The following is a 43,291-nucleotide window of genomic DNA, read 5'->3' as shown; positions in this document are numbered from 1 at the left end:
AGCCGCCACGGCTGGCGCTCCCTTATGAGCAATGAAGTTGGTTCTGTCCCTGAGCAGGCAATGCAACACCACCGCGAGCTTGCGGGCCAGCGCCACGCGCGCCTTTCTGGGACCGGCCCGTTTGGCGACCGCCAACGCCCAGCGCTTCAGATCGGAACCTTTGACCGGTCGCGTCAGGATGACGTTGGCCGCCTCGTAGAGCGCGGTGCGCACGCTCCCATCGCCGATCTTCGAGATGCGACCGCTATGATCGGTCTCGCCCGATTGATATTTCTTCGGCGTCAATCCGAAGTGCGGCCCCACCGCGCGTGATGAGCGGAAGCGCTCCGGCGCATCGACGGCCGCCACAAACGTCAGCGCCACCAGGACACCAACGCCTGGCGTCGTCATCAACCGCTGTGCGTTGTTATCCTGGCGGGCGATGGCGCGCAGCTGGCGCTCAAGCCCTGCAAACTCATGCACAAGCGCGTCGCGCACCTTCAGCAGCGAAGCGGCGATCGCTTCCAAGGTCGAATGGCCTGCAATCAGCTCGCGGATGCGCCCCGCGTAAGTGCGCCGCGTCGTCGGCCCGACCTTGAGGCCGAAGCCGCGCAGGATGCCCCGGATGCTCATCTCGATGTCGTGAAGCTTGCCTTGAATGAGCTTGCGGGCGGTCAGCAGCGCACGCACCTCCTGGGCCGCAAGAGATTTGCAGTGGACCGGCCTGAACCAGCCAAGCCGCATCAACTGCGCAATGCCCCGAGCGTCCTTCTTGTCGGTCTTTACCGGCATTGTCTTGAAGGCTGCACGCACGTGGCGCGTCTCGATCAGCTCGACCGAGAGACCGGCTTTCACCATCCCGGCATGGAGCCACTGCGACAAGGGCCCGGCCTCCAGACCAATTCGCTCCATCGCAACGCCGTGCGCGCCGAACCAGGCGATCAGCGCAGCGGGCTCGCTGAGGATCTTTGCTTCCCGCACAATGCGGCCATCCGCATCCACCACGCACACACTTGAGTATTCCAGGGATACGTCTATGCCGGCATACTCTTTCATGGTCGTCTCTCCGTGCTGCTATGGAGCAGGCCACTCCTGACTCCGCGACACCATCATTGTGAGGGACGACCACCGGCCCTTCAAACCTGCCGGGCCGGGTCGGCCCGTTACACCATCTTGTTGGCCAGAACGTGAACATCTTCGCAAGAAGCCGTGTACAGGGCTCGAGAGGAACGGCTCCCTTCGACCCACTGCGGAAATTGGCCGCTAGCGCCCAGAACATCCGAATTAGTTGCGCAAAGCAGACCCTTTGTATGGCTGAGTGTTCGGATGCGGGTTTATCCTGGCCTCCTCAAAATCTCGACCGGCCGCACTTTGGTCGTCGTTATAAACCACCGCACCTTATCGCCAAGAAGGCCCACAAACTACATTGATCCTGCAATCAAACTAAGGTACCAAGCTTGATGTACGTACCTCATATTCGCATAGAGGAAGCGGACAGTGAAGGTCTGAGGTGCGCGGATAATGACTAAGATACAAATGGGAGCAGCCTGGGAGGTGGATCATGGCGGCATTTCAGCTCAATCCCGATTTCGCGATCGAGGATGAACGGTCACTTCGGGGGCTGTTCGAACCGACACACTCCCTGGCTATACTGAAGTGTCAGAATTCGCTTGGTGAGCATGCGCGAGAGTTTATCAGGCGCTCGCCATTCTTGTGCATAGGTTCCCAGCATCTGGATGGAAAGGCCGATGTCAGTCCTCGTGGCGATCCTCCTGGCTTCGTGAAGATTCTTGATGAGCTTACCCTCGCGATCCCCGATCGGCCCGGCAATAATCGTCTTGATACCCTAAGCAACATAATCGCCAACCCGAACGTCGGACTGCTGTTCGTAATTCCCGGTTTCGAGGACACATTGCGCGTAAACGGGCGAGCCACTCTGACTCGTGACCCTGAACTCCTGAAGAGCATGGGGGTCGCTGGTCGCATCCCAAACCTTGCTATCATCGTAAGCGTGAGCGAAGTGTTCATGCACTGCGCCAAGGCATTCCGGCGCTCCCGTTTGTGGAGCGCAGATCATTTCCAGGACCGCACCGAGATGCCCTCGCTCATAAAGATGATTCTGGATGAGACTACAGGGGCCCCCACGGACAGGGATGAAATGCGAAAGATGGACGAAGGACTGGAGGAAGACTATCGAAGGACACTCTACTAAGGGCGTTCTGCGGTCAGCCGATAGCTTCTTGTTGGTGGCACGGGAAGCGATCAGTTGTACGGCGATGCCACCTTCACCGGCGGCGCCGACCAGTTCCTGTTCGCGTTGGGCAGCGGGCAAGACAGTAGGGCAACTCTCTCATCGTCGCCGCCATTTCTACGGCACTGGCTGTCACAGCCGGCGCGCTCGCTGCTTACGCACTGTCGCGGATCCAATTTCGACCGCGGCTATTGTTGATTGGCGTCTTTCTCCAAGTGATGTCTGCTGCCATCGTTGCGGTCGCCCATTCCGGCGCCGATTGGCGCATTGCTGCGGTATCGCTCTTCGTGCTTGCAGCGCCCGCGACCCGAAACCATCCATTCTGTTTGATCTCTACGTCCTAACCCGCGTATCAACACCACGGCATGCGCTGGCCGGTTCACGCACGGTAACTCGTTTGGGCGACGCTCCTAATCCTTGACTGCAACCTGTGCAATGAGCACCCTACGGCCTCTCGGTTGTAACACCTAAGGCGTAAACGGCAGTTAGACGATCGAGGGTGCAACGATGAGGTCGTTTCGCGGTGCTGCGTCGTTGATCGCGTTTTTCCTTGCGACTGTGCAGTCCGCACAAGCGCTCGACACGTTTCCGGGCGCTTCGGGCGCCGGCAGGGCCACGAGCGGCGGGCGCGGCGGCGCCGTCTTCATTGTTACGAACACGGCAGACAGCGGGACGGGCAGTCTTCGGGCCTGCATGCAGGCGACCGGGGCCCGCACCTGCGTGTTCAGGGTGAGCGGAACGATCCAGCTTGCGTCTCCGATCGTTGTAAGCAGTGGCGCCCTGACGGTGGCGGGTCAGACAAGCCCGGGCGGCATCCAGATCCGCCTGAAGTCCGGCATCGCTGCGACTGCCGCGAAGACCCCCATTCGCATCCTGGCCAGCAACGTGTTTCTGAGGCACCTGCGCGTGCGCCCGGGGAACGAGGCCGCATGGGCGAGCACACGGGGCAGTCGGAGCGGAATCGGCATCGAGAAGGCAGGCACAGTGGATCCGCAGAACATCTACCTCGACCACATGTCGGTCGGGTACGGTTCCGACCAAGCAATGTACTCGTTTCAGAGCGGTAAGAACATCACGATCGCATACAGCCTGTTCGCCTACCCGCTTTCCCCCTCACATCATGATTATGGTCCCCTCATCTGCTCAGATCAGCACCGGGGAGACTGCGGCAAGACCACTCTCTGGCGCAATATCATCAGCGCGCATCGGTGGCGCAATCCGGCGTTGAAATCGGTGGGATGCGGCACCGCGAACGAACGGGTGCATGACGTCATCAATAACTTGATCTCGAACCCGGGCGAGTTCGGCATCATGGTTGTCGACGATCACCCTGACGCGAACAACGTCGGCACCTGCGCGAATGTCGCAGCCAACATCATGGAGCGCGGTCCGAAATCGACGGGCCCGATCGCGCTCGTCAACCAAAGCAACGAGACGGCTGCCACGAACAGGTGGTATGCGCCGGTTGGGACGGGTACCGGCAACGACAACGTGCTCCTGGGTTCGCCGGCCATCCCCCAGTGCCGACTGACGCAGATCAGCCCGGTGGCGCCGTGCACCGAAACAAGCAGGGCTGCTCCCATCGGAGCGCTGAGTGCCCCGGCCAACAGCACGGCGACGCTCAAGAGTCACCTGACGCAACAAGTCGGGGCCTTTCCCCGCGATAGCCTGGACGCGAGGTGGATCGGCTTTGTCAGCAATGTGTCGACGGCCCCTGCCACCAACCCGATTTATACGACATCGGCCTCTTTCCCCGTGATCACCGGGGGGTCACCGCCGACCGATAGCGACAACGACGGAATGCCGAACAGCTTTGAGCAGGCAAACGGTCTCAGCACGACCAATGCAGCCGATCGAAACAATATCGTCCCATCGGGCACGTATGCCGGCTATACATGGCTTGAGCGATATCTCGACGAACGTCATCAAACGATTACGCCGCCCTGACATCTGCGCAGAGTAGGTGGTGCTGACTTGAACGGGGCAACACGAGGAGCCGCAGGCCCTTCGATTTGGCCGCCCCCTTTGGCACGCTGAGTAGGCACTCCGGACGCCGTTATTTCAGATGTCGATGCGAATGCATCGCCCGCAAGGACCGGGGCTGAAGGCATTCGCCGTCTGCTTCATCCGTCGTCGGACTTCGTCCGGAAACGCCCCCACTTCGGTCATAGAGGCCGGCACGCGCCTGCCTGAAAGCAGACATCGTCTTGCAAGCGGCATCACGTCTCCAAAGAGCGTGGCTCCATGCCACGGCAGACGGAGCCAGGAGAAAATTGACGTGCAAGATCGCCTCGGCGGAGCGCCAAGGTTTTCCACGAACTGTTTGAAAGATCAGCCGACTAACCGGGTCGTTGAAAAGACCGACACGAATTCAGCTTTTCACAAAGTCCGCCGGGCTGAGGGGAACAGGTCTGTAGCCGTCGACGTCGGCAATGTCATACTCCCGAGCCAGCTCTGCCGCGACCAGGACACGCCCGGATTTCGACATCAGCGCAGGGTCCCGCCAAAGTCCGGCGATGACATGGCCGATGAACCTCGGGGATTCGGAGTTGGACAAGTCGAAATATTCGGCGTTCTGCATGACGGCTTCGGTGCGTACCAGCCCGGGATAGAGTGCGACGGCGGCGACTTTATGTGGACGCAGTTCATGTGCGAAGTCCGCGGCCATCTTGTCGGCGGCGGCTTTGGCCATGCCGTAGATCGCGTTGCCGTCGTAGAATTGAGCTGCCCAGAACGAAATATTGACGATCAGACCGCGCTGCGTCGAGATCATCGTCGGCGCCACTGCGCGCGACATCATGAAAGCCGCCCTCAGCGCGGTGCCGATCATTGCGTCCCACCGCCAGACGGGCTGCTCCCAGAAAGGGCGCGGCCAAGTAAAATCGCCATCCTCGACCATGTTTTCATAGCCGGGCCATGCATTGTTCACCAGAATGTCCAGACTGTTGGCGGCCCTGATCTCTTCAGCCACGCGCTCGGTTTCGGCGTCGTTGCTGTGGTCGCAATGATGAACGACCAGTCGTCCGGGTAATGCCGCAGCCTCAAGCGCAAGCCCCTCCAGCGATCCCGCGCGCTTACCTCCCAGGCTTGCTTCCGCATCGGAACGGGACCTGCCGGTAACGTGGACCGTGGCTCCCTCGGCGAGCAGCGACAGCGCAATCCCGCGGCCGACACCGCGGCTTGCGCCCGTAACCAACGCGACGACATCTTTCATACTGGCTAGCCTCCCATACGATGGCTGTTGCAGGCAGGGGACATCGGAATTTTGCTGCAGGCAGAAAACGGATGCTTGCCGCATGAAACCTTGGGGAGCAGTCAAATACAATCTCGCTGCCCGATTAGGGCCGATGGGAGATCTTGGCAGCTTCGCGCCCCGAATCGGACGCAGAAATCAGCTTCGCTGCTGCCTGAATGCAGACCTTCCAGGCGATCACGCAGGAGGTCGTGGTTGCGCCGAAGCAGTCCTTACGATCTGTCTGAGCAGCCACCTGTGTGCTATATTTCCCCTCCCGGACCGCACGGCCGGAACAGGGGGAGCGAAATGACACGACGAGTCGCCGTTCTGTTGTTCGACAACGTAGAAGTGATGGACTTCGCAGGGCCTTTCGAAGTGTTTGGAGTAACGGGGCAACGGGAAGGCAAGCGCCTCTTCGACGTCTACACCGTGGCCCGGGAAAGCAAGCCTGTCCTGGCCCGGAACAACCTCAGCATCAATCCGGACTATAGCTTCCGCGACTGCCCCACCACGGACATCCTTGTGGTTCCAGGAGGTTTCGGAACGCGCCGGGAGAAGCACAATCCTTCAGTTCTGGATTTCGTTCGCCAGCATGCTGGCCAGGCTGAGCGGGTATTGTCGGTATGTTCTGGTGCGCTGCTGCTTGCCAAGGCCGGCTTGTTGGACGGATTGCATGCGACCACGCATCGTGGAGCCCTTGCGGAACTCCAGGTGGATGCTCCGACCGCGAATGTTCTTCCGGACGTGAGGGTTGTCGACAATGGAAAGGTTGTCCTCTCGGCTGGCATTTCCGCCGGGATCGACGCTGCACTCTACCTCGTCGCCGAACTGCATGGGCTTGAACAGGCAACTGAGACAGCAACGTACATGGAGTATGATTGGCGGTATCATCCGAACGCAGCCAACTCGGCCATTCGCATGGTGACGGCATCTTCGGACGACGCCGCACCGTCTCCCGGGTTGAATGTGACGACTCTATAAGTTCAGGCAGAATGTCTGCATTGCGGAAGAGGCGTGCAGTGGCGTCGTGGTGACACACGGCACCGACACAATAGAGGAAAGCGCATACCTGGCCGATCTGGTGGTCACTAACGACAAGCCTGTCGGTTGTTCGGCCCGAAGCGGTGCGAAGGCCGATCGTTCTCGAGGGGTTCGGCCGCGGAAACGCTACGCCAAGCGTCGCGGACGCCGTCGCCGATATAATCTCCGCAGGCTTGCCCATATTTATCGTGTCCCGATGCCAAGGCGGCCGCGTCGCGCCCATCTGCGGCAATGGCGGCGGCAAGGATCTAGAGAAGGCGGGATGCATCTTCGGGGGTGATCTGACCGGCCCGCAGCTTCGCGTCCTTGCTGCTGGGGCTAGGAATGACATCCGCTGAAATGGCGCTTGAAATAGCAGAGCTGGGAAGCTGACCTCGCCCCCGGTCACCCAGATCGGCGCTGACTGGAAGAATCGATCCTTTGCAGCGCTCGGTGACTAGCCATGTGAGTGGCTCGATTGAGCCCGAAGCGGACATCAAAATAAGACAGGCAAGACCGCTACTTTGCGCTCGATCTGGATGCCACGAATTCAGCTGCGCCGAACTACCGCTAAGTTGGAACCTCGCCGCGAACAGCCCAGAACGAGGTGGCAAAGGCGCGTGGACCGTCCACCATGCCACAAAGATAGGCTGTCTTGACGTGGCGCTCCAATTCGCTGCGTTGCGCGCCCTCAAGGTTCGTGACATAGCTGCCGGTCTTTCCCTGCCCCGTGAGAAAGCAGGACCAATAGTCTCCGAACGACTGGTACTCGAAGATCGCGCCGAGCGGTTCTTCCACCACATTCGCGAAACCGACCACACCGAACAGTCTTGCGAGCCCGCCAGGCCAACCCAGCGGCTTGGATACCATTTCATCGCGCATCGCTGCGCCGTCAGGATCGAGCACCGCCGCCGCGTCCCAAACTAAACTGAACGGCGTCCAGCCGCAGCGGAAGTTGTTGACGACTACTGCCACAGTGCCTCCTGGCCGCGTAACCCGACAGAATTCGCGTAGGCCTCGGGCCGCGTCGGGCAGCAAATCAAGAGCGAGCATGGACAGCGCGCGGTCAAAAACGCCATCTGAGTACGGCAGATCAAGGGCATCACCAATGTCAAAAACGACCTTCTCGTCGGCAGTCATACGTCGCGCGAAATCCACATATGACATTGACAGATCGATACCGGTTGCTCGCGCATTCGCTGCCGCGATTGCACGTGTCAAATGCCCCGTGCCACAGCCGACGTCTAGGACTCGCTCGTTGGCTGAAACACCGGCGAAGCGTACGAAGGCCGGGGCGAGACGCTGACTGCCTCGCCCAACATAAGCTTCATAGGCTTCGGGGTTTGTCGCCACGAACGTTGCCATGTCACAGTCCTCATCGGGAACGCACGATAATTTCACCGCCGCCTGCACGCCGTCAAGCAGCATCCAATGCGACAGGGCGAGCCGAAGAGCTTTGTGGTCATTGGCGTCAGTGGCAGGGGATGATCAGGTTCCACCCACTTGTGCCGCTGACGGCGACACCTGGAAGGACCGGATTGGGCTCGTTCGCGACCTCAATCCCAGCAGGTTGAACGTCTGCAATCGCCGTTGTGAACCCGGAAGCTGCCAGTCTGCAAACGGCCCCAAACACGTCATTCGGCAATCGGCTTTGCGATGACCGCTCAGTCCGCATCTCGGCCATTCGGGCTAACCACAGCAGACGACTGGTCACCACCCGAAAAATCCTTCTCGAAGTACGATCCGCCCGCTTGAAGGTTGAGCGCTGCGGTGTGGGGGGTGGCTTTTGGGAGGAAGGCTATGTCTAGCTGGAACTCGGGCCGTATCATCGGTCAGAAGCCCCCATTGAAGCCGAAGGAGGTCTGGGCCATCCCAACCCGCCTCCAGATGTTGGGTGCAGTGCGCGACCTGGCGCTGTTCAATCTCGCGATCGACAGCAAATTGCGCGCTTGTGATCTGGTCGCGATCTCAGTTGCTGATGTCGCGATTTGCGGACGGGTTCGCGACCGGGCAATCATCATTCAGAAGAAGACCGGCCGACCCGTGCAATTCGAATCACCGATCAAACGCGCGAGGCTGTCACTGCGTGGATCGAAAGTCGCAGGCGCGGGGAAAGGGATTACCTGTTTCCGAGCCGCGTGCACGCCAAGCCGCATCTGTCGACGCGGCAATACAGCAGGATCGTCGAAAGATGGGTGTCGAGCATCGGGCTTGATCCCAAGCGCTACGGCACGCATTCGATGAGGCGGACGAAGGCGGCGCACATTTACAAGAAGACCGGCAGCTCTTGCTCGGCCACAAAAAGCTGGAGAGCACCGTGCAGTACCTCGGGATCGAGGTCGACGACGCCCTGGCCATCTCTGAGCAGGTTGAGCTGTAGTACTCAATAGCGGCGCTTCGAACAGAAGCGCCGCTAGCTCGGCGCGCGGAAGGCCAAATTCGACCCGTGGCGGTCACTCGCCGACAACGATGGGAATTTCCGGTGCTGAGTGAAAGTGGACTCCGGAGCGGTGCAGGGAATTTTGCCGGAGACCGATCACTTACAGCACCTGCGAGGAAGCCGCCGAATGCCGCTTCGGATGAAGACAATAGGTGGAAGTTACCGCAGCCGCAGCGACATTGACTGCGGATTTTTCCGCAATATCTTCCCCGACCGGGAACCGGTATCCGTAGAGGCATGAATATCATCCATGCACGACGGGGTCGACATCCCTGGCAGTCCAATCCGAGGTCCTCATGACAGCAACACAAGCCGGCCATCCCGACAAAGCTCACGGCCGCTTCGCCGCGCTCCTGGTGGGCTCGATCGGGGTTGTCTATGGCGATATCGGCACCAGCCCGCTTTACGCCTTTCGCGAGGCGTTGCGGCCGTTCGCGCACGATGGCGTGCACGAAAACGAAGTCATCGGGTTGATTTCGTTGATGATCTGGACGTTGACGGTCATCGTGACGCTGAAATACGTGCTCTTCCTTCTTCGCGCTGACAATGACGGCGAAGGCGGGACTCTCTCTTTGCTCGCTCTCCTGATGAAGAAAGCACAAGGCAGCATCGCGCTGCTGTTTCTGGCGGGCCTGACGGGCGCGGCCCTCTTCATTGGCGATGCGATGATCACGCCGGCACTTTCCGTGCTTTCGGCCGTGGAGGGATTGAAGCTGGTCACGCCCGCTCTTTCGGACTACGTCCTGCCGATCTCCGTGACGATCCTGGCGGCGCTCTTTCTCGTGCAATCAAGGGGTACCGCCGCTGTATCCAAGTTCTTCGGCCCAATCACCCTCGTCTGGTTCGTCGCCATGGCGCTCGGCGGGATCGCCCACATCAGTGACGATTTCTCGATTCTCAATGCATTCAATCCAATCTACGCGCTCGATTTCATTACCCATGCGGGTTTGGTCGGTCTGGTCGTTCTCGGCGCGGTGTTTCTAACCGTCACCGGAGCGGAAGCCCTCTATGCCGACCTCGGCCACTTCGGGCGCACACCCATTCAGACGGCATGGTTTCTGGTGGTATTCCCGGCGCTTGCGCTCAACTATCTCGGACAGGGCGCACTCGTGCTCACCCAGCCGACGGCGATCGAGGACCCTTTCTTTCTGATGTTTCCGGAATGGGCGCTCCTGCCGATCGTGATCCTGGCTACACTTGCGACCATCATCGCCAGTCAGGCGGTCATAACCGGCGCCTTCTCGCTGGCCCGCCAGGCGATCCACCTCGGATTTCTGCCGCGCCTCGAGATACGCTTCACGTCTCAAACGACGACCGGCCAGATCTATGTGCCATCCGTCAACTCGCTGCTTTTCATGGGCGTACTGACGCTCGTCATCATCTTCGGAAGTTCGGAGGCGCTTGCCACCGCCTATGGAATCTCGGTCACAGGGGCGATGGTCGTGACCACGCTCTTGGCATTCCCGTTCCTGACATGGGTGTGGGGGTGGTCGATGATCTTTGCTCTAAGCGTACTCCTGCCCCTGTTCGTTCTCGAGTGCATCTTTCTCGCGGCCAACCTGCTGAAGGTCCACGACGGTGGCTACGTGCCCATCATGATCGCCGGCACGATTATGCTGATGATGTGGACATGGCAGAAGGGCACGCGCTTGGTAAAGGAGAAGATTGGCCGCAACGACATGTCGCTGGAAGCGTTCATACGACTGGTCGAGCGAAAATCTGAACACGCTCCCTCGGACGTCCCAGGGACGGCGGTCTTTTTGGCGAGCGTGCCGGACAAGGCCCCCGCGGTGCTGCTTCATAATCTCAAGCACAATCATGTGCTGCACGCGCAGAATATCGTCCTTCACGTTAGAACCCGTCGCGTTCCGTTCGTGCCTGAGACCGATCGGATCGAGCTAACGAGACTTTCGAATCGGTTCAGCAAGCTCACCATCAACTTTGGCTTCATGGACGAGCAGAACGTCTCACAGGCCTTCGCAATGTGCAGGAAAGCGGGGCTGAAATTCGAGATTATGTCGACGTCCTTCTTTGTTGGACGGCGCAAGCTCGTGTCAGACCCCGATACTGGCCTGCCCGGATGGCAGGACCGGCTGTTCATAGCGATGTCGCATGCGGCGATCGACCCTTCTGATTACTTCAGCCTGCCGCCCAACCGCGTTGTCGAGATCGGCGAGCAGGTGCTTGTCTGACCGACGGATCGATAGGCACGCTGCACGCCAGACACGCTCGGTTCGTTGGTGTTCGCCGCCGACGTCTCGGCCTAACAGTTCACGTGCGCAAGCCCTTAGCTTGCGATTTTTACCGTGACCATTCGCGGCTCAACATGCAGACCGAGCATCACGGCCATTCGGAGTATGCTGACGATCAAGTGCCAAGGCCAGAACACTCCGAACGATGTCGACGGAAGTTTCCGGTTCCGACATCGCTGCGGTTGAACGCCAGTCCAATGGCAGCGCACTGACCCGTCGACGTTTTTTACGGGCCAAAATTCAAATCGTGAGGCCGTAGCTGGGTAGGTTTCGGCACGAATGACAGTGCGCATCTCCAATGAGGAGCGCGCCGCTTCGAATTCGGCCTCCTGAAGCTCAATATCTCCCACTGCGTTGACGGAGACCACTTCACTCCCCGATACGGTCATCACGGCGACAGGAACTTGGAAAAGCGCTGCAAGGGTTTGGACGGTGGTTGAGACGATCGCCTCCATGCTGGCGGCCGCGACGACGGCACGGCCGTAGTCTTGCAACACCGCCGCTTGGGACCTCAACAGTGCCGCATCAGTCGCTCTGCGCCGAGAGGTATAGGCAACGCTACTGACGATAAGCCCAATGACAAAAAGCAGGCCTATTGCCCAGATGTTTGCCGGATCATCGACGAGCAGCGTGTAGCGCGGCTCGGTCAGAAAGAAGTTGTACGCGAGAGCGCCAAGCACGGCTGAGCAGAGCGATGGGCCCAAGCCGAAGCCTACGCCGGCGACGACCACCGGCACCACGAATATGAGAGAAATGTTCGGGATCGCCACGCCGCTGTCGATTCCAACGGCAATCAACGTGGCGATGGCGGTCATTGCTATGGATGCAAGTAACCGACCACCTCCGGAACCTCCAACGGTGCCGAGCTCAAACGCAGATCGGCTGCCACGCGTGGCGTGATGTCCTGTTGTAGCTTCGATTTACCACCGGCCATTGGTGCGATTCCTTCTAAAAAGCACTCGTCGTGCCGCGATATACGTACCAATTATACTCCCATTGCGTGTTCGCGGTCCGCCAGAGATGCGGCTTACAAGGCACTTTGCCTCGTATCGGTTCACACCGTTCGTTTCCGGCACTCACTGTGAAGACAGTGAGTGCATGTTGCCCAAGAGGGTGCAGCGGTCTGCGTCAACGATATGCACAAAACAAAGACCTAAAGCGTTGAAGCGTCAGACACTCTCGTCCAACAGCGACAGGTATACCTCCTCCGGTTCTGAGCCCTCTCGTATCGCGCTCAGGGTCTCCGATGAGCGAAGCTTTCGCGCGAGCAAGGCAAGGACGTTCAAATGGGTGGCACTGCCTTGCATAGGGGTGAGCAGAAGACAGACTATGTCCACGGGGACATCATCGATGGACTCGAAATCAATGGGTTGCTTGAGCCGTACGACGAGAGCAAACGGCGCCTGAAGGCCAGCAATGGGAGTATGCGGAATCGCAATCCCTTGGCCAATTCCCGTGGAACCAAGATTTTCGCGGTTGTTTATTGCGCGAAATATTTCATCCTCGTCGATGCCGACTGCCTGGCTCGCCTTCTCCGCAAGGAAATGGATGAGCATGACCTTTGAAGGAGCATGGACATTGATGACAACATGCTCCGGCTTGAGAATCTCATATATATTCATGTCACAATCCGCTTCCCGAACAATCTCGAACGGGAGCCTCAATTCTGTTCTGCTTCGCGGAGGCGATAACCGACGCCTGTTTCCGTGGTGATATATTGCGGTTGATCCGGGCTGCACTCGATCTTCTGGCGAAGCTGGCGCACGTAGACCCTGAGATATTGAACGTCAGTCGGTCCGCCCCAGATCTGGTTCAGCAGGTGCTGGTGCGTGATGACACGGCCCGCGTACTGCACGAGAATGCGCAGGATGTCGTATTCCTTGGGAGACAGTTTGACCTCCTTGTCGGCCACCTTGACGATCCGCTTCACCAGGTCGACGGAAAGATCGCCCGTCTTGAATATCGGCTTCTCGCCCCGCTGCTGCAGTCTGTGCCGAAGAGCGACGCGAATGCGGGCGGCAAGCTCCTTCATGCCGAAGGGCTTCGTGACGTAGTCGTCGGCACCGCCCTCGAGGGCCCTGACGATGCCCACCTCATCGGTGCGGCTGGAGAGAACGACGATCGGCTGCTCCAGGAAATCGCCGCGCCATTTCGCGAGCAGATCGTGGCCAGCTATGTCTGGCAGACCGAGGTCGAGAAGGATCAGGTCCGGCTGTTCTCTGGCAACAAGGCTCATCGCCTCCTTGGCGTTCATGGCTTCAATTACGGTATAACCCTCACTTGTCAGCCCGACTCGCAGCAGCTTTCGAATCGCAGGCTCGTCGTCGACGACGAGTATTTTCACCGTTAAGACTGTCATGTCAGACCTTCCACATTTCTCGCTTCGGTCGGGATCGGCATGGAAATCGTAAAGATCGCTCCCGACCGATCGGTTCTGTTTCCGGCACAGATTGTTCCGCCCATGGCTTCGACAAAGCCCTTGCAAATTGAAAGTCCGAGTCCGGTGCCCGCGCGCACGTGATCGGTCTTTTGAACACGATAAAAGCTGTCGAATATGCGCTCGAGATCACCGCCTGGGATGCCCGGGCCCTCATCGATGACCTGGAGAGTAACCGCTCCTCCGTCGATCCATGCTCGGATCATCACCGTTGAGCCTTGTGGAGCGTATTTGGCTGCGTTGTCGATGAGATTGAACAGCACTTGCTCGAACAGGACGGGGTCGAGCTTCAACATTGGCAAATCGGCCGGTATGTCGATCGCCGTCTTATGTCGTGCCAGGATCTTGCCCGCTCGGCGCAAGGCCGTGCCGACGATATCATCGATATAATGGAAGGATGCAGTCGGTGCGGTCGCGCCGGATTCGATGCGTGTCATGTCGAGCAGATTGGCGATGAAACGGTTGAGCCTCTCGGACTCATCCACGACTGTGGAGAGCAGGTCGGTGCGGTCGCCTTCAGGCATAGAGCCGGAATAGTCGCGCAACGTGCCGGCGGCTCCCATGATTGCGGCGAGCGGCGTCTTGAGATCATGGGAGATCGACGTCAACAGCGCGGAGCGCAGCCTGTCGGCCTCCGCTGCCAATCTCGCCCGATCGACGTCGGCCACGAGTTGGATCCGCTCGATGGCGAGCGCTGCCTGATCGGCCAGCGCATCGAAGAGCCGCTGCTGCTCGGGCGTCAGCAGCGGTCCCTGCTTGTCATTGTCGAGCCCAACCACGCCGATCGCCGTGCGGCCAGTCTTCAAGGGAAGATAGAGGCGCTTTGCACCCGGCAGCGTGTCGGCCCCGCGCCCGGCGGGCCGGTCATGTTCCCATGCCCAGCGGGCGGCGGCGATATCGGCATCGACCAGTGTGTCGTCCGGCGGATAACCTGCCTTGACCTCGATCGAATTTTCCTCCGGAAGGAGAATGACGACCCGCACCTTCAGCATGGAGGCGATCTGGTAGGCCGTGGCCCACAGCACGTCATCGAGCGTGCCGGTGCTGGCGAGCTTCTTGGAGAAGAGATAGAGGTCTTCAGTCGTTCTGGCGCGCTGGCGAGCCGCGGCGGCCTGACGTTGGACGCGCGCGGTCAGATTGCTTGCCGTCACGGCAACCACGAGAAAGAAGACCAGTGCCAGAACACTTTCCGGATCCTCGATCGTCAGCGTGTAACGCGGATCGAGAAAGAAGAAGTTGAAGGCCAATGCGCTGACGACGCAGGCATAGAGCGCTGGCCACAGTCCCGCGGTCAGCGCCGAAGTCAGCACCGCCATCAGGAAGACGAGCGCTATGTTCTGGACGTCCAGAACCTGGTCCAGCAGCGCGCCGAGCGCGAGTGCGGCGGAGATGTAGAGCGTACTCAACAAATAGGGTCGGAGCTTGACCTGCGCCGGAGGCGGCGCCGTCTTGATGCCGCGCTGCTCGGCTGCCGCTGCCGCCGCTCCCGAAATCACATGCACACTGATGTCGCCCGCCTGCCGGATCAGGTCATGGGAGACCGATCCTTCGACGAGCTCGCGCCAGCGGGACTTGCTGGGCTTGCCGATGATCACTTGGGTGACATTGTTCGCCGCCGCGTGGCGAAGGATTTCGCTTGCCACGTTCTGCCCGGGAATCGTCGTTGCCTCTCCGCCCAGTTGCTCAGCGAGGCGCAGATGCGCGGCAAGCCGGTCCTTATCGGCATCCGAGAGGTTGACCGAGCGCGACGTCTCGACGTGAAGCGCCGCCCAGGGAGCGCGCAAGCGGTCCGCCTGGCGCTTGGCGTAGCGCACGAGCGACGCGCCGCGCGGATGCTCGTCGACGCAGACGAGCACCCGGTCTCCCGCCGCCCAGGGGCCGGGAATGGCGTGCGCCTGCATATGGCTTACAAGCTGCTCGTCCACGCGCTGCGCCGTGCGGCGCAAAGCAAGTTCGCGCAGGGCCGTCAGGTTGCCGGGCGAAAAGTAGTTCTGGATCGCCCGCTTTGCCGTCTTCGGCAAATAGACCTTGCCCTCGTGCAAGCGCTTGATCAGGTCGTCCGGGGTGAGATCAATGATCTCGATGTCATCGGCGCGATCGATGATCGAGTCCGGCACGGTCTCGCGGACCCGGATGCGCGTGATCTGCGCGACGACGTCATTGAGGCTTTCGATGTGCTGGACGTTGAGGGTCGTATAGACGTCGATGCCTCGGGCCAGGATCTCCTCGACGTCGAGGTAGCGTTTCGCATGGCGGCTGCCGTCGACATTGGTGTGGGCAAGCTCGTCGACGAGAACCAGTTCCGGGTGGCGCGCGAGGATGGCGTCGAGGTCCATGTCGTCGAGGAGGTGTCCCTTGTAGTTGACCCTCTTGCGCGGGACCACTTCGAAGCCATCGACAAGCGCCTGGGTTTCCTTGCGACCATGGGTCTCAACGACACCGATGACGACATCGCCGCCTTCGGCCTTGCGCGCCCTTCCCGAAACCAGCATCTCGTAGGTCTTGCCGACGCCGGGCGCGGCACCGAGAAAGATCTTCAGGCGGCCGCGGGCCTCGCGTTGAGCGGCCTCGAGGAGCGCTTCCGGCGAGGGCCTGGTATCGATGTCGCGTCTTTCGTCAGGCATTGTGGCGCATTCCCTCGCGATCAAGGTCGGGGATGACCCCGGCCGCATTCGTCATTGGGCCCCAACACGATCAAGTGCAAGGTTCACGGCGAGAACATTCACCGCCAGTTCGCCCATGAACCCAAGTTCGCGCTGTTCGACATGGTCATCGACCAGCGTCTTGACTGCTGCTTCGTCGAGCCCGCGGGCTTTGGCGACGCGCGGAACCTGGAAGTAGGCGGCTTCCGGCGAAATATGCGGGTCGAGGCCACTGCCCGACGTCGTCGCGAGGTCCATCGGTACCGGCGCCAAGGGGTTTTCCGCCTTCAATGCCTCCGCTTCATTCTTCATTCGATCGATCAGCTTGGCATTGGTGGGACCAAGGTTTGAACCGCTGGAACTCGCGGCATTATACCCGTCGCCAGCAGCAGAGGGACGGCCATGGAAATAGCCCTCACCGCTGAAGGACTGACCGATCAGCTCCGAGCCGATCACCTTGCCGTCCTTTTCGATCAGGCTACCATTGGCCTGATACGGGAAGAGCGCCTGGGCGATCCCGGTCATGCCGAGCGGGTAGGCCAGTCCGGTTATGGCGGTCAATGCGATGATCATGACGATCGCGGGTCTGAGTTGTTTCAACATGGTCATGATCCTTAAACGAGGCAAAGCGCGGTTATGACGACGTCGATTGCCTTGATGCCGACGAAGGGCACAATGATGCCGCCGAGGCCATAAATCAGGAGATTTCGCGACAGCAGCGCACCGGCGCCGATCGGCCGGTATTTCACGCCCTTCAGCGAGAGCGGGATCAACGTGACGATGATCAGCGCGTTGAAGATGATCGCTGACAGGATGGCGCTTTGCGGTGTCGCGAGCCCCATGATGTTGAGCGCACCGAGCTGCGGATAGAACGCCAGGAACATCGCCGGTATAATCGCGAAGTATTTCGCGACGTCATTGGCGATGGAGAAGGTCGTCAAGGCGCCGCGCGTCATCAGCAACTGCTTGCCGATCTCGACGATCTCGATGAGCTTGGTCGGGTCGGAATCGAGATCGACCATGTTGCCGGCTTCGCGCGCCGCCACCGTGCCGGTGTTCATCGCGACGCCGACGTCGGCCTGGGCGAGAGCCGGAGCGTCGTTGGTGCCGTCGCCGCACATCGCCACCAGCTTGCCCTGGGCCTGCTCCTCGCGGATGAGGCTGAGCTTGTTTTCGGGCGTGGCTTGCGCAAGGAAATCGTCGACGCCGGCCTCCGCCGCGATCGCGGCGGCCGTCATCGGGTTGTCGCCGGTGATCATGACGGTGCGAATGCCCATGCGGCGCAGTTCGGCAAAGCGCTCCTTGATGCCGCCCTTGACGATGTCTTTCAGGTGTACGACGCCGAGCAACCGGCCGTCCTTGACGACGGCGAGCGGCGTGCCGCCGGACTTGGCGATCTCGTCGGCGATCGCCTGGAGCTCTCGCGCCGCCTGCGGATCACGCACGACGACGCTTGCCGTGCCGTTGATGTTCGCCACAGTCGTACGATCGGCGTGCTGGAGAACGGCATCGACCGCCCCCTTTCGGATGCTAGAGCCGTCGAAATCGACACCACTCATCCGGCTCTGGGCAGTGAACGGAACGAAGTGCGCATGCAGACTTCCCATGTCGCGGGCACGGATGCCGTATTTTTCCTTGGCAAGCACCACGATGGAGCGGCCCTCCGGCGTCTCGTCGGCCAGCGATGCAAGCTGCGCCGCATCTGCGAGTTCCTGATCGGAGACGCCGCGCACGGGCCTGAATTCGGTGGCCTGGCGGTTGCCAAGCGTGATCGTGCCGGTCTTGTCGAGCAGCAGCGTGTCGACGTCGCCGGCCGCCTCGACCGCACGGCCGGACATGGCAAGGACGTTGAAACGCACCAGGCGATCCATGCCCGCGATGCCGATCGCCGAGAGCAAGGCACCGATCGTCGTCGGGATCAGGGTGACGAAGAGTGCGACGAGAATGAGAACCGGGATATAGCCGCCAGCATAGGTGGCGAAGCTCGGAATCGTCGCCGTCGCTAGAACGAAGATCAGCGTCATGCCGGCAAGCAGGATGTTAAGCGCGATCTCGTTGGGGGTCTTCTGGCGTTCGGCGCCTTCGACGAGCGCGATCATGCGGTCGATGAACGTCGAACCAGCCGCGGCGGTGATCCGCACCCGGATCCAGTCCGACAGGACCTGGGTACCGCCGGTGACGGCGGACCGGTCGCCGCCGGACTCGCGGATGACAGGTGCGGATTCGCCGGTGATCGCTGCCTCGTTGACTGAGGCCACACCTTCGATCACCTCCCCGTCGGAGGGGATGATGTCGCCGGCTTCGACGAGGACGTTGTCGCCGACCTTCAGGCTTGTGCCGGGAACGAGCTTGAAGTTGTTGATATCGTCGCCCTTGAGCAGCTTCGCTTGCGTTTCCGTGCGTGTGCGCCGCAGCGACTCCGCCTGCGCCTTGCCGCGACCCTCAGCCACCGCTTCGGCAAAATTGGCAAACAGAACGGTGAACCAGAGCCAGATCACGATCTGGAAGGAAAAGCCGATGTTATCTCCGCCCGTGATCAGATCACGGACAAGCAAGACAGTGGTCAATGCGGAGACGACGGCGACGACGAACATCACCGGATTCCTGGAAAGTGTCTTCGGATTGAGCTTTCGAAAAGCATCGCCGATGGCGGGTATGAGAATGCGAGCGTCCATGATGCTCGCGGATTTGGACTGGCTCATAGGAGACTCCAGCTTGAAGGTCTAAGATCACCGCGATCCGTCAGACCGCCGTGAACAATGGAATGAGCGCCTCGACAAGGCGCGCGATCAGCACCACGACGCCCGTCATCAGGAGAAGGATGCTCGATACGCGCGGCGGCTCGACCGGTCCCCGCGCCGTGGCGCGGGGATCAAAGTGTTTGCGTGACTGCTGGAATCGCTGTTCCATGGCATCACCTCAGAAGGTCTGTCCGAGAAGCGTGGCGAGATGCTCGACGATCGGCCCGACGGCGAGCGCCGGGAAGAAGGTCAACCCGCCGACGACCAGGATGACGCCACCCAGGAGGCCAACGAACAGCGCGCCATCGGTCGGGAAGGTGCCGGCCGAGGCAGGCACGGTCTTCTTGGTCACGAGCGAGCCAGCGATCGCGAGCGCCGGGATGATCACCAGGAAACGTCCGATCAGCATCGAGAGACCGATGGTGATGTTATACCAGGGCGTATTCCCGGTCAGGCCGCCGAAGGCAGAGCCATTGTTGGCCGTACCCGACGTGTAGGCATAGAGGATCTCCGAAAAGCCGTGCGGGCCTGGATTGGCGATTGACGCTACCGCATTCGGTAAAACCGCTGCGATCGCCGTGAACCCGAGGACCGAAAGCGGGACGCAAAGGATGGCAAGAACCGCCATCTTGACCTCTTTCGCCTCGATTTTCTTGCCAAGGTATTCCGGCGTGCGGCCGACCATCAGCCCGGCGACGAAGATTGCCAGCACGACGAACAGAAGGATGCCGTAGAAGCCCGCGCCAACGCCGCCGATGATGATTTCGCCAAGCTGCATGTTGATCAACGGGATCAGGCCACCGAGCGCGGTGAAGCTGTCATGCATGGCGTTGACAGCCCCGCACGACGCCGCTGTGGTGATGGCGGCGAAGAGTGCCGACAAGGGAATGCCGAAACGCACTTCCTTGCCTTCCATGTTGCCACCCTCCAGGCCAAGCGCATGCACGAGCGGATTGCCTGCAGCCTCCGCCCAATAGCAAACGGCAACGCCCGCGAGGAAGAGAACGCCCATGGTGGCAAGAATGGCCCAGCCCTGCCGCTGGTTGCCGACCATGCGGCCGAAGACATTGGTGAGAGCCGCGCCGATCGCGAAGATCGAGACCATCTGGATCAAGTTCGAGATCGCGTCCGGGTTCTCGAACGGATGCGCCGCATTGGCGTTGAAGAAGCCGCCGCCATTGGTGCCCAGCATCTTGATGGCGATCTGCGAGGCGACAGGGCCGACCGCGATCGTCTGTTGCGCGCCTTCAAGCGTCGTCGCGTTGACGTAGGCGCCGAGGGTCTGAGGCACGCCGAGGTAGACATAGACGAGCGTCAGCAAGACACAGATCGGCAGCAGCACGTAGAGTGTGCTTCGGGTCATATCGACCCAGAAATTGCCGATCGACTTTACCGAAGCCCTGGCAAAGCCGCGGATCAGGGCCACCGCGATGGCAATGCCGGTTGCCGCCGAGACGAAGTTCTGCACCGTCAGTCCGGCCATCTGCACGAGATAGGACATCGTGCTTTCGCCGCCGTAGTTCTGCCAATTGGTGTTCGTCATGAAGCTCGCCGCCGTGTTGAAGGCAAGCTCTGGCGGGACGGCGCTCATGCCGGCCGGATTGAACGGCAAGGCGCCCTGTAGGCGTTGGAGGAAATAAAGAAGCAGGAAGCCGGCGAGATTGAAGAACAACAGCGCCGCAGCGTAGGCGGTCCAATGCTGTTCCTCGCGTTCGCTCGTTCCGGCAATCCGGTAAAGACCGCGCTCGATTGGACCGAAGAGGATCGAAAGAACCGTGCGCTCGCCGTCGAAGACGCGCGTCATGTAACCGCCAAGCGGCTTCACGAGCAAAATGATGATCCCGCAGAAGACGAGGATCTGTATCCATCCGTTGAGAGTCATAGGTATGGCTTTCCGAGCATTAGGCCTGGCGATCAGAACCGCTCCGGGCGAACGACGGCGTGGGTCAGGTAGACGAGAAGAAATACCGTCACCACACCACCGAGAGTGTAATCAATGAGCATCTTTGCGCTCCGCTATTAGAGGTTGCTGCACGCCCTGACGTAGACAAGCGATAGGGCGAAGAACACGATGCCCATGGCGAGAACGACAACGTCCATGTCGATAATTCCTGTGCGCTGTTTCGACTTACTGCGCTCCCCTGGAGGCGGTGAGAACCGATCGGCGGGCAGACGCAATGGCGTGGACATCCCACTCACCGCACGATCGAGGGGTGCGGCGCGCGATGTCAAATTTTGGCGAGAATATGGCTCCGAACCGCATAAAGATTCGAGAGAGGCGGGAAAGGAAAGAAATAGGAAACGTATAGGAATTTGGTGATCGGCTGCCTTGGCTCCCGTATCGCCGAAGAGCTGCATACGCGGTGCGAAGGTAACCCTGCTTGCCCGGCGCCGGCGCGTGCCGGCGACAAGCTGCCTTTCCTGGTCCGACCTATCTCGCCAAGTCCATGACGACGCCAAGGATGACGATAACGGCGAACATCGCGATCGTGACCGGAATGATGCCTTGCAGTTCCGTCGTCAATATCTCGACCGTTGTGGTCGATGGCCTTCGGGTCCGCGCATGCGAGGCCTGTCGGGGGTCTTTGTTCTCCATTTCGCCCGCCCCGCCCGATCAATGCGCGGCCCAGCTTAGAAGCGCTATCGCTATCGAGACAGTACCAATGACGATCCCGAGCCGCAGGAAAATTCACAAATCCTCCGGATAAGGGAGCGCCTCCGCACGCCTCTCATCGGTGACGGCTGGGCGCCGGGTCTGCCGCATATGCGGGGTGAAGTGATCCGTGCCGAGACGGGAATACATTTATCGTCGCTCCATCTGTTTTGCCGGATGCCACCCGATACAATCGAAACCTGATCGACCTCGGGCCATCCATGCCGACACGTTATTGGCGCCCCCATAACTTTTCGATTGCGGGCTCATGGAAAAGAAGTAGGAACTTCATTTGGATAGCCGGCGACTGCATGGGCGTCTTTCATATCGTCCACTCGCCAGATGGGTTGCTACGGGAAAGCCGGTGCAGCACGCGGCGGAGAACTTCGATTCCGGCGACCAATCTGGCGGATAGTCGACAGGCGGAAGATGCGTCGCTGCCGGTCGCGCAGCCCGGCTCAAGAACGCATGCGGGTGCCGTCTGCGCGCCAAGAATGAGTAAGTGGGATTCAACACCGTTAATCAGCAGCAGGTCTTGGATGCACCGCCGCCGGTGTTCAGAAGTTCCAGCGCGAAACGACCATCAGCTAGCTGGAGATATATCTTATAGGATCGGTGTCCCGCGCAGAGTTCCCGAGCGAAAACAACGGCCTCTCGTCGCGACGGATGTGCCACGTCGGAGCGCTCTCCTTCCTTCCGGACGCGCCAGTGTCGGTCGTAGTCCTGAAACACCCACAACACGACCCCAGACTCGGAGCCGTCGTTCGGTTGGCCAATCAGATCCCGAAATTTGAAATTCATCGGCGAAACTCCGGATGGAGAGGAATGATGAACCCGACTGCCATATGAAATCGAGAGGAGACGCCAAGCAACAGCATAAAGATTTCATATGTACGACCTGCTGCCCTCCTAGTGTTGTATCGCTCAGGCCCGGTTGATTGCCTGCACGGACACAACTGGACTACTGCCGGCTCTCAGGAAAGCCGCGATTTTCCCATACGTTCCATCGAAGCACCGGCGCCGACGAAGGCGCAGGTCGCTCGGCCAATTTCGCTTCCTTGAGATCAAAGAAGATTTCGGCTTCTTCACCAACCCCATCCGCCGAATGGAAGCTCACGTCCACCTGCGCCCGTTCAAATAGAGACATCCCGCGCGCAAGGAGATCGAGCAGATGAACGCGATCAAGGCGAGACTGGATGGCTCCTGCTGAATGAAGGCTGGTGCGCTACGACCCTCAAATCTTCTTCGCTCCGTGGTTGCGGACCGGCTGGTGCGAAAAATTCATCAAATGCCGAATGCCGATAGAGTTCCGAACGTCGCGACGGCGAGAACAAGATAGCGTCCCGTCTTCGCGATTGTTACCAGCAGCAGAAAGGACCACCACGGCTCCCGCATGACACCCGCAAACACAGTGGCACCACGTCACCGACACCTATCGAAACAGACGGCCGCCGCAGCGAGTTGGATCAGTGCCGTGGCCATGCCTCCCCGTGCGTCCTGTACCAGCCGGCGTTAGCCCGGCATGCTGCCCGCCCGCACGAAAAGGGCTCGATACGCCATAAGCCAGGCTGTGCAAAGAATGGAAGCGACCTCCATTGACATGCGCATTGCGTCGTGGAATGGCGATGTAATCGGCAAAGGTTCCTGGCAGAAATTCGCTGAAGATGTGCCAGTGGGGGTCCAGCGTCTCGTTGTCTCGCCAATCGTCCCTGCCGACCGTCGGATAGATGGCAACCGGTGTCCCGTCATTCAGCGTGCCGGCGCCGTCATTGCCCAGAATGATCGGGAACCAAAGAGGATCTGGGTGGTGCGTGATCCCCTGGAGGGTAAAGAGATCGTGCCGGTTCAAGCTCGCATGCGAGACTTTGACCTCGTAGCAAGTCATCCGGACCTATGGGGCAGGGCTGCTCGCCAATACAAAGCGCCCTCAGCGGATATTCCCTGCTGGGGTTCTCAACCTAGACGGCAAACATTCGACATGGCCTCTCATTGGAAGCTTGATCGGCTCGACAATAGCTTTGGGCAAGGCGCGTCCAAGTGTCGACGAACACCTACGCGGAATCCCCTGCCGCACTCCTTATTATCTGAACGAGTGGTTTTAAGCGGTAGGTACCATGCCACCGTCGATGACATATTCGGTGCCGGTGATCGCCCCCGCACGCGATGATGCAAGGAACGTTACAAGATCAGCAACCTCTTTCGGTTTCGTCGGCCGCCCGAGCGGTATACCGCCAAGCGCACCCATGATGATCTTTTTGCCACCCTCGTAGTCGGTACCCGCTTCCTTCGCGAGCCGTTCGGCAAGCGCCACGGCCGCATCGGTTTCGATCCAGCCCGGCGACACACGGACCACCCTGATCCCCTTTGGGGTCACTTCCTTTGAGAGGCTTTTGCTGTAGGTCGAGAGTGCGGCCTTGGCCGCGGCGTAGGCGGTCGTCGATTCCGGCAGCGGCAACTCGTGCTGTATCGACGTCACGTGAATGATAACACCAGATCCCCGCGCTATCATTGCCGGCAGAAGTGCCCGGTCGAGCCGAACCGCGGGCATCAGATTGTGGTTCAGTTCCTTCAGCCATTCCTCGTCGCTCAGCGCAGCAAAGCCACCGGCCGGCGCGCTGGACCCGCCAAGCACGTTGACGACGATGTCGATGCCGCCAAAATGGGCCAGCACCTCATCGGCGACCTTCGCACAGCCCTCGGCAGCCATGAGATCGGCAGCTATATAATGGGGACCCTCCGCCTTGGGTTCGGGCACGGTCCTGGCAGTTGTCGCGACCCGCGCGCCCGCGGCCAGCAAAGCCTGAACCACCGCCGCACCCGTACCCTTTGTGCCGCCCGTCACCAATGCACGCTGGCCCTCAAGACCTAGATCGAAGTTCATCAGGCGATCTCCAGGTGCGCGATCGCATCGCCCGCAAGTACGAAGGCGTAACGAAGGTCGACCGGGCTGCCGGGGAAGTTACCAGTCAGGTGCGCGGTGACGATGATCTTTCCCCCCTCCTCCTCGGCGGCAATCGGCTCGCAAGAGTACTCGTACTTGGTGGACGACTCCGCCTTCCATCGAGCAATGGCCTTGCGGCCTGTGTACGTCTGTCTTTCGTCGATCACCACAGCATCAGGGGTGAAGCGGTTGGCAACTGCCGAGCCGTCCTTTGCGTCGGCAGCGAAATAGTCGGCAACAGGTTTGGGAAGTTTAAGAGGCATAATCACTCTCCGGTGTTTACTTGCGTACGTATGGAAATTGCCTTAACTTCCACAAAGTTCAAGAACGCACGAATAAGTCAGGTACTTACGAAAACGTATGCCCCATCAATACACGCGGGAAACAGCGGCCGAAGGAGTTGAGGCCGCTCTGAAGCTGCTCGAAGGCCGCTGGAAGCTGGTGATCCTGTTTCACTTATTCGGTGGACGGGTGTTGCGCTTCTCGGACCTGGAACGTGCCATACCGGCAGTTTCCCAGAAGATGTTGATCCAACAGCTCCGGCAGTTGGAGAATGACGGGATTGTCCGCCGCATTGTTCATCATCAGGTGCCGCCGAAGGTTGAGTATTGCCTGACCGATTGGGGACAAGCGCTTTGCCCGGCTCTCGATGCCCTGCTTACATGGGCCGGCCAGCGTGGGGAGAGTCCGAATCCCGATAATTGTCCGCCAAGCGGGATGCAAATTGGACACCCTGATGACCGTAGCGACGCTGGGCCCCCCGCTGGCAGCTAGGCAATCGTCGTCCCAACAGCTACTCGACATTCTTAGTGTCGCTTCCTCAATTTGTGTGGCGCAGTCGCAGCATTCGTGCCCGCAGTAGTTCGGGACCTGCCCTGCCGTACATTGCGGGCTTGAGGGTTTTGAGGCGATTGATCTGGCCTTCGGCCTGTCCGTTGCTCCAGGGTAGCTCGATGGCGTTGTCGACGGCATCGATGTCTCTGCGCAAAACACATGCGAAAACGCATGATCGGAATGCGTTCTGAGTCGATCGCATCGTCGATCCACACGTCCAGTGCTTCCGATCTTTTGCTGCGAAGGATTCCGGTGAAGCGCGTCGCCAGGCCGCATCTCGGCGAATGCGGTAGATCCCTGCTTCAGGGCATCGACCTTTCTTGCCTGTCGAGGCGTCAAAAGGCCTCGTGGCTGGATGCACAGCGCCGCGGCAACAACTGGCGACATCGCGTGGCCGGTATCCGGATCTCGAACCGATCCCAAGCTGAGCGCGATGGAAGGACACCATCGACGGGCTCTTTTTCGGCACGCCGCCAAGCTCCCAGCAGGCGCTCCAGATTGGAGAAGCTGCCGGTGTAGCCGCGCTGCTTGACGTCATGATACTGATACCGCCCGCAACGGTTCCCTTCCTTCCAGATCGGGCAAGGAACGTTTCAAAGTACCATGGTGATGTCGGGTTCAATGCTGCTCGCCGCCTATCTGGCGGAGCCTTGAACTTGAGCCACTTCGCTACGCTGCGACGCTCATAGCCGGTCCGTCGCGCAATTTCGCTGTAAGACAGACCTGCTGGCGTAAGGCGTGGAGCATCTCGAATATCTCCTCGCGAGCCTGCCTGTGCGCGAGACGGGCTCGCCGGCGATGTGCCGCAGCCTCGACAATGGCGTCCTCGGACAGGATGGCTCTTCCTGAGGCACGGTCGCAAAGGTTCATCTGTTCCTCGATTGCCGTACGGAGATTCTAAATCCGGGACAGCATTTCCGCTAATCCCCGGACAGTCTTTCGGCGACAAAGAGATCGACTTTCGCACGCGCCGTTTTGCCATACTGGACATCGATTTGAACGAGGGGCTGATGAATGGCGAGAGGGAAGCAGGCGAGACTTACTGACGTGAAGGTCATTGTCTGCGACTACCCCGATGGTCGGCTCGAGATCACCCATGAGGCGACCTCCCTGCCCTACAACACAGCCGGTGCAAGTTCCTGGACTGCATGTCGCGGAAAGCTCGACGGTTGCAACGGCAACAGTCGAGCGGATGGCGAGGCTCTGGCAAGTCGAGGAGAGCGTCCGCGGCCAAGGCCTGATCGTCCCGCGACGCGTCAGGAGGCCTCTGCGACGATCGTTACCGGGGTAGGCCGACGCATAGACAAGCCCGTGCTGTCAAAAAGGTGCAGGCTCTCGCTTTTTACAGAGAAAGTTACCTGCATACCCGGAGTTGGCGCTGTTGCTGCAGGGACCAAGGCGCCGATTTCTGTTCCTGCGGCCTGAAAGGAGACCAGTGCATCGTCCCCGTGGAACTCAACGAGATCGATGGAGCCGGATAACAAGTTCTCGGCCCCGGCAACGTGGGGGCAGGAAACAAGTGCCGATGGACGTACACCTAGCGTCAGCTCTTGCCCCTCCCTCAGCTCAAAAACTTGGCGAGACGCGCGGAAACGGAAACCGTCGCCTTCAAGCCTCCACGACTCTCTATCGGAGTGCGCGGTGACATCGAGAAAGTTCATGTTCGGCGTACCTATAAACCCCGCTACGAAAAGCGTACGTGGACGTTCGTAGATTTCGGCGGGCGTGCCGATCTGTTCGATCGCGCCGCCCTTCATGAGGACGATGCGGTCGGCGAGCGTCATCGCCTCCAGTTGGTCATGCGTCACGTAGATCGTCGTCGTCTGCAGTTTCTGGTGCAGGCGGGCGATCTCGATGCGCATGTGGTTGCGCAGCTTGGCGTCGAGGTTCGACAGCGGTTCGTCGAACAGGAACACCTTGGGCGTCTTGATCATGGCGCGGGCGATTGCCACACGCTGCTGCTGGCCGCCGGATAGTTCTGTCGGCTTGCGTTCCAGGTACGGATCTAGGCCGAGCGTCGCCGAAACAGCGCGGATGCGCTGGTCGATCTCGGCCTTCGGCACCTTCATGCGCTTCAAGCCGAAGGCGATATTGTCGTAGATCGTCATGTGCGGGTAGAGCGCGTAATTCTGGAAAACCATGGCAACGCCGCGATCACGCGGTTCCAGCTCGTTGACGCGCGTTCCGCCGATCATGACGTCGCCGCCCGAGATCTCCTCGAGGCCGGCAATCATGCGCAGAAGCGTGGACTTGCCGCAGCCGGACGGTCCGAGGAAGACGATGAACTCGCGGTCGGCGACTTCGAGGTTAAAATCCTTGATGACGTTTATGGCGCCATAGTTCTTGTCGACGTGCGCGCAGACGATGTTCGACATCTCATTTACCTCCGCTTTCCATGAGGATCTGCAGCTTCACATCGGTGGGGATGGCAGAGGCGGCGCGCTCGAAGGCCTGGATGCTGTCTTTGAAGTCATAAGTGTCCGTGATCAGAGGCTTCAGGTCTACCTTGCCGGAGGCTATAAGCTGCAGGGCGCGCTCGAAGATGTTGGCGTAGCGGAACACGGTTTCGAGCCGCACTTCCTTGGCGATGGCGCCGGATACGTCGAAATTCACCTGCTCGACCGGCAGGCCGACCATCACCAAGGTGCCGCCCGGGCGCACGAGGTCGAAGATCCCGCTATAAGCCTTGGCGCTGCCGCTGGCCTCGAACACGAGGTCGGCGCCCCACATGTCGGTTTCTCGGGCGACGACGTCCTTCAGCGATTGCTCGCCGATATTGATTGGCGTGATGCCGGCATAGCCACCAGCGATCGCCAGCTTCTCGGCGCTGAAATCAGAGATGAACACGCGGCTGCAGCCACCGGCGAGCGCGGCCAGCGCCACCATGATGCCGATCGGTCCACAGCCGATGACGACCGCGACATCGCCCGGGGCGATACGCGCGCGCGCGGCCGCCTGCATGCCGATGGCGAAGGGTTCGACCATGGCGCCTTCGGCGAAGCTGACATTGTCGGGTAGCTTGTAGGTGAAGGCGGCGGGGTGAACCGCGTAGGGGGTCAGCACACCATGGATCGGCGGTGTTGCCCAGAAGCGTACGCTCGGATCGACGTTGTAGATGCCGAGCCTGGAGGCCCGCGAAGTGAGGTCGGGAATGCCAGGCTCCATGCAGACGCGGTCGCCCACGGCGAGACCCCGCACATTGCCGCCGACCTCGACGATCGTGCCTGCGGCCTCATGACCGAGCACCATGGGTTCGCGCAGGACGAAGGGACCGATGGCGCCATGCGTGTAATAATGCACGTCGCTGCCGCAAACACCGACGGTGTTGATCCTGATCTTCACGTCATCGGGGCCGAGTTCGACCGGCAAGTCGATGTCGCGCATCGAGAGGACGCCCTTTTGCTCAAGAACCAGAGCTTGCATCGAGAAATTCCTTTTTATGAAGACTTGCGCTTGAAGGCGCTGTTGAGCATTCCGCTGAGGACCCCGATGAAGAGCAGCGGAGGAATGGAGAGCAGCACGACCGAGGCGTTGAGGATGCCCCAGGGCACGTCCCGGCCGAGCTGGGTGAGTTCGGAGGCGACGATCGGCAGCGTTTTGGCGTCGGAGGTCGTCAGCATCAATGCGATCAGGAATTCGTTCCAGACGAGCACGAAGGCAAAGGCGACGGCGCCGATCAGCGAGCGCGAGGCGATCGGCAGTGCGATCAGGAAAAAGATCGCATAGGGGCCGTAGCCATCGACGCGGGCGGCTTCCTCTACCTCCTTCGGCACGCGGGCAAAGGCCGGGACCGAAAGCCAGACAACGGTTGCAAGCGTCAGCAGCGTATAGGTGATGATGAGCGACAGCCTCGTGTCGTAGAGCTCCAGCTGCAGCCAGATTACCATCAGCGGAATGGCGACGGCGACCGGCGGCAGGAAGCGCAGCGACAGCACGAAGAACTGAATGTCCTTCGACCAGCGGTTCGGATGGCGCGCGGTGGCATAGGCCGCAGGCAGACCAAGCACCGCGCCGATTAGCACGGCGGCGCCCGAGGTCACCAACGAATTGAACAGGCCGTCGAAGACGCTGTCGCGACCGAGCACGTAGGCGAAATTGTCGAGCGTCGGGGTGAAGATGAAAAGCGGCGTGGGCGTGACGATGTCCACGCGGTTCTTGAAGGCGTTGAGTGCAGTCCAGAACGCCGGGAACACGGCGGAGAACGCTGCGAGGAGGAGGATGGCGCGGCCAGCGAGGCGGCCGATCGAACGGCCGCTCATATCTTCGCCCTCTTCCAGATGACGGTGAAGGCAAGCGAGGTCGCGATCATCATCAGAACCGCCATGCCGGATGCATAGGAAATGCGGCCTGACTCGATGAATCCTTGCGAGAAGGCGTACATGTCGAGCGTCTCGGTGGAGATGCCGGGGCCGCCCCGGGTCATCACGTAGATCAGGTCGAAGGCGCGCAGCGATTCGATCATCTTGACGAAGGCGAGCGAGATGAGCGGCGCCTTCAGCATCGGCAGCGCCACATAGCCATAGACTTCCCACGTACGCGCATGGTCGAGCCGAGCCGCCTCGAACGGCTGCGGCGGCAGGGTCTCCAAAAGCTTCAGCACGATGACGGAGAAGAACAGGCCCCATTGCCAGACGTCGACGAGGGCGACCGTTCCGAGCGCGGTCAGCGGATTGGACAAGAGATCGAGCGGCTGGCCGGTGATCGCCTTGTAAGGATAGGTGGCGATGCCATAGAGCGGATGGAATGCGAACTTCCAAACGAAGGCGGCCGAGACGCGCGGCAGGATAACCGGCACGATGAACAGCAGCGCCAGAACATTGCGGGTGCGCCGCGAGACGCATTCGAACAGCAGGATGCCGAGGCCGACCGCGATCAGCATGGTGAAGCCAACTGTGATGACCTCCCAGCTCAGCGAAACCGTAATGGCGTTGACGAAGCGCCGGTCCGAAAACAGCGCGAGATAGTTGTCGAAGCCGACGAAATTTCCGTCAGGTCTGCTGAGTTCGCGATCCTCGAAGGATATGACGATCGCGCAGACGGTCGGCACCAGCGCCAAGACGGCGAGCACGACCATGGCAGGCGCAAGGAACACCCAGGGCAATGTATTCTTGTTCTTCATGAGTCCCTCCGACGACGCCGTGCGCGTCGCCTTGGATGGAAAGCCCCGACGCCGCCGAAGCCAGCGCCGGGACGGGAGGATATCTGTTCAGTCTGGATTACTGGCTGCGGCCGACGAGGTCGGTGGCAAAGCCGTTGAGCTCATCCAGGCCTTCCTTGATATCCGTGCGGGTGCCGGTGATCAGTTCTTCCAGGATGATGCCCCACCGGTCGCCCAGGTCCGGCCACGATGCGTTCTGCCAGAAGTTGACCGCCGTGACCTTGCCGGTGTCGGCGAGCGCTTGGCCGAGGTCGGGACCATAGAGTTCGGCGAACTTCGGACTGGTCATGACGCTGGTACGGTTGAGTTCGCTAAATTGGCCTTCTTCGAGACGGCGCTGTTCGTTTTCCTTCGACGTTGCCCAGGCGATGAACAGACCGGCGCACTGCTTGGCCTCTTCCGTCTTGTTCGCCTTGGTGCCGATGGCGAGGCCGTGGCCGTAGCCACCGCCGGTCAGCGGGGTCGGCGGCGGGAGGTAGCCGATCTTGTCGGCGACCTGCGACGACTTCGGATCGAGCGCCATCCCGACCAGCGGCGTGGATTCGATGAGGAGGGCGACCTGGCCGGAGGTGAAGGCGCCGACCGCCTCGTCCCAGCCGCCGGTCTGGCTGCCCGGTGCGGAATACTTGAAGATCTCGAGGTAGGTCTCGGTCGCCTTCAAGGCCGCGTCGCCATCGAAGACCGGCTTGTCCCCCTCGAACCAGTTACCGCCAAAGCCCTTGAAGTAAGGCATCCAGCGCCAGACGTTGGCGCCCGAGCCGCGCTGGCCGCGCAGGGCGGTGCCGTAGATGCCCTTGTCGGGCTGATGCAGGGCCTTCACGGCAGCGATGTATTCGTCGAGCGTGGTCGGCGGCTTGATGCCAGCGGCTTCAAGCAGATCCTTGCGGTAGACCATCAGGTCGCCGCCGCCGGTCAAAGGCGCAAACCAAACCTTGCCGTCATAGGTGGCGACCTTCTGGCGCCCTGGATCGAAATCGGCATAATCGTAATCAGCAGGATAGTAGTCGGTCAGCGGAGCGACCCAGCCGGACTTTGCGAAAAGTGCGACGTTGGCTTCGTCAATATAATACACATTGTACTTACCGATCGTCGACGCATCGGCCTTGGTCTTGGCGCGGCGATCGTTCTCGTTCAGATAGTCGATCTGGAAATCCGCACCGCCCGAGAGCTTGGCGAATTCATCCTTGTAGTTTTCAAGCAGCGTCAGGCCGTCGCGCGGCTGCGCGATAACCCGGATGGTCCCGGTGCATTGTGCAGCCTCAGCAATTGAAGACGCCGAGCTTGCGAGAGCGCAAGCGATAGTGATGCTCGAAACGAGCGCTTTCAGGTCTTTCATGTTTTGAACCTCCCCTAAAGGTCTGCAGAGCAGGCTTCAGAATCTCCCGATTCCGCTCGCCTGCTCCTCCCGTGCGAGCTTGCTCGCTGATGTGATCCTATGAAATACGGCGCGATGAACTAGCGCCCCTCATGCACGTAATCTATACTTTAATGCGCGTTGAAATGCTGCGCATCGATTGTCCGGACCGGTCGCCTCTGTCCTGTCAACCGCCGATAGGCGGAGGGTGTCATCTTGTGATGACGCAGAAATGTGCGGTTGAAATTGGAAATGTTGAGATAGCCTACCTCGAAGCAGATGTCGGTGATCGGCATCTCGCTTTCGGCGAGCAGCTTGCAGGCCTGCCAGATGCGCAGCTTGTTGACGTGATCGGTGAAGCTGTTGCCGGTGTTCTTCTTGAAGAAGCGGGAAAACGCGCTCTCGCTCATGCCGGCTAGCGCCGCCACGTCCGCGAGGTGAATATCGGTCGCGACATGCTCGAAAATATAGATGAGCACGCGCTGCAGCACATCGAGGGTCTCTGCGTCGAGCTTCGGTGCAAATTCCGGCGACGACAGGATTTCATACTCGTGGCTGCCAGACAGGAGATCCAGGAGCTCGGCGAACGCGGCGAAGCGGGAGAAACCGGAGTGGGCGCCCATGCTCTCCATGAGCTCCGCGCCGCGGTGGCGCGTTTCGCCGTGAAAGACGAGGCCTTGTTCGGCGAGCCGGAAGAAGGCGTCGAGCTGGGCAAATTCCGGTGCCAATTTGCTGAGTTCGCCGATCCGCTCCTGGTCGAACTGGATGACGATATCGCGGCCTTCGATGATCTCGCCCGGCTCAGTGGCCGTTACCCAATCATGCGGCAGGTTTCGGCCCACGACGGTGAGATAGCCGGGGCCGAATTCGCCGATGTAGTCGCCTACGAAGGCCATGCCTGCGGCATTGCGGATCAGGTGAATTTCAATCTCGGGATGGAAGTTCCAGACATTGCGCTCCCAGGGATAGTTGTCCTTGCGCCACAGAAAGGTCTCATTCACGCCGGTGACGATGTGCTCGAAGGTCGGCGGGTTGTTGGCCATCGCCGCCGTCTTGACACCAAGAGCCCTCCCGGCCTCCGTCCCTCTCGCATTCCTCAGCATTGTTCCTCGCAGCCTCCTTGCCGAGCGCGGATGTACCGCCATTTCGCAATGTCGATGTTGCGGCCAAAGTACTACGCCGTGCCATTTGACGTGATGAACGCAAGAGTCATAGACATGCAGATCATGGAATTCATGTTTAAAGCTGATTTATTTTGACAATTGGACTTTGCCATTCAGCCGCATCTTCACGCCTGCGTACTCATGTGGGCGAGCAAATCTCACGCACCGCAGCACCCGCCGCCTTCGTGAGAAAAGGCGCGAACGATGTCCTTTGTCTGCCCAACTCCGCCCGCGCTCGCTAGGAGCGTGCTTTCTCGTCGCACTGCTCAGGGTGAGCCTCCCAGCCAAAGATGCTGCGACCGCCCCATTCGGGGGACCGGCGGAACTCCCCGGCGACAATTTCTTTTAGATCCGGGCCGGTAACGTATTTCTCCAGCTGCCTCGCCTGATCGTCCAAACGTCTCAGCGCCTGTAGCTCCTCATCACGACCGAGCCGCGCTTTGGTCACAGCCGATTTCATTACGCGGATCGTCTGATCGTAGACTTGGAGTGGCACGGGAAACGGATGGCGATCCTTGCCGCCGTGCGCAAGCGAGAACCGCGCGGGATCGGCAAAACGGCAGGGCGCGCCATGCACCACTTCTGCCACCATCGCCAGCGCGTTGACCGTCCGCGCACCGACGCCTGGAACGAGCAGGAGTTGTTCGAAATCTTCAGGCCCGCGATCGACGGCCGCAGCAAGCGTTGCGTGCAACCGCCTCATGTTGATGTTTTCTTCTCGCACCTCGTGATGTGCCGGCATTACAAGGTGCGGCAGCAGGGGTTGCACGAGTTCTTTCGTTTGGACCTTCGAATCAATCCGGACTATCTCGCGCACAATTCGGTCCGGCCCGAGAGAGGTTAGAAGGTCAAGCTGACCCTTTCGCGATGCTGCGGCACGCCTATCGGCGAGATTGACGATTTCGCCCTGGCGCTTTCCTTCTATCGCTGCATGGGGGGAATCGACGAAACTGGAAACGCCTTCTGATAGCCAGTGGTAGCGCCTAGCCTGTCGCTTGTCACCATTCATGCCCTGCTGCACGACCACCCATTTGCCGTCGTCGGCCACGATGAAGCCGTGCAGGTAAAGGTCGAATCCATCTTGAACCGCTGCGCTGTCAACCTTTGCGACGAGCCGGCTGGTGGCTGCGAGACGGCCGCCGTCGATGCCGACACGATTCCCGATGTCGATCAATTCGGCTGGCGTCTGCCTCGAATTTCGCCCACGTCCTCCGCAGACATGAACACCTAGTTCCCGCGAAAGGGGTGCGAGGCCGCGCTTCAAAGCGCCAATGACACTTGTTGTGATTCCGGAGGAGTGCCAATCCATACCCATGACGCAGCCAAAGGACTGGAACCAGAAGGGGTGCGCCAAACGCCGGAGAAACTCGTCGCGGCCATATTCAATCACGATTGCTTCGGTGATGACCGCGCCAAGCTTCGTCATGCGTTCGCCCAGCCACCGGGGAACCTTGCCACCATGAAGCGGGAGATCTGCACTGCCTGCTCTTTGAACCATCCGATCCTTATAAACCGGCCGTCGAAGTTATGACAGGGAGAAGTTCCTAAAATGTTCTGTTTTGCGCGTATCCTTTGGGCGCTTGACATCCAAGTACACACCTTGGGCAGAATCAAACGGTGCACCCGATGCTCTGTCGGGGTGTAGTCACAGGCAACCACGCTCAAAAGCGGGTTGGGCTGCCGGCAGGTCCGGCTGCGGCCATTGCTGCAGCGCTCTCCGACCAACGTCGGTCAAGCCACAGACGCCACTCTGGAGGCGCTCAAACCAGCCATAGAGGTGCAAAATGTTCCCGGCATCCGGTATCCTGGATCTGATTTCACGCACGCACATCGGTGGTGCAAGGACAAGTGGGGGATTTCCTCGCAGATCACGCCGCGTGTGCTGACTGATGCGCTGGCCGCCGGCGGCGCTGAGGCAAAGCGCGCGTTCGATGCCATGATGGACATGGGGAGAATCGACGTCGCCGCGATCGAGACGGCGCGGCGGACGCTTCGTCGCGGCTTACAGCCAAGTTGCTCTCGGAGGGTGCTGCGCGCACTTTCGTGCGCCACACACCCTCCGCCCCGACTCCAGTTCGACACGCGTGATCCACCCGCTCATGCGGGTTGCGTGGCCCCTCGGCTTTCCCCTGGGCTTATCGACAAATCGCTCTACCTGCTTAATGAAACAACGCGGACGCCATTTTCATCCAGCTTGCACGGGAGGTCAGCGGAAGGACATGAGCGAGGAAAGCAGCAGGGATTACGGCTCGGGATCGATAGCCACAGCACAGCCGTCCAAGTTTCCAACGCTCGCTGCGATGGCTGCCGCGGTCGCTGTCCTCTATTTCGCCCGAGCAGTATTCCTGCCCCTGGCCGTTGCCATCCTGCTTACGTTTGCGCTGGCACCGGTCGTCGCGAACCTCAGAAAAGTCGGTTTGCCGCGCATGCCTGCCGTCATCGTAAGCGTGGCTGCGGCCTTTCTCTCGCTCTCGATCTTCAGCGCCGTCGTGGCGATGCAGGTCAGCGAGGTTGCGCGGAACCTCCCGACATACCAGTCCAACATCGTTGAAAAGATCAGGGCCCTGAAAGAGGCGGAGTCGGAAAACAGCGTGATCGATCGGCTTGGCCGTCTCGTGGAGAGGATCGGGACCGAACTCAGCCGGTCGGAACCTCAAGCCCAACCATCTTCCGGGGCGCAGCCGCCCAAGCCGCTTCTGGTGGAGATCTTCTCGCCTCAGCGCCCGATCGAAATGCTGAGGAGCATTGTCAATCCTCTCGTTGGTCCATTGGCGACGACCGGACTCATCATCATCGTCGTCATCTTCATGCTTCTGGAGCGGGAGGATCTGAGGGACCGTTTCATCCGCCTCGTGGGCTACGGAGACCTCCACCGCACAACGCAAGCCCTCCAGGATGCTGGCTCGCGTGTCGGCCGATACCTGCTCATGCAGCTGGTGGTGAACATCACCTATGGCATACCGCTGGCAGCCGGTCTCTGGGTGCTGGGCATACCCAATGCGGTCCTCTGGGGCATGCTGGCAATCGTCCTCAGGTTCGTGCCCTATATCGGCCCCATCATCGCCGCGCTCGTTCCCTTGTTCCTGGCTTTTTCGGTGGCGCCGGGCTGGAGCGTGCTGCTCTGGACAGCAGCTCTGTTCGTTCTCCTCGAAGTGCTCAGCAACAATGTCGTGGAGCCCTGGCTCTACGGTTCGCGCACCGGCCTGTCACCGCTTGCGATCATCGTTGCGGCAATCTTCTGGGCCTGGCTCTGGGGACCCGTCGGGCTGGTGCTGTCGACGCCGCTGACGGTCTGTCTCGTCGTTCTCGGCCGCCATGTTCCCCAGTTCGAGTTCTTCGAAATCCTTTTCGGCAACGAGCCGGTCCTCGATCCCAAGGAACGCCTGTACCAGCGCCTGCTCGCGGGCGATCCCGACGAGGCGACCGACAACGCCGAGGAGATGCTCGAGGAGAAGTATCTCGTCGAGTTCTACGACTCCGTCGCCATTCCGGCCCTGCTGCTTGCAGAACGGGATCGCGCTCGAAAGGCGATGACGGATGCGCAACTGGAGCAGGTTGCCGAGAGCGGGCACGTGCTCGTCGCCAATCTTCAAGAAATCGCGAGCGAAGAAGAGGAGGAAGAGGAGGACGATAACGCCGACGGTCCAGACGAAGAAGATGAAGCCGGCGGCTTTGAGTTGCCGGACGGGGACGGGAAATCCGTACTATGCATCGGGGGAAGGGGCGATCTGGACGACGTGGCTGCCTCGATGTTGTCGCAGGTCGTCACGATCCAGGGCGCCGAGGCTGCATTGGCCAGCTACCGGGACCTGAAAGTCGGCAATATAAGGGCTCTGGCGCTGGAGGGCCGTACCACGGTCATCATCGGCTTTCTCAACCAGGATTCCGGGAAACACGCGAAATTCATCGTGCGCAGGCTGAAGCGTTTGACGCCGACGGCGCGCATCGGCATCGTATTCTGGCGGGAGGACCGAGAAGGAGCGTCCCACGCAAAGGCGCAGCTCATCGAAGAGTTGCAGGCGGATTTCGTCGCCTTTTCGATCGTCGATGCGGCCCGCGAAAGCCTTTCCGAAGGAGAAGCGCGACCTTTGAAAGCGGCGCGCATGAGGATTGTTCATCGTTCCACCACCCGCAGGGCGGGCACGCAAAGAAAGGAAAAGGCGCCCGCTTAGAGCATTCCGTTTTGGTTCAGAAACTCCGCCGCACCACGGCTCAAGGCCTTCACCGTCAGCAGGCGTCATCGAAATTGACATTTCTCGCGTAGGACTGTTGCGTACGGTCCCTGCAATGCGGATCACCGCGCATCCAGAGCACTCTCCCTCCGTCTTGATCCGCGCCATCAGCTTGCGGCTGGTGCCCTGACTGCGCGGGGCGCCATCCGCCACCACATGGCCCGCCTCGACATACTTGCCCCACCACAACTGGACGTCGGGGGCGCTTTGCGCTTGGTAATCGGCTGGACGAGTCCTGCGTCCAATCACCTCCGCAGTTTGGCTGCGGGGCTAGAGGTTGAGACTAGCCTGGGGCAGAAGATTCTGAACTCAAGATGGTGGCGTCTGTGGTCAGTGCGATACAGAGCGATATCGGTGGAGCGTTCATTCCGGTCAGCGATATTGAAGCGGCGAGAGATTGGTATTGCCGCTCTTGGACGGATCGACCGAGGGAGACATTCTCTTCGGGCATCGACAGCAAATCGTTTGTCGGACCGCACGTCAACAAACCAGTCTTTCATTTCAATGCCCATGATCTGGACGCTGCGCGCACGCATGTGATGGCAATCGGGGCTGGGGACGTTTCTCCCTTAGTGACGGTGTTTTCTTCACATTCAACGTTTGGGGAAGCCCGGCTGTCGGCGCTGCGAAAAGATCCGGCACTTAACTGCTTCGGTGTCGACGCCAGCCAACCGCTCAGCGTCTGGCGAGCCAAGGGATGGATACATCCCGACGATCCGCGTGGCTGGTTCCAGTGGTACTGCCGCTACCACCAAGGTCGCCGTATGCCCGGTGAGGACGAGCGACAGGTCGCCCGTTGGACAGCTATTCGCCGCCCATATCGCTCAGCTTCGCCGGGCCTGCGAGCCTGGAGACTGCTGGTGCCGGCCGCGTCAACGCCAGGCGCTGCTGCGTTGGGCATACGACAGCCGTTCGATTTAACTGCCGATGCTGTGCTGCAAAACGTCCGGTATCTCTCTTGCGAGGCTAGAAGCTGCCGGGCAGCACACGGCCCCAGAGCCGACTTTCATCCCTCGCTTTGAGTGGATACGAACCGCCGGCCCACCCCAATGGCTTCGGCGGGAATGTCCGAGCGCTCAGTGATTGTTCGGCTCCTGCATCCATTGCGGAATGTCTCGCTTCGCATGTAGCACGCGCCAAACATCGACATGATCTGGCTGGTCGCGATAGAAAATGAGATAGGGATATCGCTTCAGAGAGACACTCCGTAAGTCAGGCAATCCCAACTCGTATGCGTACCGCAACGATCCGGCCTCCGGATGGCCTGCGATCAAAGCGTATGCCGCTTGAAGTGCGTCGATAAATCCGAGGGCGACCTCGGTTCCTGCTTCGCGTGCATAATAGTCAATGGCCGCCTCGACGTCGCTGCGCGCCAACTGCCGCGGGATAATAGTCTTATTATTCACTTGCTGTGCTGACCACGAACTCGATCGCGCAGACTGGTGAAATATTCCGCCTCGACCGGTTCAGTCGGTGCGGACGAGGCTCCGTCAAGCAACAGCCGGCGTAACGCAAGACGATCCTGATCTCGACGTATCAACTCCCGAATATACTCACTGCTTGTCCCATAACCCCGTCCGGCGACTTGCTCATCGACGAAGCTCTTAAGATGGTCCGGCAGGGAAATGTTCATAGTGCCCATGCAAGTGACCATACCGACTTTGGCAAAAATTGGCAAGAGCGCTCGCTTCCCTTCAACCACAACACTACGGACGAGAAGCGGTGCCCCATCGACGAGACGGAGACAACGCGTGCGCCGCCAGCGCGCTTGAGCGCCGGCCAGAGCCGCGCGACAAGCCGGAAATGGCCCAGATGATTGGTCGAGAACTGGAGCTCGTTGCCCTGCGCGTCGCGCGTCAATTCCTCGACGGCCATAATCCCGGCACTGTTGACGAGGATGTGAAGCGACTGACCGGAATTCAGGAAATTCTCGGCGAAGCAATCAATCGACGTAGGATCGGTGAGGTCCATCGGTTGGACTTCGATGCCGCCGCCAATCTCGGCGATGGTCCTGCGAGCGCGCTCGACGTCGCGGGCGGGCACGATTACCCTGGCTCCCGCGAGCGCGAGCGTCCTGGCGGTATCGAGACCGAGGCCGGAATAACCGCCGGTGACGATGGCGACCTTTCCGACCAGGCTGATGCCGGCGATGACGTCCGAGGTGGTGGAAGCGGCGGTGAAGCCGGAGTTGATGGGCTCTTGCATGCTAGACATGTTGGGTCTCCTGTTTAGACCCCGCCGAGATACTGTCCGCACCGCTGACTTTGAATGCTTGATAGTCCGCACTTCCTTCGCCATAGTTCAGAACATGACCGCTGATCCGCTATCCGCGATCCTGTCGCTGATCGAAACGCGCGTCGTCTACAGCGGCGGCTTTTCGGCAGGCGGCGCGTGGGCCATCCGTTTCCCGCCCCCGCAGAAGGTCAAGTTCTTTGCCATTGCCCATGGCTCGTGTTTCGTCACCGTCGATGGCCTCCCCGATCTTTTCCATCTAAACAGCGGCGACGTCTTCCTGCTGTCCGCGGAGGCGGCCTTTACGGTCGCAAGCGACCCTGCTTTGCCTCCAGCGGATGCATTTGCCTTTTTCGACGGGGAGCGATCCACCTTCGCGCATCTGGGTGAAGGCGGCGACTTGCTCTATCTCGGGAGCCATCTCGAATTCGCGTCCAAGGGCAGCCGTCTCCTTATCGACAATCTTCCACCGGTCATCCATCTGAGCGGCAGCGAGACGGGAACCGGCCGGCTGCGGTGGCTGATCGAAGAGCTCGTAAGGGAGACGACGTCCACCGTTCCTGGAACCCTTGCGGCGCGTTCGGGGCTAGCCAACCTCATGTTCCTGCAGTTGCTGCGCGGCTATCTCTCGCAGGAGCGCGGCGTCAATGTCGGTTGGCTGCGGGCCGCCTGCGATCCGAAACTCGCGCCCGCCCTGAGCCTGATGCACTGCGATCCCGCCCGCAACTGGCACCTGCCGGAACTCGCGAAGGCAGCAGCGATGTCGCGGACCACTTTTGCCACGTACTTCAAGGCGATCGCCGGCATCGGCCCACTCAGTTATCTCACGGAATGGCGTATGTGGTTGGCGGAGCGAAAGCTCCGGGAAGGCGGCCAATCGGTTTCAATGATCGCCCATTCTGTCGGTTATGCGTCCGAGGCGGCCTTCAGCACAGCCTACAAACGTGTCATGGGCAGCTCACCCAGGCGCCAAATGCGCCAGGCCACAGTCTCAAACTGAGGCGAAAGGTGGCCGTGTTTCAAACCCCCAGCTCGGCGCGCAATGAGACGTTCCGCCTGCGACCAACTGCTCCATTCGCCGACGTACGCCGGAACCCCTTGCTCGTGGATCATTGTCCGCTATCGGCGGCAACCGAGTCATCGCGCGGTGCCTTGGCGATCGACCGCTGTCCTGAAGGTTTTTCGATGCGGGCCGCAGCGCGACGTTTGCCGCTGGCGTTGGGCGGCCCGCGTTGACAAACCTTGGAAGGAGGAAGCCGCGGAGGCTGGGTGGGACCTATGGGGAAAGCGCGGGGCCGCGGGCGTCTGTTGTGGACTTCGGCGCTGCCGACAGACGCAAAGGCGCCGACCCGAGGGTGTGGGAGGCGATGATCGGAAGCAGATCTGGCGGTCTCGTTGGTGCCGATTTCGACGCTTTTGCGATGCTCAGTGTTATTGGGCGCAAAGCGATCCGATCCCGGAATGCAGAGTGTTTTCGGGTCGGCTTTGGCCAATGTGACGGGCACCTTGTCATGCGGCCTGCTTTCTCGGTGGCGCCCGGGCTCTGGGTTTCTGACCGCGTCGGAAGATCTCGATGATGCGCATCGGGCCACCGCACTCGGGGCATGGCTGTCTCAGAGTGAGCGGGATCGTCTCAGCGCTTGGCGGATCATTGTGTTTGGCCGTTTCCGCTCCGAGCAGAGCGCGGATCTTTGCGACCTTGGTCTTGCGGCCCGCACTGGCGAGCAGGCCGTAATGGCGGATGCGGTGGAAACCGTCGGGCAGCACATGGAGCAGGAAGCGGCGGATGAACTCGTCGGTGGCCAGCCGCATCACCTTCTGACGGTCGCCGGTCTTGATCCGGTAGTCCTTCCAGCGGAAGGTGACGGTCTCGGCATCGGCGCTGATCAGACGGCTGTTGGAGATCGCCACCCGGTGGGTATAGCGGCTGAGATAGGCGAGCACCGCTTCGGGACCGCCGAACGGCGGCTTGGCATAGACGACCCATTCTGATTTGCGCACAGCCAGGCGGCGAACGCGTCAGCCTCTGCGAGAGCTGTCAGATCAGCGTAGAACCTCAGATCGCCGGCGCAATGCAGTGCCCGCAGCCCTGCGATAAACAACCGCCGGAACAGTCGCGACAGAACCCGCACCGGCAGGAAGAACCCGGGGCGGCATGAGATCCACCGCGTGCCATCCGGCGACAGCCCGCCGCCGGGCACGATGATGTGCACATGCGGGTGATGGATCAGCGCCGATCCCCAGGTGTGTAGCACGCTGGTCATGCCGATGTGCGCGCCAAGCTGCCGGGGATCGGCGGCGATAGTGCTCAGCGTCTCGGCCGATACCCGAAACAGCAGGTCGTAGACAGCTTTCTTGTTCCAGTAAGCGATCTGCGCGATCTCGGCCGGCAGGGTGAAGACCACGTGGAAATACTCGACCGACAGCAGGTCTTCGGCGCGGGCGGCCATCCAGTCGCGCGCCGCGGGGCCCTGGCACTTCGGACAGTGCCGGTTCTTGCAGGAATTATAGGCGATGTGGTTATGCCCGCACTTGGTGCAAGCCGCCACATGCCCGCCGAGCGCCTCGGTTCGGCAGGCTTCGATCGCCGCCATGACCTTGAGCTGGGTCAGGCTGACATGCCCGGCATTGGCTCGCCGCCACGCAGGCCCATAGGCTCGGAAGATGTCAGCGATCTCCAGCTTTTGCCGGGGCACCCCGGCGCGCGCTTCATTCCAGCCGACGCCTCAGGGTGAGATCCTCCAACTGCTTCAGGCGCTCGAACGGGCTGATGGTGTCGCGGATCAACTTGGTGGCGACGTGGGTGTAGCGGGCGGTGCTGCTCAGCTTGGCATGGCCGAGCAGAACCTGGATCACCCGCACGTCGGTGTTCGCCTCCAGCAGATGCGTGGCGAAGCTGTGGCGCAGGGTATGCAGCGTTGCGGGCTTGGCGATGCCCGCCATGTGCTTGGCCGCGGTGAAGGCCCGGTTGAGCTGGCGCGGCGAGATCGGATTGATCTTCGGCTTGCCGGGAAACAACCATCCCCGCGGACGCGCCTCCCGCCAGTAATCGCGCAGCAGATCCAGCAAGCCCGGCGATAGCATGGCCTTGCGATCCTTGCCGCCCTTGCCTTCTTCGACGTGGATCAGCATGCGCTCGCTGTCGATGTCAGTGACCTTGAGGTGGCACACCTCCGACGCCCGCAGCCCGGCGCCATAGCTGATGCTGAGCGCCGCCCGATACTTCAGCCCGGGCCCGGGAGCCGCGGCCAGCAGGTCGGCGACCTCCTCGACGCTCAAGACGACCGGCAGCTTCTGCGGTTTGCGTTGGAACTGCATGTACCGCTTCATCTCCTCGCGCCCGCAGGTGATCCCGAAAAAGAACCTGAGCGCGATGATCCGGACATTGAATGTCGAGGGCGTCACCCCGGCATTGGTCATGTGTAGCTGGTAGGCCCGCAACTCCTCCGGCGTCGCCGTGTCGGGTGAGCGCCCCAGAAAGGCCGCGAAATCCTTGATCGCCCGGATGTGGCCTTGCTGCGCCTTGTCGCCCATCCCGCGGATGCGCATGTCCTCGATCATCCGCTCACGCAGCGCGGTGGTCTTCTCCTCTGTCATCGGACCCTCCTGTCCATCAGATTGAGAAGTCTCAATCGTCAGGCCAGGAACCCGAGACACAAAGAACCGACGTCGATCAGGAAACGCACCGCCAGCCACAAGCGCCATTGCCGCGCGAGCGGCTTAGTCC

33 protein-coding genes and 10 pseudogenes are annotated in these 43,291 nt (G+C 60.6%); 12 read left to right on the top strand and 31 right to left on the bottom strand.

All coding sequences use genetic code 11. The annotated features are described in order from the left end of the window. Positions 1-1,035 (bottom strand): IS110 family RNA-guided transposase (locus tag GHK62_RS31550; RefSeq protein WP_153439716.1); only part of this gene is annotated, 1,035 nt, incomplete at its 3' end. Positions 1,036-1,540: 505 nt separating this feature from the next. On the opposite strand from GHK62_RS31550, the gene GHK62_RS31545 reads away from it, so the two are divergent. After that, positions 1,541-2,191, top strand: a complete 651-nt coding sequence (locus GHK62_RS31545) for a pyridoxamine 5'-phosphate oxidase family protein (protein ID WP_153439780.1) — start codon at positions 1,541-1,543, stop codon at positions 2,189-2,191. A gap of 732 nt (positions 2,192-2,923) precedes the next feature. Next, complete coding sequence (locus GHK62_RS31540; RefSeq protein WP_210253345.1) at positions 2,924-4,177, top strand: hypothetical protein; 1,254 nt, start codon at positions 2,924-2,926, stop codon at positions 4,175-4,177. A 424-nt stretch (positions 4,178-4,601) separates the two neighbouring features. Here GHK62_RS31540 and GHK62_RS31535 read toward each other — a convergent pair whose 3' ends face one another. Beyond that, complete coding sequence (locus GHK62_RS31535) at positions 4,602-5,444, bottom strand: SDR family NAD(P)-dependent oxidoreductase (protein WP_153439782.1); 843 nt, start codon at positions 5,442-5,444, stop codon at positions 4,602-4,604. A 327-nt stretch (positions 5,445-5,771) separates the two neighbouring features. Between GHK62_RS31535 and GHK62_RS31530 the strand changes: the two genes are divergently transcribed. Together GHK62_RS31530 and GHK62_RS31525 are read left to right on the top strand one after the other, a co-directional pair. Continuing rightward, positions 5,772-6,446 carry a DJ-1/PfpI family protein gene (locus GHK62_RS31530; protein WP_153439783.1) on the top strand — a complete coding sequence of 225 codons (675 nt, stop codon included), beginning with the start codon at positions 5,772-5,774 and terminating at the stop codon, positions 6,444-6,446. Between the two features lie 158 nt (positions 6,447-6,604). Beyond that, positions 6,605-6,814, top strand: a pseudogene (locus GHK62_RS31525) (asparaginase); the annotation flags it as partial. Between the two features lie 241 nt (positions 6,815-7,055). On the opposite strand, the gene GHK62_RS31520 reads toward GHK62_RS31525, so the two are convergent. Continuing rightward, positions 7,056-7,850, bottom strand: coding sequence for a class I SAM-dependent methyltransferase (locus GHK62_RS31520; RefSeq protein WP_167528248.1), 795 nt, complete (start codon positions 7,848-7,850; stop codon positions 7,056-7,058). A gap of 435 nt (positions 7,851-8,285) precedes the next feature. On the opposite strand from GHK62_RS31520, the pseudogene GHK62_RS31515 reads away from it, so the two are divergent. Both GHK62_RS31515 and GHK62_RS31510 read left to right on the top strand, forming a co-directional pair. After that, positions 8,286-8,865, top strand: a pseudogene (locus GHK62_RS31515) (tyrosine-type recombinase/integrase). A gap of 356 nt (positions 8,866-9,221) precedes the next feature. Then, positions 9,222-11,117 carry a potassium transporter Kup gene (locus tag GHK62_RS31510; RefSeq protein ID WP_153439785.1) on the top strand — a complete coding sequence of 632 codons (1,896 nt, stop codon included), beginning with the start codon at positions 9,222-9,224 and terminating at the stop codon, positions 11,115-11,117. A 95-nt stretch (positions 11,118-11,212) separates the two neighbouring features. Here the strand turns inward: GHK62_RS31510 and GHK62_RS31505 are convergent, their stop codons facing one another. The 14 genes and pseudogenes from GHK62_RS31505 to GHK62_RS31440 form a co-directional block, all read right to left on the bottom strand. Next, positions 11,213-11,992 carry a DUF4118 domain-containing protein gene (locus tag GHK62_RS31505; RefSeq protein WP_153439786.1) on the bottom strand — a complete coding sequence of 260 codons (780 nt, stop codon included), beginning with the start codon at positions 11,990-11,992 and terminating at the stop codon, positions 11,213-11,215. A 354-nt stretch (positions 11,993-12,346) separates the two neighbouring features. Next, positions 12,347-12,799, bottom strand: a complete 453-nt coding sequence (locus GHK62_RS31500) for a PTS sugar transporter subunit IIA (protein WP_153439787.1) — start codon at positions 12,797-12,799, stop codon at positions 12,347-12,349. A 38-nt stretch (positions 12,800-12,837) separates the two neighbouring features. Then, entirely contained in the window at positions 12,838-13,536 is a 699-nt protein-coding gene (locus tag GHK62_RS31495) for a response regulator transcription factor (protein ID WP_153439788.1), read from the bottom strand. Continuing rightward, positions 13,533-16,238 (bottom strand): sensor histidine kinase, encoded by a 2,706-nt coding sequence (locus GHK62_RS31490; protein ID WP_153439789.1) that lies wholly within the window; start codon positions 16,236-16,238, stop codon positions 13,533-13,535. The genes GHK62_RS31495 and GHK62_RS31490 overlap by 4 nt, the downstream gene beginning before the upstream one ends. Before the next feature lie 51 nt (positions 16,239-16,289). Then, entirely contained in the window at positions 16,290-16,859 is a 570-nt protein-coding gene (gene kdpC, locus GHK62_RS31485) for a potassium-transporting ATPase subunit KdpC (protein ID WP_153439790.1), read from the bottom strand. Positions 16,860-16,870: 11 nt separating this feature from the next. Then, positions 16,871-18,958, bottom strand: a complete 2,088-nt coding sequence (gene kdpB, locus GHK62_RS31480) for a potassium-transporting ATPase subunit KdpB (protein ID WP_153439791.1) — start codon at positions 18,956-18,958, stop codon at positions 16,871-16,873. Between the two features lie 40 nt (positions 18,959-18,998). Beyond that, a complete protein-coding gene (locus tag GHK62_RS31475) occupies positions 18,999-19,166 on the bottom strand; it encodes a hypothetical protein (RefSeq protein WP_153439792.1) in 168 nt (55 codons plus the stop codon). Between the two features lie 9 nt (positions 19,167-19,175). Next, complete coding sequence (kdpA, locus tag GHK62_RS31470; RefSeq protein ID WP_153439793.1) at positions 19,176-20,879, bottom strand: potassium-transporting ATPase subunit KdpA; 1,704 nt, start codon at positions 20,877-20,879, stop codon at positions 19,176-19,178. Between the two features lie 32 nt (positions 20,880-20,911). Continuing rightward, the gene (locus tag GHK62_RS31465) at positions 20,912-21,001 is read right to left on the bottom strand and encodes a K(+)-transporting ATPase subunit F (RefSeq protein WP_153439794.1); all 90 of its coding nucleotides are present in this window, start codon (positions 20,999-21,001) and stop codon (positions 20,912-20,914) included. Positions 21,002-21,428: 427 nt separating this feature from the next. Further along, a complete protein-coding gene (locus GHK62_RS31460; RefSeq protein WP_153439795.1) occupies positions 21,429-21,593 on the bottom strand; it encodes a hypothetical protein in 165 nt (54 codons plus the stop codon). A gap of 1,341 nt (positions 21,594-22,934) precedes the next feature. Then, a pseudogene (locus GHK62_RS34670) lies at positions 22,935-23,063 on the bottom strand (DedA family protein); the annotation flags it as partial. Positions 23,064-23,082: 19 nt separating this feature from the next. Beyond that, positions 23,083-23,499 (bottom strand): MDR/zinc-dependent alcohol dehydrogenase-like family protein, encoded by a 417-nt coding sequence (locus tag GHK62_RS31450; protein ID WP_153439796.1) that lies wholly within the window; start codon positions 23,497-23,499, stop codon positions 23,083-23,085. A gap of 249 nt (positions 23,500-23,748) precedes the next feature. After that, on the bottom strand, positions 23,749-24,531 hold the full coding sequence (locus GHK62_RS31445; protein WP_153439797.1) for an SDR family oxidoreductase: 783 nt from the start codon (positions 24,529-24,531) through the stop codon (positions 23,749-23,751). Further along, positions 24,531-24,854, bottom strand: coding sequence for a nuclear transport factor 2 family protein (locus GHK62_RS31440; protein WP_153439798.1), 324 nt, complete (start codon positions 24,852-24,854; stop codon positions 24,531-24,533). Before GHK62_RS31440 ends, GHK62_RS31445 begins: the two co-directional genes overlap by 1 nt. Positions 24,855-24,951: 97 nt before the next feature. Here GHK62_RS31440 and GHK62_RS31435 point away from each other — a divergent pair, with 97 nt between their 5' ends. Next, on the top strand, positions 24,952-25,365 hold the full coding sequence (locus GHK62_RS31435) for a winged helix-turn-helix transcriptional regulator (protein ID WP_234886897.1): 414 nt from the start codon (positions 24,952-24,954) through the stop codon (positions 25,363-25,365). 46 nt (positions 25,366-25,411) lie between these two features. Here GHK62_RS31435 and GHK62_RS31430 read toward each other — a convergent pair. Beyond that, positions 25,412-26,322 (bottom strand): annotated as a pseudogene (locus tag GHK62_RS31430) (transposase); the annotation flags it as partial. A gap of 224 nt (positions 26,323-26,546) precedes the next feature. Here GHK62_RS31430 and GHK62_RS35325 point away from each other — a divergent pair. After that, positions 26,547-26,706 (top strand): annotated as a pseudogene (locus tag GHK62_RS35325) (IS66 family transposase); the annotation flags it as partial. Here GHK62_RS35325 and GHK62_RS31425 read toward each other — a convergent pair. The 8 genes and pseudogenes from GHK62_RS31425 to GHK62_RS34665 all read right to left on the bottom strand — a co-directional run. Further along, a complete protein-coding gene (locus GHK62_RS31425; protein ID WP_153439799.1) occupies positions 26,682-27,800 on the bottom strand; it encodes an ABC transporter ATP-binding protein in 1,119 nt (372 codons plus the stop codon). The pseudogene GHK62_RS35325 and the gene GHK62_RS31425 sit on opposite strands and share 25 nt — an antisense overlap. 1 nt (position 27,801) lies before the next feature. After that, positions 27,802-28,848 (bottom strand): NAD(P)-dependent alcohol dehydrogenase, encoded by a 1,047-nt coding sequence (locus GHK62_RS31420; protein WP_153439800.1) that lies wholly within the window; start codon positions 28,846-28,848, stop codon positions 27,802-27,804. Between the two features lie 14 nt (positions 28,849-28,862). Further along, positions 28,863-29,684 (bottom strand): carbohydrate ABC transporter permease, encoded by an 822-nt coding sequence (locus GHK62_RS31415; RefSeq protein WP_153439801.1) that lies wholly within the window; start codon positions 29,682-29,684, stop codon positions 28,863-28,865. Continuing rightward, complete coding sequence (locus tag GHK62_RS31410; protein ID WP_153439802.1) at positions 29,681-30,544, bottom strand: carbohydrate ABC transporter permease; 864 nt, start codon at positions 30,542-30,544, stop codon at positions 29,681-29,683. Before GHK62_RS31410 ends, GHK62_RS31415 begins: the two co-directional genes overlap by 4 nt. 97 nt (positions 30,545-30,641) lie before the next feature. Continuing rightward, a complete protein-coding gene (locus tag GHK62_RS31405; RefSeq protein ID WP_153439803.1) occupies positions 30,642-31,919 on the bottom strand; it encodes an ABC transporter substrate-binding protein in 1,278 nt (425 codons plus the stop codon). Between the two features lie 149 nt (positions 31,920-32,068). Further along, complete coding sequence (locus GHK62_RS31400) at positions 32,069-33,040, bottom strand: AraC family transcriptional regulator (RefSeq protein ID WP_234886898.1); 972 nt, start codon at positions 33,038-33,040, stop codon at positions 32,069-32,071. 298 nt (positions 33,041-33,338) lie between these two features. Then, the gene (locus tag GHK62_RS31395; RefSeq protein ID WP_153439804.1) at positions 33,339-34,598 is read right to left on the bottom strand and encodes a DUF763 domain-containing protein; all 1,260 of its coding nucleotides are present in this window, start codon (positions 34,596-34,598) and stop codon (positions 33,339-33,341) included. Between the two features lie 147 nt (positions 34,599-34,745). Next, a pseudogene (locus GHK62_RS34665) lies at positions 34,746-34,934 on the bottom strand (hypothetical protein); the annotation flags it as partial. Here GHK62_RS34665 and GHK62_RS31390 point away from each other — a divergent pair. From GHK62_RS31390 to GHK62_RS34660, 3 genes and pseudogenes are all read left to right on the top strand, one after another. Then, a pseudogene (locus GHK62_RS31390) lies at positions 34,935-35,087 on the top strand (VOC family protein); the annotation flags it as partial. A 232-nt stretch (positions 35,088-35,319) separates the two neighbouring features. Next, positions 35,320-37,272 carry an AI-2E family transporter gene (locus tag GHK62_RS31385; protein ID WP_153439805.1) on the top strand — a complete coding sequence of 651 codons (1,953 nt, stop codon included), beginning with the start codon at positions 35,320-35,322 and terminating at the stop codon, positions 37,270-37,272. 650 nt (positions 37,273-37,922) lie between these two features. Then, positions 37,923-38,253 (top strand): annotated as a pseudogene (locus GHK62_RS34660) (hypothetical protein); the annotation flags it as partial. Between the two features lie 155 nt (positions 38,254-38,408). Here the strand turns inward: GHK62_RS34660 and GHK62_RS31375 are convergent. The 3 genes and pseudogenes from GHK62_RS31375 to GHK62_RS31365 all read right to left on the bottom strand — a co-directional run. Further along, a complete protein-coding gene (locus GHK62_RS31375; RefSeq protein WP_184108612.1) occupies positions 38,409-38,738 on the bottom strand; it encodes a type II toxin-antitoxin system RelE/ParE family toxin in 330 nt (109 codons plus the stop codon). Further along, complete coding sequence (locus GHK62_RS31370; protein ID WP_153442862.1) at positions 38,735-39,010, bottom strand: type II toxin-antitoxin system ParD family antitoxin; 276 nt, start codon at positions 39,008-39,010, stop codon at positions 38,735-38,737. The genes GHK62_RS31375 and GHK62_RS31370 overlap by 4 nt, the downstream gene beginning before the upstream one ends. A 29-nt stretch (positions 39,011-39,039) precedes the next feature. Next, positions 39,040-39,546, bottom strand: a pseudogene (locus GHK62_RS31365) (SDR family NAD(P)-dependent oxidoreductase); the annotation flags it as partial. Positions 39,547-39,640: 94 nt separating this feature from the next. Between GHK62_RS31365 and GHK62_RS31360 the strand changes: the two are divergent. Further along, positions 39,641-40,564 carry an AraC family transcriptional regulator gene (locus GHK62_RS31360; protein WP_153442858.1) on the top strand — a complete coding sequence of 308 codons (924 nt, stop codon included), beginning with the start codon at positions 39,641-39,643 and terminating at the stop codon, positions 40,562-40,564. 509 nt (positions 40,565-41,073) lie between these two features. Here GHK62_RS31360 and GHK62_RS31355 read toward each other — a convergent pair. Beyond that, a pseudogene (locus GHK62_RS31355) lies at positions 41,074-42,260 on the bottom strand (IS91 family transposase). 13 nt (positions 42,261-42,273) lie between these two features. Next, complete coding sequence (locus tag GHK62_RS31350; RefSeq protein ID WP_153437046.1) at positions 42,274-43,161, bottom strand: tyrosine-type recombinase/integrase; 888 nt, start codon at positions 43,159-43,161, stop codon at positions 42,274-42,276. Positions 43,162-43,291 lie beyond the last annotated feature (130 nt).

The sequence above is a fragment of the Sinorhizobium terangae genome (genome assembly GCF_009601505.1).
Lineage (GTDB): Bacteria > Pseudomonadota > Alphaproteobacteria > Rhizobiales > Rhizobiaceae > Sinorhizobium > Sinorhizobium terangae.
This window is presented reverse-complemented; position numbering and strand designations above follow the sequence as displayed.

Coding starts and splice junctions, on each gene's coding strand:
- GHK62_RS31545 (WP_153439780.1), top strand. CDS start 1,541: ATGGCGGCATTTCAGCTCAATCCCGATTTCGCGATCGAGGATGAACGG.
- GHK62_RS31460 (WP_153439795.1), bottom strand. CDS start 21,593: ATGGAGAACAAAGACCCCCGACAGGCCTCGCATGCGCGGACCCGAAGG.
- GHK62_RS31435 (WP_234886897.1), top strand. CDS start 24,952: ATGCCCCATCAATACACGCGGGAAACAGCGGCCGAAGGAGTTGAGGCC.
- GHK62_RS31475 (WP_153439792.1), bottom strand. CDS start 19,166: ATGGAACAGCGATTCCAGCAGTCACGCAAACACTTTGATCCCCGCGCC.
- GHK62_RS31520 (WP_167528248.1), bottom strand. CDS start 7,850: ATGGCAACGTTCGTGGCGACAAACCCCGAAGCCTATGAAGCTTATGTT.
- GHK62_RS31405 (WP_153439803.1), bottom strand. CDS start 31,919: ATGAAAGACCTGAAAGCGCTCGTTTCGAGCATCACTATCGCTTGCGCT.
- GHK62_RS31530 (WP_153439783.1), top strand. CDS start 5,772: ATGACACGACGAGTCGCCGTTCTGTTGTTCGACAACGTAGAAGTGATG.
- GHK62_RS31400 (WP_234886898.1), bottom strand. CDS start 33,040: ATGCTGAGGAATGCGAGAGGGACGGAGGCCGGGAGGGCTCTTGGTGTC.
- kdpA (WP_153439793.1), bottom strand. CDS start 20,879: ATGACTCTCAACGGATGGATACAGATCCTCGTCTTCTGCGGGATCATC.
- GHK62_RS31505 (WP_153439786.1), bottom strand. CDS start 11,992: ATGACCGCCATCGCCACGTTGATTGCCGTTGGAATCGACAGCGGCGTG.
- GHK62_RS31535 (WP_153439782.1), bottom strand. CDS start 5,444: ATGAAAGATGTCGTCGCGTTGGTTACGGGCGCAAGCCGCGGTGTCGGC.
- GHK62_RS31415 (WP_153439801.1), bottom strand. CDS start 29,684: ATGAGCGGCCGTTCGATCGGCCGCCTCGCTGGCCGCGCCATCCTCCTC.
- GHK62_RS31500 (WP_153439787.1), bottom strand. CDS start 12,799: ATGAATATATATGAGATTCTCAAGCCGGAGCATGTTGTCATCAATGTC.
- GHK62_RS31510 (WP_153439785.1), top strand. CDS start 9,222: ATGACAGCAACACAAGCCGGCCATCCCGACAAAGCTCACGGCCGCTTC.
- GHK62_RS31385 (WP_153439805.1), top strand. CDS start 35,320: ATGAGCGAGGAAAGCAGCAGGGATTACGGCTCGGGATCGATAGCCACA.
- GHK62_RS31360 (WP_153442858.1), top strand. CDS start 39,641: ATGACCGCTGATCCGCTATCCGCGATCCTGTCGCTGATCGAAACGCGC.
- GHK62_RS31395 (WP_153439804.1), bottom strand. CDS start 34,598: ATGGTTCAAAGAGCAGGCAGTGCAGATCTCCCGCTTCATGGTGGCAAG.
- GHK62_RS31420 (WP_153439800.1), bottom strand. CDS start 28,848: ATGCAAGCTCTGGTTCTTGAGCAAAAGGGCGTCCTCTCGATGCGCGAC.
- GHK62_RS31490 (WP_153439789.1), bottom strand. CDS start 16,238: ATGCCTGACGAAAGACGCGACATCGATACCAGGCCCTCGCCGGAAGCG.
- GHK62_RS31425 (WP_153439799.1), bottom strand. CDS start 27,800: ATGTCGAACATCGTCTGCGCGCACGTCGACAAGAACTATGGCGCCATA.
- GHK62_RS31410 (WP_153439802.1), bottom strand. CDS start 30,544: ATGAAGAACAAGAATACATTGCCCTGGGTGTTCCTTGCGCCTGCCATG.
- GHK62_RS31495 (WP_153439788.1), bottom strand. CDS start 13,536: ATGACAGTCTTAACGGTGAAAATACTCGTCGTCGACGACGAGCCTGCG.
- kdpB (WP_153439791.1), bottom strand. CDS start 18,958: ATGAGCCAGTCCAAATCCGCGAGCATCATGGACGCTCGCATTCTCATA.
- GHK62_RS31440 (WP_153439798.1), bottom strand. CDS start 24,854: ATGCCTCTTAAACTTCCCAAACCTGTTGCCGACTATTTCGCTGCCGAC.
- GHK62_RS31445 (WP_153439797.1), bottom strand. CDS start 24,531: ATGAACTTCGATCTAGGTCTTGAGGGCCAGCGTGCATTGGTGACGGGC.
- GHK62_RS31465 (WP_153439794.1), bottom strand. CDS start 21,001: ATGCTCATTGATTACACTCTCGGTGGTGTGGTGACGGTATTTCTTCTC.
- GHK62_RS31350 (WP_153437046.1), bottom strand. CDS start 43,161: ATGACAGAGGAGAAGACCACCGCGCTGCGTGAGCGGATGATCGAGGAC.
- GHK62_RS31540 (WP_210253345.1), top strand. CDS start 2,924: ATGCAGGCGACCGGGGCCCGCACCTGCGTGTTCAGGGTGAGCGGAACG.
- kdpC (WP_153439790.1), bottom strand. CDS start 16,859: ATGTTGAAACAACTCAGACCCGCGATCGTCATGATCATCGCATTGACC.